The organism is Streptomyces sp. NPDC051180 (assembly GCF_040689545.1).
In the GTDB taxonomy this organism is placed as follows: Bacteria; Actinomycetota; Actinomycetes; order Streptomycetales; family Streptomycetaceae; genus Streptomyces.
In genome coordinates, this window is the sequence record NZ_JBFBBC010000004.1 from 339,507 (window position 1) to 395,279 (window position 55,773).

Consider the following 55,773-nt stretch of genomic DNA (forward strand, 5'->3'; position numbering starts at 1 on the left):
CCGACCAGAGCCACGCCCTGATCCGCTGCCGCCGTCTGATCCGCTTCGTGTCGAGCCGGTCGCGGAGCACGACGGGGGCCCCCGGGTGGCTGTCGGCCACCGGGTCGCCGTCGCCACGCCCCGCCCTGCGGTCCCGTACCGCTCCGTTCGCGCCGTCCAGCAGGGCGGTGCCCTCGGCGTCCTGGACGACCACGACGGACCGCCCCGCGTGGGTCCCGGTCCGGACGGTCCTCGCGGGGTCGTCGACGCTCTCGCCCGGCTCGGGCGGCGGGCCGAGGCGCCACCCCTTGGCGGACCGGGCGTCGGCGCCGAGGGAGACCAGCCGGAGCCCGTCCGGCCCCCGGCCGGCCGGGAGGAGGCGGGACACGGGGGCGTCAGTGCGGGTCCGGCCGACGACCGTACCGTCGGCCGTCCGGGCGGACACGTCGTACGCCGTCGCCGCGAGGCACGTCATCGGCGCCGCCCCGCCCTCTCCGGAGCCCGGTCCGGCGGTCAGCAGCAGGGCCTCGCCGTACGGATGCCCGGCCCATTCGACGATCCGGAGACCGTCCGCCCCCCGGACGGCGCGCGTGCCCGTCGTGGACGCCCAGAGCACGCAGTCGGTGGCCACGTGCACCGTGTCCCGGTGGAGGACGAGAGCCCGGACGTCCGTGCCGCGCAGGGAGCGGTGCACCTTCCGCTCGACGGTCAGGGTGCCGGCGGACGGGCCGCCGAGGTCCCAGACGGAGAGGCGGGCTCGACGGAACCGGTTGGTCCACCGGTGCACACGGATCGCGGCCACCCTGATCCGGCCGTCGTGGCGGGTCAGGGCCAGCCGGTCCCCGTCGAAGGGACGCCGCAGGAACAGCGGGCGGCGTGCGGCCCGCAGGGAGAGCGGCCGGGCGTCCCCCGAGGCGGTCACCAGGGTGACCCGGCCGCGCAGGTCCAGCGCGGCGATCAGGCACTCGCCGTCGAGCTCGGTCACCGCGCAGTCCACCGTGCGGCGCGGCGCGGGCACGGCGCCGATCAGGTCCCGGGTCTCCACGTCCCACACCCAGATCCGGTCGTCGGTCCTGAGCGCGGCCCAGGGGCGGGTGGCGCAGCCGCGGACGGAGGTGATCCGGCCGAGGTCGGCGGGGAGTTCGGCGAGGAGTTCACCGCCCTCGGTGTCCCAGGCCCGTACCGGTCCCTCGTGCTCGGCGACCACGAGAGCGGGACGACCGTGCCGCGACACGACGGCGGCGCCCCGCACGCCGTTCTCGAAGGTGCCGAGGGTGGTGTACGGCACGGGGGTCACCTGCGCCCACTCGGTGTCCCAGTGCAGCCGGGGGTACCGGAGCCGTACCGCCGCGGCGAGCTCCCCGGCGCCGGACTGGAAGGCGGAGAGGCGCAGTTGGGCGGCGCGGGTGGCGGGCTCGGTGGAGGTGCGCAGGAGGGCGGCGCAGCGCCCGACGGCGCGGGCGGCGGCGCGGGCCGGTTCCGTCGCGGCGCGGTTCAGGACCCGCTGGAGCGCGGAGACGGGTGCGGTGAGCAGGTGGGCGGGGTCGAGGGCGAGGGCGTCCAGCAGCTCCGTGCCCTCGGCGTGTTCGGTGAGGTGGCGGCGGACGTAGGGGGGCGCGGCGGCCCAGTCGGGGCCGTCCGGGCCCGTCGGGACCAGTGCGGCGAGCGCGTGGGCGACGCGGCCGCGCGCGTCCGGGTCGAGGGTGGCGCGCAGGGCGTCGGCGTACGCCTGGTGATAGAGGCGGTAGACCGAGCGTCCGTCGGCGTCGAGTTCCTCGACGAGGTGTTCGCCGACGGCTCCGAGCAGCCAGGCGATGTCCTCCCAGGCGAAGGCGGGGCCGGCGGGCTCCGCTCTGCAGGCTCCGGCGATCGCGCGCCACACGCGGTCCGGGGGGAGGCCGGGGCCCTCGGCGAGGGCGAGGGCCCCGAGCAGGGGGAGGCCGCGGGCGTGGTCGGCGCCGAGCTGGTGGCGCAGCACCCGCAGGAAGGTGACGCCGGGGGTCTCGCCGACCTCGGGCACGCGCGCGTGCCAGCCGGGTGCGGAGGTGTCGACGGGGCGGGCCGCGCGGCCGAGGTGGCGGGCGGCGATGCGGGCCGAGAGGAAGCTGCCGTGGGCCCGGGCGGCTATCTCGCGGGCGACCGTCCCGGCGGCCTCGTCGTCGTACGGGCCGCGGCTGCCGGGCCCGTCGGGTGCCTGGAGCAGGCGGCGGGCGTAGGCGGCGACGTCGTCGGCGCTGCTCTCCCGTGCGTCGTCGAGGTCGAGGACGGCGGGTTCGCCGCCGAAGGCGTCGAGGACGTGGGGGCGCGCGCCGACGAGGAGGCGTACGCAGGGGACGCGGAGCAGGGGGCACAGCAGGTCCGCCGCGATCCGGCGGGCCTCGGTGTCGTCGCCGTGGGCCTCGCCCGCCTCGTCCAGGGCGTCGATGATCAGGTGGAGCGGTGCACGGCGGCCGACGAGGGCGCCGAGGAGGGCCTGTGGGGTGGTCGCGTCGATCCCGGCGGCGTCGGCGACGGCGGCGACCAGGTCGTCGAGGAAGCGGTGCCGGGCGTGGACGGCGGTGGGGACCGGGGTGTCCGCCGTACGTCCGGCGGAGCGGAGGAGCAGTTTGCCGAGCAGCGCGGACTTGCCGACGCCGGGGCCGCCGGTGACGATCAGGCCGCGTTCGCCGGTGGGGTCGCCCTGGGCGAGCCACCGGGCGATGCGGTCGAGTTCAGCGGTGCGGCCGACGAAGTACGAGCCGCCGCGGCCGGGCGTGGTGTGCTCGAAGCCCTGCCCGCGCGGGGCGAAGTGGGTCTCCAGGTCGGCGCGGCGGCGCAGGCCCTCGGGGCCGGTGCGGCCGAGCCGGGCGGCCAGTTCGGCAACGTCGCCCTCGTCGTGGCGGGCCTCGGGGTGGTAGCCGGTGTTCTCGAAGGAGAAGAAGGCATAGCCCTCGGACTCGACGTGGGCGCGGGCGGTCTGCCGGACACCGGCGCTCCGGTAGACGTCGTTGACGGTGTCGACGACCTGCTCGACGGAGAGGTAGCGCTGCTTGAGGGAGACGGAGAGCCGGGCGAGGGCGGTCTCCAGCGCGGCGGCGAAGACCATCGGGGAGGCGGGCTCGCCGGCGCGGGCGACGGCGATCACGGCGAAGTCGGTCAGCCGGCGCCCGTCGGGGCGGCCGCTGTCGGCGGCGCCCTGCCGGAGCGCGGCGCGCAGCCGTTCGGCGGCGGCGGCCGCGTCGGCGCCGCCCTGTCCGGCCCCGCAGGTGTCGATGACGAGGAGGACGCGTTCGGCGCCGGATTCGAGGACGTAGCGGGTGAGGTCCTCGGCGGCGAGCGCGGTGCCGGCGAGCCGGTCGGGGCGGCTGTCGGCGCAGAGCAGGTAGTGGCGGCCGGCGCTCTGGACGCCGTGCCCCGTCCAGTAGACGACGACGGCGCTGCCGGGGCCGTCGGTCCGGTAGGCCCAGTCGAGGATGCGGTCGCGGGTGGCGGCGATTCCCTCGTCGGTGATCCGCTCGTCGACGCGGTAGCCGAGTCCGCCGAAGAGCCGGATCGCTGCCCGTAACTCCTCCGGCATCAGAGGTAGTTCGGCGGCGTGCCGATAGCTGCCCGTGCCGACGACGACGAGTCTGCGGTCGATGCCCGCCGTCTCGTGCGTCGTCCCGTGCGCCCCGCCCGCCCCGTCCACGGGCCAGTTATACCCGAAGGGTCGGTCAGGGGCGGAGGGCCCGGAGCAGGAGGTCGGCGAGGTGGCCGGCGACCTGCTCGGGGGTGAGGGGCCCGTCGGGCCGGTACCAGGTGGAGAGGTGGTGCACGGAGCCGAAGTGGTAGTCGACGACCAGGTCGGCGGGGGTCGCGGAGGAGAACACCCCGGACCGCTGGCCCTCCTCGACGAGGGCCCGGAACCGCTCGTGGTAGCGACGCCGCTCGGAGCGGACCTGCTTGTGCTTCTCCGGGCTGAGGTGGTGCATGGAGCGGAAGAAGATCGCGGCGTCGTCGAGGTTCTCGATGGTGGTGACCACGACGTCGGCGGCGGCGTCGCGCAGCCGGTCCTCGACGGGGGCGTCGGCGTCCGCGTAGGCGTCGAGCCGCTCCTGCTGGAGGCGCAGGACCCGCGCGTAGACCTCCTGGAGGAGGTCCTCCTTGGAGCCGAAGTAGTGGTAGAGGGCGCCCTTGGTGACCCCGGCGGCCTCGACGATCTCCTGGACGGAGGTGCGGTCGTAGCCCTGTTCCGCGAAGAGCCGGGTGGCGGCGGCGAGGAGCCTCTGGGGGACGGGCGCGCCGCTCCCGTCCGTCGTCCTGGCCATGCGCCGCCGCCTTCCTTCGTGATCGTTCCCGATCGTCCGTGATCGTCCTGGAGTGGGGGAACGTCGTTCCCGTCCGTAGATCTTCCCATCCGCCGGGGCTACTCCTCGCGGGTGCCCGCCTCCCACGCCTGCTGCACGTGGTTCATGGTGCCCAGCCAGCGCTCCGGGTCGGTCGCCCGGTTGCGGTAGTAGCCGGCGACCTCGGGGTGGGGCAGGACGAGGAAGCGGTCGGCGTCGATGGCGTCGATCAGGGCGTCGGCGACGTCCTCGGGCTCGATGGCGGTGGGGGCGAGGACGAGCTCGCCGGCCGTGCCCGCGGCGGTCAGCATGTCCGTGCGGACGCCCTGGGGGCAGATCGCGTGGACGCGGAGACCGCGGTGGCGGTAGGTGAGGGAGAGCCACTCGGCGAAGGCGTACGCGCCGTGCTTGGAGACGCTGTACGGCGCCGCGCCGATCATGGTGAGCAGTCCGGCGGCGGAGACCGTGGAGACGAACCGGCCGCCGCCGCGCTCCAGCCACTCCGGGAGGAGGGCGCGGGCGGCGCGGACGTGGGCCATGACGTTGACGTCCCAGGCGGCGGCCCAGACGTCCTCGTCGGCGAAGGCGTCGCCGGGCGAGGACAGTCCGGCGTTGGCGCACCAGACGTCGACGGTGCCGCCGAGGGCGTTCCTGGCCTCGTCGACGACGGCGGAGGCGTCGCCGGGGACGGCGACGGCGCCGATCTCCTCGGCGACGGCCTTGGCGCGGTCGGCGTCGAGGTCGTTGACGACGACGCGGGCCCCCTCGGCCGCGAAGCGGCGGGCCAGGGCCGCGCCGATGCCGCCGCCGGCCCCGGTGACGACGACGCCGGAGCCCCGGAGCCCGTCCGCGCCGCCGGCGCCCTCGCCCGTGCTCGTGTCCGTGCTCGTGCCCGCGTTCATGGACCCACCTCTCGGCTGTGACGACCGGGACAGACTAACCAGTCGGTATGGAAAGGCGGAAGACCCGTTCCGCACGCCTCGTTCCCCGGGGCGGTCAGGAGCGCTAGCGTGCGTGCCCATGTCACCCCGAGGAGGTTCCATGCGCCTGTCCCGTCGGAGTCTGCTGGCCGCCGGAGGCGCCCTCGGGGCGGTGGCGGCCACGGCGCCCACCGCCTCGGCCGCCCCCGCCGGACGCGCGCACGGCCGGGTACGGACCGGCTTCGAGCGCCTCGCGGCCGACGGATACGCCCTGCTGGCCGGCGAGCGGGTCGGGATCGTCACCAACCCGACCGGGATCACCGCCGACGCCCGGCACGTCGTGGACGTGATGCACGCCGACGACCGGGTCGACCTGACCGCCGTCTTCGGCCCCGAGCACGGCTTCCGGGGCACCGCGCAGGCGGGCGGCTCCGAAGGCCGCCACGACGACCCGGCGACCGGACTTCCCGTCTACGACACGTACCTCAAGAGCGGGCAGCCCCTGGCGGACGTCTTCGCCGCCTCAGGGGTGGACACCGTCGTCTTCGACATCCAGGACGCTGGCGCACGCTTCTACACGTACATCTGGACGCTCTACGACTGCATGGCGGCCGCCGCGCTCGCCGGGAAGCGGTTCGTGGTCCTCGACCGGCCCAACCCGGTGACCGGACGGGCGGCCCTCGGCCCGGTCCTGGACCGGGCGTTCGCCACGTTCGTGGGGCGCGAGCCGATCGCACAGGCCCACGGCATGACGGTGGCCGAGCTGGCCCTGCTGTTCGACGGCGAGTTCCTGGCCGCGCCCCTGGAGCTGGAGACCGTGCGGATGACGGGGTGGCGGCGCTCGGAGTTCTTCGACGCGACGGGGCTGCCCTGGGTGCCGCCCAGCCCGAACATGCCGACGCCGGAGACCGCGCTCGTCTACTCCGGCACCTGCCTCTTCGAGGGGACGAACCTGTCCGAGGGCCGGGGCACCACCAGGCCCTTCGAACTCCTCGGAGCGGAGGGGATCGACCGCCGGTGGGCGGAGGCCGCGAACGCCCTCGACCTGCCGGGCGTCCGGTTCCGCGAGGCGTACTTCGCGCCGACCTTCTCCAAGTTCCAGGGGAAGACCGTGGGCGGGGTCCAACTGCACGTCCACGACCGCGAGTCCTTCGACCCGGTGCGGACCGGGATCGGCCTCCTGGTCACCGCCCGCAGCTCGTGGACCGGCTTCGCCTGGCGCCCGGACAACTGGATCGACAAGCTGACCGGGTCGACCCGGGTGCGGACCATGATCGACGCCGGCGCGGGCGTCGACGAGGTCGTCGGGGCGTGGCAGACGGACCTGGCGGCCTTCCGGGCGGTGCGCGCGGAGTACCTGCTGTACCGGTGACGCGCGGGGAGCGCCCGCCCCGCCGGCGAGGTGGGGGGTGCGGCGAGCGCCCGCCCCGCCGCCGACGACGCGAGGTGGGGCAGGCCCCCCGGCCGGCAGGGGGGCGGGCAGGCTGTCCCGGCCGGATCCCGCCGACCAGGCTGGCCCCATGAACCTCTCGTCACGCCGCCGTTCCCGCCGCCTGCCGCTCGTCGGGCTCCTCGTCGCCGCGTGCCTGGGCTCCCTGGCACCCGCCGCGGGCGCCGCCGCAGCCAGAGCGGGCGACCCCGACCCGGTACGCGAACTGGCGCGCTCCGCCCACCCCTTGACGGACCTGCGGCCGCTCGACCGGATGATCGGCCCGGCCGTGGTCGTCGGCATCGGCGAGGCCACGCACAGTTCGGCGGAGTTCTTCACGGCCAAGCACCGGATCTTCGAACACCTCGTGGAACGGCGGGGGTTCACCACGTTCGCCCTGGAGGCCAACTGGTCCACCGGACTGCTCGTCGACGAGTGGGTCCGCACCGGCCGGGGCGACATCCGGGCGATCATGCGGGACGAGTTCCAGGAGTCCTACCGCCTCTGGAACACCGAGGAGTACCTCGACCTCTTCCGCTGGATGCGCCGGCACAACCAGCTGCACCCCGACCACCAGGTCCGCTTCCTGGGCAACGACCTCGGATACGCGGGCCCGAACCTCTTCGACGCCGTCACCTCCTACGTGGCCCGCGAACACCCGGACCTGCTCCCCCGCTTCCGGGAGCTGTACCGCGACGCGCGGCCCACCGGCACCGTCGAGTCCTGGATGAAGGGGTACATGGAGCGCCCGCGCGAGCGGCGGCAGCGGATGGCCGCCGACGCGAACCGGGCCCTGGCGCTCCTGGAGGCGCGGCGGCCGGACGGCGGGGCGGGCGCGCGCGAGGCGCACGCCTGGGCCGTGCAGCACGCGCGGGCCGTCGCCCAGGTCGGCACCGAGTACGCCCACGACCTGACGAGCGAGGCGGGCGTCGCAGCGGCGATGCTCTACCGCGACCGGGTCATGGCCGAGAACACCGTGTGGTGGCAGCGGCGGACCGGCGACCGGATCCTGCTCTCCGCGCACAACGGGCACGTCGGCTACGTCACCACCGACCCCGACCACTACCCGCGGATCCAGGGCGCCTTCCTGCGGGACGCGCTCGGCCCGCGGTACGTGAGCGTCGGCGCGTCCTTCGGACAGGGCTCCTTCAACGCCCACGACACGACCGCCCCGGGCGAACCGCTCCGCTCCTTCACCGTCGCCCCGCTCGGCCCCGGCAGCGCCGCCGACACCCTGGACCGGGTGGCCCCCGACGCCTTCTACCTGGACCCGCGGCGGACGGGCCCCGCAGCGCGCGACTGGCTCGGCACCGCGCGACCGGCCCGGAACATCGGGACCGCGTACCCCTGGCCGGGCGACACCGTGCCCGTCCGGCTGTCCGCCTCGTACGACCTGCTGATCCACTTCCCCCGGGTGTCCGCGGCCCGGCTGCGCTGACCGGCCGCCCCGCGTCTGGACGGGGCCGCGCGCGGGCATGCTCGCCATGGAGCCGCCGCCCGCGCACGCGCGCGCCCACGGCATGGCGGCCCACCTCGACGTGGAGGGGCGGTCGGGCCGTGACCGGGATGAGTGTGGAGCCGTACCGGGAGATCACCTTCGACAAGGACGGCGACGGCCCCCCGGGGCAGTCGTCGGCTCTCGCCGCACTCGCCCGGCAGGGGGTCACCGACCTGGTGGTGCTCGCGCACGGGTGGAACAGCTCCCCGTCCGGCGCCACCCGTCTCTGCTCGGACTTCTTCGCCCCCTTCCCCGGTCTGTTCGCCCCCGGCGTCGAGGCCGGGTTCGCCGGGCTGATCTGGCCCTCGATGATGTTCAGCGGCGAGCCGGTGCCGGACTACCGGGCCCTCGTGACGGTCCTCCCGGAGAAGGAGCCGGTCCTCGGGCGGATCACCGAGCTGCTGGCGTCCGCGCCGGCCGACGAGCGGGCGTTCGCCGAGTTCGGGGTGCTCCTGCGCGCGCTGGCGGACGTCCCCGAGGAGGACCTCCGGAGCGCGGCCGGGCCGCCGGGGCAGGTGCCGGAGTTCCTGGTCGCGGACCCGGTGGAGGTCTGCGCCCTGTTCACCGCGGCGCTGGAGGAGGTGGACGGCCGCGGGGAACGTGCGGACGGCGACGGGGGCGGGCCGGGGGCCGGACCGGGCTTCGGGGAAGGGCTGTCGCGGTACTGGAAGGGCGGCCGCGAGGCGCTGCGGCAGGCCACGTACTACGTGATGAAGAAGCGGGCGGGCCGGGTGGGCGAGCAGGGGCTCGGTCCGCTGCTCGGCGAGGTGGCCCGCTCCGCCCCCGGCCTCCGGGTCCACCTGGTGGGGCACAGCATGGGGGCCCGGCTCGTCGCGTACGCGCTGCGGGGGCTGCCCGCGGGGGCCCGGCCGGTCGCCTCGGTGACCCTCCTTCAGGGCGCCTTCTCGCACTACGCCTTCGCGGCCCGCCTCCCGCACGACGCCGGACGGTCCGGGGCGCTGCGGGACGCGCAGCGTCTCGTACGGGGTCCGGTGGTGGCCTCCTACTCGCGGCACGACAAGGCGCTCGGGGTGATGTACCCGCTGGCGTCCCGGCTCGCGGGCGACTCCGCCTCGCTCTCCGGCCTCCCGGCCGGTGTGCCGGGTGCCGGTGACCCCCGGTGGGGGGCGATCGGGCACGACGGTGTCCGGGCGGTGCCGGGGACGGTGGAGCGGACCCTGGAGGAGGCCCTGCGCACGGGCGTGCCGGCGTCGGGGTGCGTGAACGTCGACTCGGCGGCCGTGGTCGGCTCGCACAGTGACATACTCCGGCCCGAGCTGGCCCGGCTCGTGGTGGCGGCCGCCCGCCCCGGGCAAGCGCGTGACCTGGGATTCTCCGGGTCCTGAGGCCACCGGACCCATCGGTTCCGGTGGATATCGGGGGCCTCACCCGTCCCGTTGATGGCTCCCATCGCGATATCGATGGAACATCGGAGGCCGCTCGTTCGTCCCTCTGATATCGCGGAAGGACCAGCGGCGGAGGTGGCGAGAGATGGCCGGTTTCCGGAGTCTCGCGAGACAGGTGCGCGATCCGGGGTGCGACACGGCACTGCGCAGGTACTCCCTGCGCAAGTGTCTGGAGCGGTTCGCGCCGTACGGGCACAGGGCGACCTGGGACCATCTGTGCAGCAGACACAGATTCGGGCCCGAGGACCGGGAGCTCGACCCGGGGCGGCTGGTGGCCGCCCTGGACGAACTGGAGGAGGCGCGGGCCGTCTGGCTCGCGTACGAGGAGGAGTTCGCCGCCCGACGGCGGCGCGAGAAGCACGAGGGGCTGCGCGGTCTCGGCGCCCTCGACGACTGGCACCGGCGGGTCTGGGGCGGCAACGGCGTCGTGCGGTGCGGCGACCCGGCCGTGCACCCGTCGGACCCGCTGCCCGACGTGCTGCGGCGGTTGATCAGCGCCCTGGAGAGCGGCCCGGGCGACGGCTGCCCGGTGTGCGCGGGACCGCGCATCGAGTGGGCGGGCCCCGGCGACGCCTACGAGCCGTGGCTCGGGCCGGTCTGCGGGGACTGCGGCGTGGGCGTCCCCCGCGCGGTGCTCACCTCGGGCGCACTGGCCAGGGCGCGGGGGGACCGCCGCCCGCTGGCCTCGGCAGCGTGAGACGGGCGTCCCCCGCTCTGCTCCAGGTGTGCCTCAACGGGTCACGGGGACCGGGGGACTCGGCGGCGGTGCCGATGTCGCCGGACTCCCTCGCGGCGTCCGCCGCGGCGGCGGTGGCGGCGGGAGCCCGCGAGATACGCGTCCATCCCCGCACGCCCTGCGGCCGCCCCTCGCTCTCGCCCCGGGTGCTCGCGCCCGTCCTGGCCGCGCTCGACGCGGCGGTCGGCGCCGGAGCGCAGCACGGCGGACCGGGGGCGCGTACGGGGGCGCCGGTGCGGATCACGACGGCGGCGACCGCCGAGCCCGACGCGGAGCGCCGGGTGGAGCGGGTCCTTTCCTGGGCCGTCCTCCCCGGTCTCGTCTCGGTCGACTGGCACGAGCCGGGCGCGGAGGCGACGGCGGCGGCGCTCCTGTCGCGCGGGATAGCGGTCGAGGCCGCCCTGTGGTCCGGCACGGACGGCCCGGGCCGCTTCGCCCGCTCACCCCTGGCACCCCGGGTGGCCCGTGTCCTGGCCCGCGCCCACGGCCCGGCGGACGCGGCCGAGGAGCGGGCCGCCCCGCTGCTCGCGGGGATCGACCGCACGGCCGGCACCCCGCTCCTGCTCCACGGCGTGGACGGCGGCGCGTGGCCGGTCCTGCGGCTGGCCCGCCGCCTGGGCCTGGCGGGCCGGATCGGCCTGGAGGACACCCTGCTGCTCCCGGACGGCACCCCGGCCCGCTCGAACGCGGAACTGGTGGCGGCGGCCGTGGCGGACACCCCTTAGGCCGTGTCGTCCCGGGTGGGACGGCGTACCGGGAGGAGGCGGGAGCCGGCCATGCGCTCGCCGATGACGTCGTCGGGGTTGGAGAGGACGCAGGTCTCCAGGGAGAGGCAGCCGCAGCCGATGCAGTCCGTCAGGTGGTCGCGGAGCCGGCCGAGCTGGGTGATGCGTTCGTCGAGTTCGGTGCGCCAGGCGGCCGAGAGCCGGGCCCAGTCCTCGTTCGTGGGCGTGCGCTCCTCGGGGAGCTGGGCGAGCGCCTGCCGGATGGTGGCGAGGGGGATGCCGACCCGCTGCGCGGCGCGGACGAAGGCGACCCGCCGGAGGGTGTCGCGGCCGTAGCGGCGCTGGTTCCCGGGGGTGCGGCGGCTGCTGATGAGCCCCTTGGCCTCGTAGAAGTGCAGGGCGGACACGGCGGCCCCGCTGCGGGCGGAGAGCTGGCCGACGGTGAGCTCGTGGATCTTCTCTGGAATCTGCGGCACCCGTCGAACCCTACTGTCCGTTGACAGGGCTCCCCTCACCCCACATGCTGAGCAAGCGCTTGGATACCGACCGTTGGGTATGCCGTACCAGAGAGGGACACCACCATGGCCGAGCCGAGGATCTTCACCTCAGCCGAGGAGCTGCGCGCGGGGGTCGGCGAGCAGCTGGGGCACAGCGACTGGCTGGAGGTCGACCAGAAGCGGATCGACCTGTTCGCCGAGGCGACCGGGGACCACCAGTGGATCCACGTGGACCCCGAGCGCGCCGCCACCGGGCCGTTCGGCACCACCATCGCCCACGGCTATCTGACCCTCTCGCTGCTGCCGCTCTTCGTGCCTCAGGTGCTGTCGGTCCAGGGCATGAGGATGGGCCTCAACTACGGCACGGAGAAGGTCCGCTTCCCGGCCCCCGTGCCGGTCGGCTCGCGGCTGCGCGCCACGGCCGTCCTGACGAAGGTCGAGGAGGCGGGCGGGGGCGTGCAGGTGACGGCGGCGGTGACCGTCGAGCGCGAGGGCTCCGACAAGCCGGTCTGCGTCGCCGAGTCGGTCTCCCGCTACTACTTCTGAGCGCCGACCATCCTGAGCACGAGGTCGGCGTAGAGCGCGCCGACCTCGTCGGGCGTCCTGCGGCCCTGCACGTTGAACCAGCGCGAGACGTCGATGCAGAGGGAGAGCACGGCGACCGTGGTGCCGGGCGCGTCGGGGACGTCGAACTCGCCGGCCGCCACTCCCTCGTCGATGATCCCGCGCACCGCCGCGTCGGAGAGCCGGCGCAGCTCGACGATCTCGGCACGGTGCTCCGGGCCGAGGGCGTCCAGCTCGTACTGGACGACCCGCGCGGTGGTGTGGCGCTCGGCGTGCCAGCGGACGAAGGAGCGCACGGCGTCGGCGAGGCGCTCGGCGGCCGTGCCCTCCCCGGCGGCCGCGGCCCGGAGGATCTCCAGGGCCTTGTCGTGACCGATGCGGCTGATCCGGTGGAGCAGCTCTTCCTTGGTCTTGTAGTGGATGTAGAGCGCGGCCGGGCTCATGCCGGCGCGGCCGGCGATGTCCCGGGTGGTGGTGGCGTGGTAGCCGCGCTCGGCGAACGCCTCCACGGCTGCCACCAGCAGCCGCCGGGCCGCCTCGGGCGTGACCTCGCCCCAGGGCATGTCCTCGCCCCCGGGCGTCTCCTCCGCCGCGCTCATCCCACACTCCTCGCTCGGACCCCGTCAGGACGAACACCATACAACGAGGGTGAGCAAGCGCTTAGAGCTTCTGGAAGGGGTCGTGCTCGGCGAGGAGCTTCTCCAGGCGGGCCTGGTCGACCCGACTGACGATCTGACCGGCTTCCTGCCGGTCGCGGACGACCTTGGCGAGGGTGAAGGCCGAGGTCGTGAGGTAGAGGACGGAGACGGCGAGGAAGGCGCGGACCCAGGCGCTGGCGTCGAGCTGGTAGACGCCGATGGCCACGGCCGCGATCGCGATCCCGAAGGAGATGACCGCCTGCAGGTAGTAGGCGGCGGTGTTCTGCTGCTTGACCGGTGTGTCGCTCATGGGAAGAGCATCGGGCGGATGTGGCCCGTGCCACATCCGCCCGCGTACTCATTCCCGTACTCAGAAGCCGGTACCCGGGCCCGGCAGCGGCCCGGCCCGGCTCTCCGGCGGGCTCAGAAGGCCGAGACCCCCGTCAGCGCGCGCCCGATGATGAGCTTCTGGATCTGGCTCGTGCCCTCGTAGAGGGTCATGACGCGGGCGTCGCGCAGCAGCTTCCCGACCGGGTACTCGTCGATGTAGCCGTAGCCGCCGAAGACCTGGAGGGCGTTGTTGGCGGCGCGGACGGCGGCCTCGGAGGCGTAGAGCTTCGCCGTGGAGGCGGCCGTGGCGAAGTCCTGGCCCCGGTCGATCAGGTCGGCGACCCGCCAGGTCAGCAGCCGTGCCGCGTCGACGTCCACGGCGATGTCGCTGATCAGCTCCTGCACGAGCTGGTACGAGGCGATGGACCTGCCGAACTGCTCGCGCTCCCCGGCGTAGCGCACGGCGGCGTCGAGCGCGGCCTGCGCGATGCCGACGCACCCCGCGGCGACCGACATCCGGCCCTTGGCCAGGGCGGACATGGCGACGGCGAAGCCCTTGCCCTCGGGGCCGAGCATCGCGGACGCGGGGACGCGGACGTCCTCCAGGACCAGTTCGGCGGTAGCCTGGCCGCGCAGGCCGAGCTTGCCGTGGATCTCCCGGCGGGTGAGGCCGGGGGTGTCGGTGGGAACCAGGAAGGCGGAGACGCCCCGGTGGCCGGGGGTGTCGTTCGTCCGGGCGAAGAGCAGCACGACGTCGGCCCAGGTGCCGTTGGTGATGAACATCTTGCTGCCGTTGACCACGTAGTCGCCGGCGTCGCCGGCGCGGACGGCCCGGGTGGCCAGGTTCCCGGCGTCGGAGCCGGTACCCGGCTCGGTGAGGCCGAAGCAGCCGAGCGCCTCGCCGGCCGCGAGCCGGGGCAGCCAGGCGTGCTTCTGCTCCTCGCTGCCCCAGGAGGCGATCGTCTTGGCGACCAGGCCGAGCGAGACGGAGACGATGCCGCGCACGGAGGAGTCGCCCCGCCCCAGCTCCTCGGTGACGAGGCAGTAGGCGAGGTGGTCGCCGCCGGAGCCGCCGTACTCCTCGGGGATCGTCAGCCCGAGGAAGCCGACGGCGCCGAGCTTCTTCACGATCGCCCGGTCGACCGCCTCGGCGCGGTCCCAGGCGACGACGTGCGGGGCGACCTCCCGGGCGACGAACTCCTCGGCGAGCCGCCGCACGGCCTCCTGCTCCTCGCTCAGCGCCAGATCCACCGTGCACCACCTCGCCGATCCCGTTAATTACCACTGCTAGTTTTTGAGCGCACGCCTACTATGTGCGCCATGGCCCGACCGCGCAAGCCCCTCCTCAGCCGAGACCGCATCGTCGAGACGGCGGGAGCGCTGGTCGACGCGGAGGGCCTCGCCGCCCTGTCGACGCGCAGGCTGGCCGCCGAGCTCGGGGTCAGCGGACCGTCGCTCTACAACCACTTCCGGACGAAGGACGAGATCCTCGACGCGGTGGCGGACGCCGTGAGCGCGAAGATCGACCTGTCGATGTTCGCGGAGGACGACCCGCGGGAGTGGCGGACCGCGCTCCACGACTGGGCCGTCTCCTACCGGGCCGCCCTCGCCGACCACCCGCACATCGTTCCCGTCCTCGCCCAGGGCCCCGGCCGCCGTCCCGCGGGCCTCCGCGTCGCCGACGCCGTCTTCGGCGCGATGGTCCGCGCGGGCTGGCCCCCGGCGCAGGCCACCTCCATCGGCGCGCTGATGCGGTACTTCATCACCGGCTCCGCGCTCGGCTCGTTCGCCCGCGGCTTCGTCGACGACGAGACGGCCTACGACCCCGCCGACTACCCCCACCTCGGCCGGGCCCACCTCCTCGCCGAGCACCGCCAGAAGGTCGACGAGGGCGCCTTCGAGACCGGCCTGCGGGCCCTCCTCGACGGGCTGGCGCTCCAGTACGCGTCGCTCCCGGTCCGCCGGGCGGCGGCACCCTAGCGGGCGTACGGACCCGGGGTACGGACCTCCGGAAGGGCCGGCCGCCCGACACCCTTCGGCCACCGCCGAAGGGTCGGTGCGGCAGGCTGGAGCCATGGCAGCCAGTGACCTCGCCGCGCTCGCGGCGCTCTTCGCGGACGAGAGCCGCGCCGCGTTCCTGCTCGCCCTGCTCGACGGACGGGCCTGGACGGCGGGCGAACTCGCCCGGCACGCGGGCGTGGCGCCGTCCACCGCAAGCGAACACCTGGGGAAGCTGGTCGCGGGCGGGGTCCTCGCGGAGGAACGGCAGGGCCGGCACCGGTACGTCCGGCTCGCCGACCCGGGGGTCGCCCACCTCGTCGAGGACCTGGCCGCCCGCTCCGAGCCCGCGGTGCCCGCACCGCCCCGCTCGCTGCGGGAGGCCAGCGCCGGCGAGGCGATGGCCCGCGGCCGGACCTGCTACGACCACCTCGCAGGACGACTCGGGATCACGATCACCGACGCGCTCACCGAGCGGGGACTGCTGCGCCAGGACACCGGCTTCGCGCTCACCGACGGCGGCCTGGCCTGGTTCGAGGAGCGGGGCATCGCCCTGGCACGCAAGGGACGGCGGCCGGTGGCGCGCGGCTGCCTGGACTGGACCGAACGACGGCCCCACCTGGCGGGTCTCGCGGGCGCCGCCCTGTGCCGGCACGCGCTGGACGCCGGCTGGTGCGTCAGGATCGGATCCGAGCGGGCCGTGAAGGTGACACCGGAGGGCGAGTCCGCCCTGTACGCCACCCTCGGCATCGCGCCGACGGCGCTGCGCTGAGCGGTCCCGGAGCGAGGCGCCCGGTGCGGCCCCGCCTCCACCCCTCGATATTGCGGTGAAGGCCGAACGGTCCACGGCCTACGGTCGAGCCATGCAGAAGCAATCCTCCCGGCTCGCCCTCGGCGCCGCCGGCGTGACCGTCGTCCTGTGGGCCTCCGCCTTCGTCTCGATCCGCAGCGCCGGGGCGGCCTACTCCCCCGGGGCGCTCGCGCTCGGCCGGCTGCTGGCCGGCTCCCTGGTCCTGGGGGCGGTGCTGCTCGTCCGGAGGGAGGGGCTGCCGTCGCGGGCGGCGTGGCCGGGCATCGTGGTCTCGGGCCTGCTGTGGTTCGGGGTGTACATGGTGGTGCTCAACTGGGGCGAGCAGGAGGTCGACGCGGGCACCGCGGCGATGGTGGTGAACATCGGGCCCCTCCTGATCGCCCTGCTCGGCGCGCGGTTCCTCAAGGAGTCGCTGCCGCCCCGGCTCCTCGCCGGGATGGCCGTCTCCTTCGCGGGCGCGGTGGCCGTGGGCCTGTCGATGTCCGCCGGTTCCTCCGGCAGCCACGCCTCGGTGCTCGGGGTGCTGCTCTGCCTGCTGGCGGCGGGGGCGTACGCGGGCGGCGTCGTGGCGCAGAAGCCGGCGCTGGCGCACGGCAGCGCCCTCCAGGTGACGACGTTCGGGTGCCTGGTGGGGACGGCGGCGTGCCTGCCGTTCGCCGGCCAGCTCGTCGAACAGGCGGGCAGGGCCCCGCTGTCGGCGACGCTGAACATGGTGTACCTCGGGGTGTTCCCGACCGCGCTCGCCTTCACGACCTGGGCGTACGCCCTGGCGCGCACCACCGCGGGGAGGATGGGCGCGACCACCTATGCCGTGCCCGCCCTCGTGGTGCTGCTCGCCTGGATCCTCCTCGGCGAGCTGCCCGCCCTCCTCACGCTCGCCGGGGGCGCGCTGTGCCTGGCCGGTGTGGCGGTGTCCCGCTCGCGGTCGCGGGCCGCCGCTCCCGCCGGAACGGCCGAATCCACCTGACAGGCCATACCCAGGGTTCCGGTCAGTTCACGGGCGGCCCGCGGTGCCCGGGCGTCCGCGACCTGGAGGGGAGATGCCCGTCAAGCCCCAGTTTCGGCCGGAGGGGCGACAAGGGGCGTTTCGTCGCCGCCCGGCCGGATAGTTTCGAGTCGGTCACAGGCGCGGGCCTGAACGTGACGGTCCGGCACCTTCCGGCAAGCCGACGGGGGAGTCATGGCGATTCAGCAGCGGGCGGAGCGGACGAGACAGGAGATCCTCTCGTCGGCGGCCCGGATCTTCGACAGACTCGGCTACGAGCGCGCGTCGCTCGCGAGGATCGCCGGCGAGGCCCGGGTGACCACCGGCGCCCTCGTCTTCCACTTCGCGACCAAGGCCGACCTCGCGACCGAGGTGCGCGGCCGGGCCCGCGCGGTCACCCGGATCACGGTCGAGTCGGCCTGTCTGTCCACGGAGGGCGTGGGCGGGACGGCGATCGACAAGCTGGTGATCACCACACACGCGCTGATCCGGCTCTTCGAGACCGACCACATGGCGCGGGCCGGCGAACGGCTCGCGCGTGAGCTCCAGTCGGCCGGCCCCGTGCGCGACTGCCCGTGGCGGCGCGAGGTGGCCCGCCTCGCGCGCTTCGCGGCGGCGGAGGACGCCCTGCGGCCCGGCGTGGACGCGACCGCCGTCGCGGCGCTCATCGGATACGTGATCACCGGCGTCGAGCTGGAGATGCGCTGCCCCGACGCCACCCCCACCGACACCCCCTGGCCGCCGGAGCGCGGCGCGGCCGATCCGGAGAGTCTGCCGCCGCACCCGGCGAAGGGCGCCGTACCCCCGCGCCGGACCGCGGAGAGCGGGGCGCTGTGGGGGCCCGCCGAGGAACGGCTGGGGCGGATCTGGGAGTTGATCCTGCCGGGCCTCGTCCACCCGGCCGGGCGGCCCCGCGAGGGCGCGACCGGGCGCGAGGAGCCGGGCGCCGCGCCCGGTCCGGTCGGTCCGGTCGGTCCGGTCGCCCACGGCCCGGCGGCCGGGCCGTCAGTCCCCGTCGCCGGCCTCAAGGAGTCGGCGGGCGAAGGCCGTCAGTGACCGGCCGATGCGCTCGGCCGACAGCCCGAGTTCGTGCCGCTGGAACTGGAAGAGTTCGGGTGACAGCGGGCTGAGCGCGATGTCGATGAGGGGGTCCGGGTCGCGGACCCCGTGGGCGACGAGCAGCGTGCGGACGTGCACGCGCCAGAAGCCGTAGGCGCCCGTACGGAAGCGCGCGGGGCCGGTCTCCGCCCCCAGGGCCAGCGGGAGATGACGCTCCAGCAGGTCGAGCATCGCCAGGTAGAACGCCGCGAGCCGCTCCCCCGCGGGCGCACCCGGGCCGAGCGGCGGCGGACCGTAGATCAGCTGTCCCTGGAGCCGGCGCTCGTGCTCGTCGAGCAGCGCCACGGCGACCGACGGCGGGTCGGGGAAGCTCCGGTAGAGCGTGGCACGGCCCACGCCGGCGGCCTTGGCGATCCGGTCCATGGTGACCGTCCGCGGGTCCTGCTCCGCGAAGAGGCGTTCGGCCGCCGCCAGGATCTGGGCGCGGTTGCGCTCGGCGTCGGCCCGTCTGCGCGGGGCGACCGGCTGGTCGTCCACGGCCTGGAGATCTCCGAGGAGCCCGCCGACCCGGTGCACGGAGCCGGTCCCCCGTCCGCGCTGCTCTTCCTCGCTCATGGACCCGACCTTACTTCCCCCGAGGCTAAGTGGACACCTTGTCCGTTTGCCATGTCGCGTGGCATGCTAAACGGACTCAGTGTCCACTTACCCGCTCGCCATCCCCGCCCCAGGGAGATCCAGATGCACACCGCGCTCCTCGCCGCGGCCCTGCTGGTCGGCTGCCTCCTGGCCGTCCAAGCCTCGGTGAACCTCCAGCTCAACTCGGCCGTCGGCACCCCGTACGGCGCTTCGACCATCCAGCTCGGCGTCGCGACCGGCCTGCTCGTCGTCCTGGCCGTGGCCGCCGGAGCGCTCGGCGCGCTCGGCAAGCTCCCCGACGTGGAGCCCTGGCAGCTGCTCGGCGGACTCGCCAGTCCGCTCTACATCACCAGCGGCATCCTGCTCTTCCCACGGCTCGGCGCCCTGGCGGCCGTCGGGCTGTTCGTGACCGGCCAGATGTTCGCCTCGCTCGCGCTCGACCTCTTCGGCCTGCTCGGCCTCGAGCGCAAGGACCTCAACGCCGGCATCGTCATCGGCGCCCTGGCCGTGCTCGCCGGCATCGTCGTGATCATCCGGGGCATGAAGGCGGCCGCCCCGCCCGGCGCCCCGAAGATGTCGAGCGCCGGCCGGGCCGGCTGGCTCGCCCTCGGCGTCCTCGCCGGCGGCGTCCTGCCGGTCCAGGGCGCGGTCAACGCCCAGCTGCGCGCCCAGCTCAAGGAGCCCATCACCGTCGCCGTGATCAGCTTCGCCGTCGCGACCTTCACCATCGCCGTCGTCCTGCTCGTGCTGTACGCGACCCGGCGCACCCCCAAGCCGAAGATCGCCCCGCTCAAGAAGATGCCCTGGTGGGGCTGGCTGGGAGGCGCGTGCGCCGCCGCCTACGTCACCGGCACCTTCCTGCTCATCCCCTCGATCGGCGCGGCCGTGACGATCGCCCTCACGGTGACCGGCCAGCAGCTCACCTCCGCGCTGATCGACCACAAGGGCCTGTTCAAGCTTCCCCAGCGGTCGCTGACGAAGCCGCGCGCCCTCGGCCTCGCCCTGCTGATCGCCGGCTCCCTGACCATCCAGCTCGTCTGACGACGCGCCATGAGAGGTGCCGCATGAAACCCTCCTACACGGCCGGGCCGGACATCCACGTCCTGCCCTCCGCGCTGCCCATACCGGGCCTCGGCGACCAGCCGGTCAACGCCTTCCTCCTGCGGTCCGGGCAGCCGCTCCTCGTGGACACCGGCATGCCCGTCGACCGGGAGGGGTTCCTCGACTCCCTCTGGTCGCTGATCGATCCGGCCGACCTGCGCTGGGTGGTCGTCACCCACGACGACCGCGACCACACCGGCGCCCTGGCCCGGATCCTGGCCGACGCCCCGCACGCGAAGGTCCTCGCGAACGCGATATCAGTGACGCGAATATCAGAAGAGTTCGACATTCCCGGAGAACGGGTAGTTACAGCGAACCCGGGAAGCCGGGTGAAAATCGGCGACCGCGAGCTGAGTTTTCACCGGCCGCCCACCTTCGATTCACCCGGCACCCTCGCCGTGTTCGACCATTCCGATGGAACGCTTTACAGCTCCGACAGCTTCGGCACCGTCGTCGAAGAGATCACCCAGGAATTCACCGACCTTTCCGAGGAGGAGTTCTTCCGCGGATTCGACGTGCTGAACCGGGCGATAGCCCCGTGGACCGCACTGGTCGACGAGGCGAGGTTCGTCCGGCCCGTGCGCGAACTGGCCGCACTGCGCCCGGCACGGCTGCTGAGCGCCCACGGCCCGACCGTCCGCGAGGCCGCCGTGCCCCGGCTCCTCGACGCGATGGCCCGCATTCCGTCCCTGCCCGCCTGGCTGCCCGGCGCCGACCTCGACCTCGAGGCGGCGCTGGACGCCCACGAGACCACCGCCGGCTGACCCGCCGCGCACGAACCGAGGAGAACCATGCCCGACCCGACCACCGCCGACCTGACCCCGCCGCGCGGAGTCGTCACCGTCTTCTCCGACATCTGGTGTTCCTTCGCGCACATCGCCGTCCACCGGCTGCATGCCGCCCGGGCCCGGCTCGGCCTGGAGGAGCAGGTCTCCTTCGACCTGCGGGCCTTCCCGCTGGAGCTGCTCAACGACGCCCCGAGTCCGCGCCCCGGCACGGACAGCGAGGTCGCCCGGATGGCCAGCCTGGAGCCGGGTGCCGGGTGGCAGCTGTGGCAGGCCAAGGACTGGCTGTACCCCTCGACGACGCTGCCGGCCCTGGAGGCCGTCCTGGCGGCGAAGGAGCAGAGCCTCGACGCCTCGGAGCAGCTCGACCTCGGTCTGCGCCGGGCGTTCTGGGCCGAGTCGCGCTGCATCAGCCACCGCAAGGTGATCCTGGACGTGGCCGCCGACACCGGCGTGGTCGACGTCGAGGCCCTGACCGAGGCGCTGGACGACGGGCGGGCCCGCCGGGCCCTGGCCGACCAGGCCGCCCTGTCCCGGACCGACCGCGTGAACTGCAGCCCGCACCTCTTCCTGCCCGACGGCTCCGACCACGCCAACCCGGGCATCGAGGTGGGCTGGGAGGGCGCGTACGGCATCGGCTGGCCGGTGATCTCCTCGGACGACCCGAAGGTGTACGAGGACATTCTCCTGCGAGCCGCCACCGAATAACCGCACCGGTCCGCACCGGCGGCCATTCGACCGGAACGACGGCCAGGCATTCCTTTCGAGGAATGCCTGGCCGTCGTTCCTTTTTCATTTCCGCAGAACATCGCGGTGATTATTAATTGCGTGACCCGGCCGTTATTCGCAGGGCCGGTCGCACCTCATACAGTCGTTCCCGCCGGCCGGAATTCCGGACGCAGATTCACAGCGGCATTCTCATTGCCATTCCACAGACAGCGGGAGTTCTTCATGTCGTTGACCGACAAGGCAGACGTCAGCACCTTCGTCGACCTCACCCAGCACGAGATCGAGGCGCTGAAGACCCGGTTCAACCTGGCCGACGCGCACACCCACCAGCGCCAGTCCGCCTCCCAGGAGCAGATCGTCTCGCGGCTGCCCGAGCTCTGGCACGAGTCCGAGTCGAAGCAGCAGGCCCACTTCGAGCGCCAGTTCCTCGACGCGTTCTTCCGACTGCACCGGCAGCCCACCGCCCGGGCGATGGACCGCACGCTCCTGTCGTACTCCGCCAGCGTCTCCACCATGGTCGCCGGCATGTTCCTCAAGCAGCGCGGCAAGTCCGTGCAGCTGGTCGAGCCCTGCTTCGACAACCTCGTGGACCTGCTCCGCAACATGCAGGTGCCGATCTCCCCGCTCGCCGAGTCGGCGCTGCACGACAAGGACGCGATCTACGACCGCCTGGTCGAGCAGGTCGACGCGGACGCGATCTACCTCGTCGACCCCAACAACCCCACCGGCTTCACCCTGCTCGCCGAGAAGCTGGAGGGCTTCCGCGAGGTCGTCCGCTACTGCGTGGACCACGACAAGGTCCTGGTGATGGACTTCTGCTTCGCCTCCTTCGCGCTCTGCGACGAGGGCATCGGCCGGGTCGACATCTACCGGCTCCTGGAGGACTCCGGCGTCACCTACATGGTCATGGAGGACACCGGGAAGACCTGGCCGATCCAGGACGCCAAGTGCGCCATGATCACCGCCAGCCGGGACATCCAGGAGGAGGTCTACAACCTCCACACCAGCGTCCTGCTCAACGTGTCGCCCTTCGTCCTCAACATGGTCACGCAGTACGTCGAGGACTCCATCACCGACGGCTTCGCCTCCGTGCGCGACATCATCACGACCAACGGCGAGGCGGCCCGCGCGGCGCTGGGCGGCACCATCCTGGAGTTCCAGGAGCCCGTCGTCGGCACCAGCGTCGCCTGGTTCCGGATCAAGCCCGAGCACGTGACCGCCACCCAGCTCCAGGCCGTCCTCTTCGACGAGGAGGTGTACGTCCTGCCGGGCACGTTCTTCTACTGGAACACCAAGGAGAAGGGCGAGCGCTTCCTCCGCCTGGCCCTGGCCCGCGAGCCCGAGCTGTTCGCCGGCGCGATGGAGCGGATGCGGAAGGTGCTCGAGCGCTATGCCGGCTGACCCCTCCCCCGCGGTGTTCGTCGACGCCACCCTCTTCATGGGCATGCACAGCAAGGACGACGCCGTCAGGATCGCCGCCAAGTCCTTCTTCGCCGACCGGCTCGCCGCCGGTGACGCCGGCCGGATCGTCATGAGCTGGGAGCAGGTCGGCCGCTGCGACGACCTCGTGTGGCGCTACGAGCGGCGCGTGCAGGACGAGTACTACCCCTTCATGGACGTCCTCCACACCGACCTGGCCGTCGACCGGGTCGCCTACGACGAGGAGGACGTCCGCCGGGCCCTCACCGCACCCGGGCTCGACGGACTGCCCACCCATGAACGGCTCGCCCTCGCGCAGGTCCTCGGCAAGGGGGGCGTGCTCCGCACAGCGAGCCCCCGGCTGCTCCGTACGCCCGGACTTCCCGTCGAACCGATCGTGCGGGACGGGGCTCGAAGCCCGGTGGAGGAACCCTCGTTCCCCGCGTACCTGGAGGAGCTCTACCAGCGGTCGCTGGTCCTGTCGGTGGTCTCCGAGCAGCTCTGAACGGCAGCGCCACCCCTCCGAACCACCTCTGGACCCATTTCCGAAGGGCACCCGAATCATGCCTGGCACCTACTCCGGGACCATCGTCCCGCTGATCACCCCTCTCGACCCGCACGGCACCGTCGACGAGCGGAGCGTCGCCCGCCTCGTCGACCACGTCCGCGCCGAGGTCTCCGGCCTCATGCCGGCCCTGACCTCCGGCGAGGGCTGGGCGCTGGACGCCCGCCAGTGGCACGACGTCGTGGCGTACACCGTCGAGCACGCGGACGGCCTGCCCGTGCTCGCCGGCATCCAGCTCCCCGACACCGACGCGGTGATCGAGCGGGCCCGCACGGCCGCCGCGCTCGGCGCCGACGCCGTCGTCGTCACCACGCCGTTCGGCGCGGACGTGACGCAGGACGCGATCGTCGCCCACTACCGGTCGATCCGGGCGGCCCTCGACCTGCCCGTCTTCCTCTACAACGAGGAGGCGCTGTCCGGCAATCGCATCGCCTTCGAGACGCTGCTGCGGATCTGCAAGGAGATACCCGGCATCGTCGGCATCAAGGAGTCGAGCGGCGACGCCGCCTTCACCCGCGAGATGGCGGAGGCCGGCACCGGCATCCCCGTCTTCGAGGGCTGGGAGAACCTCCTCGTCGACGCCCGCGGCATCCAGGGCTTCATCGGCCCGCTGGCCAACCTCGAACCCGGGCTGTGCAACGCCATGCTGGTCGACCCGACCCCGGACCGGCAGGCGGAGATCAACACCGTCTGCGAGCGGTACGGAGTCTTCCGCGACGACTGGTACCGGTGGGTGAAGAAGGAGCTGCACCGGCGCGGCGTGATCAGCTCCCCCACCACCCACGAGGAGGCGAAGGCGGCATGAGCGCCCCCTCGTCCCCCGCCCCCACCTCGTCCCGCGCGGCCGTCCCGGTCGCCGCCCACTCGGTCGCGGCCCCGGCCGCGACCGCCCAGCGCACCCTGCACGAGCTCTACCGCCGGGTCCCCAACCTCGGCGACTACGGATCGATGACCGCCATCGAGGAGCGCTGGATCCTGCCGAAGGCACGGGCCCACGAGGCCGCCGCGCCCCGGTTCGGCTCGGCCGGCGAACTGCTCCAGGCACTCAAGGAGTTCCTCGCCGAGGAGGAGGCCGCGCTCCCCGAGAGCGCGACCTTCCTCGCCGAGCACGCGACGCTGGAACAGTTCAAGGTCGTGGTCCGGCAGTTCGCCCTCGACGGCCTCACCGAGTCCGAGTCCCTCCTCCCGGTCGTGCCCCGGCTGCCGTACCGCTCGGCGATGGCGGTCTTCCGGGTCCTCATCGACGAACTCGGCTGCGGCAACGAGGAGAAGGCGCACTCCCAGCTCTACCGGGACCTGCTCACCGAGCTGGGGCTGAGCCTGCGGCTCGACGACTACCTCGACGAGACCTCGCCGCAGTGCTACGCCTACGTCAACATGTTCCACTGGCTGGCGAGCCGGGCGCCCTCCCCCCAGTACTTCCTGGGCGCGTACGCCTACTTCGAGACGAGCGTGCTCTACGCCTTCCAGAGCTTCGCCCGGGCGGCGCGACGGCTCGGGATCGTCCACGACGCCTACTACACCGAGCACCTGTACATCGACGCCTACCACAGCAACCACATGCGGACGGCGATCCGCTCCCTGGAGGAGCCCGACCTGGCGAAGATCTGGGCGGGCGTGCGACTGGCCTCCGACATCGTCGGCGAGGCCACCGAGGCGGCCGTCGCGCGGGCCCGGGAGAGCGCCGCGTGACCGCCGTGCCGGCGGGGCGGCGCCGGGAGGGCGGCGAGCCCTCCGTCCGCCAGGTGACCGAGGACCTGGTCCTGGTCGAGGTCGGCGGCCGCAAGGTCCTCGCGGCCGCCCTCTGCCCGCACCGCGGGGGCAGGCTGAAGTACGGCCGGGTCGACGGGGACAGACTGCGCATCACCTGTCCCCTGCACCACACGACCTTCGACCTGACGAGCGGCGAGCGCACCTCGGGGGCGGCCTGCGCCGCCCTCCGGGTGGTCGACGTGCTGCCCGGCGACCCCGGCGCCCAGGGCCGGGCCGGGGGCGCCCCGTGACCACCACACCGACCGGGGCGGCGTCCGTCGTGACGCCGCCCCGTGCGGCGGCCGACCACGACGGCGTGGCACCCGTGCCGGCGTCCATGAGGACCTCGACACCCGCCGCGTTCGGCTGGATCTGGCCGTCCGCGCAGTTCTCCTTCGGCACGGTCGTGCTCGGCGCGCTGCCCGTGGTCTTCGGCCTCGGCTGGTGGGCCTCGGCGAGCGCGATCGCCGTGGGCGTCGCCGTCGGCACGGTGCTGCTCGCGCCGCTGGCCCGGTTCGGCGTCCGCACCGGGACCAACGACCCCGTGGCGAGCGGAGCCCACTTCGGCGTGCGGGGCAGGGTCGTCGGCAACGCGCTCACGGTGGTGACGGCGCTCGGCTTCTTCGCGATCGCCGTGTGGACCGGGGGCACCGCCGTGATGGTGGCCGGCCACCGGCTGCTGTCGACACCGACGGGGCCGGGCGCGCTGACGGCCGCGATGGCGGTGACGGCGGCGGCCGTCGCGCTGGTGGCCGTGCGCGGTCACGAGGCGCTGGTCCGCACGTACCGCGTCACCGCCGTGACCGGCGGGGCGGTGCTGCTCGGCACCGTCCTCGTGCTCGCCCCCCGCTTCGACGCGGGGTACGCCGGCGGGACCCTGGCGCTCGACAGCGGCCTGCACACCTGGCTGCTGGCGGCGACCGCGTCCGCGACGGTGCCCCTGTCGTACGCCACCTTCCAGGGCGACTACACCCGCTTCATGCCCGCCGCCACCCCCACCCGGCGGGTGATGCGGGCCAGCGGGACCGCGATGTTCCTCAGCAGTCTCGCCGCGCTGCTCACCGGCGCGTACGTGACGACGCTCTTCCCGGTCCCCGACGAACCGTGGCTCCAGGGGCTGACGGACGCGGTGCCCGGCTGGTTCGCCGTCGCGGTCGTGGTCTTCGGCTTCGCGGGCACCCTGCCGCAGGCCGGCCTCTGCCTGTACGCGGCCGGGCTCTCCGCCAACTCGGTCTTCTGGCGCTCCTCGCGGGCCGCCGTCACCACCGCGGTCGCGCTCCTCGCGGCGGCCGTGCTGTACCTCGGGGCGGTGGTGTACGACGCCATGGACGCGATGTCGGCGTTCGTGACGCTGCTGCTGACGGTCGTCGCCCCGTGGGCGGCGGTCCTCTCCGTCGGGTACGTGCTCCACCGGGGCCGGTACGACGCCGAGGCGCTGCGCTCCTTCACCGTCGGCGGCGGCGGACGCTACTGGTACACGGGCGGGGTCAACGCGCGGGCCGCCGCCGCCTTCGCCGCGGGCTCGGTCGTCGGCGTGCTGTGGGTCAACAACCCGCTCTACACCGGCCCGCTGACCGGACTGACCGGCGGCGTCGACCTGAGCCTGCCGGCCTCGTTCGCCGTCGCGGCGGCGCTCTACGGAGTCCTGTGCCGGATCTGGCCCGAGCCTCCGCCGCCCCTCCCCGCCCGCCCCTGACCGGCCCACGGACGGTCCCGCCCACCGAGATTGACGAGGTGCCCCTCATGTCCCTGTTCCGATTCACCGTCCGGTCGGTCGCCGAGGAGGCGGAGGGCGTCCGCGGGCTCCTCCTCGCCGATCCGGCGGGAGCCGCGCTGCCGCCGTGGGAACCCGGCGCGCACCTGGAGGTGACCCTGCCGTCCGGGGCGGTCCGGCACTACTCGCTCTGCGGCGACCCGGCCGACCGGAGCGCCTACCGGATCGGGGTGCTGCGCGCACCGGCGGGCCGGGGCGGCTCGGAGGAGGTCCACACGGCCGTCGGGGAGGGCACTCTCCTCGGCGTCCGGGGTCCCTTCCAGCGGTTCCCGCTGGTGCCCGCCGAGCGGTACCTGTTCGTCGCGGGCGGCATCGGCATCACCCCCCTGCTGCCGATGGTCCGCTCCCTCCCGCCGGGGACGTGGTCCCTGCTGTACGGCGGACGGAGCCTGGCGTCCATGGCGTACCGCGAGGAGCTGTCCGCGCTCCCCGGCGTCACGCTCGTGCCCGAGGACACGGCCGGACGGCCCGATCTGGACACCGCCCTCGCCGGGCTGCCCGCCGGGACGGCCGTGTACTGCTGCGGCCCGGAAGGACTCCTGCGGGCGGTGGCGGACCGGTGGGCCGGCCCGCTGCACACCGAGCGGTTCGGCGCGGCGGACCCGGAGCCGCGCCCGTCCGGCGGGGGCGGCTTCGAGGTCGAGCTGCGCCGCAGCGGGCGCACGCTCCGGGTGGAGCCGGGGCGGAGCCTGCTCGACGCCGTGCGGGAGGTGCTGCCCGGGGTCGCGTACTCCTGCGAGGAGGGCTGGTGCGGCACCTGCGAGACGAAGGTGCTCGGCGGGACGCCCGAGCACCACGACTCGGTCCTCGGCGAGGACGAGAGGGCCTCGGCGACGACGATGATGATCTGCGTCGGCCGGTCGCGCGGCCCACGCCTCGCCCTGGACCTGTGAGGGACGGGACGGGCCCGCACCCCTGGAGGGGTGCGGGCCCGTCCCGCTGCGTCCGGGTGACCGGTGCTGCCTGGAGACGCCGGTGTCAGGCTCCCGGTCTCAGGGGAAGACCACCAGCGCCCGGCCGCCCTTGCCGGCGAGCATGTTGTCGAAGGCGCCCGGGATGCCGTCGAGGGTGATCCGCTCGGTGACGAGGGCACCGAGGTCGAACCGGCCCGCCCTGATGTGCTCGGCGAGGACCGGCAGGTCCTGCGCCGGGTTCGAGTCGCCGTAGACGCAGCCGGCCAGCGTGCGGCCCCAGTGGAACAGCTCCAGGGCGTTGAACGTGACCTGCTGGTCCTTGCCTCCGATGCCGACGACCGTGGTGCGGCCGCCGCGGCGGGTGGACTCCCACGCCGTGCGGATCGCGACGGCGCGGCCGACGCACTCGACGGCCACGTCGACGCCGTGGCCACCCGTCAGCCTCCGGATCTCCTTCGCGGTGGTCTCCGAAGCGACGACGTACTCGGTCGCCCCCGCCGCCCGGGCCAGCGCCTCCTTCTCCGGGGAGACGTCGACCGCGACGATCGTCGACGCCCCGGCGATCCGGGCGGCCTGGAGGGTGGCGAGGCCCACCCCGCCGACACCGAAGACGGCGACGCTCTCGCCCGCCCGGACCCGGGCGGAGTGGTGGACCGCGCCCCAGCCGGTGAGGACGGCGCAGCCCAGCAGGGCCGCGTCGGCGAGCGGCACGCCGTCGGGGGCGGGCAGGACGCAGTTCGCGGCCACGACCGTCTCCTCGGCGAAGGCGGCGACGTTGAGCCCGGGGTGCAGCGCGGTTCCGTCGGCCGTGTGGGCGTGCACGTTGCCCACGCCGGTCAGCGCGTCGGCGCAGAGCCACACCTCGCCCAGCGAGCAGGAGTGGCAGCGGCCGCAGGACGGAGCCCAGTTGAGGACGACGCCGTCGCCGGGGGCCACGCCGGTGACCCCCTCGCCGACGGAGACGACCGTGCCGGCGCCCTCGTGGCCGAGGACGGCCGGGACCGGCACGCGCATCGTGCCGTTGGAGAGCGACAGGTCGGAGTGGCAGACCCCGGCGGCGGCGAGCCGGACCCGGACCTGGCCCGGGCCGGGCTCGGGGAGTTCGATGTCGGTGATCTCCAGGGGGGAGCCGACGGCGGGCAGGACGGCGGCGCGGATCGTGCTCACGTGGACTGCTCCTCGGGGCTCAGAACTGGAGGGACTTGGTCTGGAGGTACTCGGCGAGGCCGTGCGCGCCGAGTTCCCGGCCCACTCCGGACTGCTTGTAACCGCCGAAGGGGGCCAGCGGGTTGAAGCGGCCGCCGTTGATGTCGACCTGTCCGGTCTCCATGCGGCGGGCGAAGGCGACGGCCTCGGCCTGCTCGCCCCAGACGGCGCCGGCGAGGCCGTAGACGGTGCCGTTGGCGATCGCGAGGGCCTCGTCCTCGTCCTCGTACCGCAGCAGCGAGACGACGGGCCCGAAGATCTCCTCCTGGGCGATGGTCATCTCCGGGGTGACGTCGGCGAAGACGGTCGGGGAGACGTAGTAGCCGGTCTCGCGCGGGGCCTCGGGACCGCCGGCGACGACGCGGGCACCCTCCTCGATCCCCTTCCGGATGTAGCCGCGGACGCGCTCCTGCTGCCGGGCGTTGACGAGGGGGCCGACGCGCTCGCCGGGGACGTACTTGGCGACGGCCTCGGCCGCGAGCGCCACGGCCTCCTCGTACCGGTCGGCGGGGATCAGCATCCGGGTCCAGGCGCTGCACGTCTGGCCGGAGTTGGACATGACGTTGGCGATGCCGACGGCGACGGCCTTGGGAAGGTCGGCGCTCGGCAGGATGACGTTGGCGGACTTGCCGCCGAGTTCGAGGGCGACCCGCTTGACGGCGCCGCCCGCGAGGGCGCCGATGCGGCGGCCGACGGCTGTGGAGCCGGTGAAGGAGACGAGGTCGACGTCCGGGTGCTCGGCGAGCGCCTGGCCCGCGACCGGGCCGAGGCCGGTGACCAGGTTGAAGACGCCGGCGGGCAGGCCCGCCTCGTGCACGGCCTCGGCGAAGAGCTGGGCGGTCAGCGGGGTGTCCTCGGCGGGCTTGAGGACGGTGGTGCAGCCGGCGGCGAGGGCCGGGGCGACCTTGGCGACGATCTGGTGGAGCGGGTAGTTCCACGGCGTGATCGCGGCGACCACGCCGACCGGCTCGGCGTAGACGGTGGAGTTGCCGACCTTCTCCTCGAAGGCGTGGGTGGCGGCGAGTTCGGCGTACGAGCCGGCGACCGCGATCGGCAGGCCCGTGTGCACGGCGGCGGCCAGCTGCGGCGGCGCTCCGAGTTCGGCGGTGACGGTCGCGGCGATGACCTCGGCGCGGGCGGCGAGCGCGTCGCGCAGGGCGGCGATGCGGGCTCCGCGCTCGGCGGGCGCGGTGGCGGCCCAGCCGGGGAGCGCGGCGCGGGCGGCGCGGACGGCGGCGTCGACGTCCTCCGCGGTGCCGGCCGGGACGTGACCGATGACCCGCTCGTCGGCCGGGTCGATCACCGGGATCGTGTCCGTGGAGGAGGCGGGGCGCCACTCCCCGCCGATGTACATCGCGTCGTGCGCGTCGTGGGCCTTCATGCGCTTCCCTCTCGTCACCCGGCCGACCGGTGCGGCGGCACCGCCCCAAACTAGCGCTGTTAGTTTTCCGGCGCCAGGGTCCGCAGGAGTGCCCCCGGTCTCACCCGGCGCCACCCGCCGCGAACCGATCGTGCCGTCCCCGCACTCCCCCTGTCCATGCCGACCCCGACAGCCCTCCGCCCCGGGAACCGGCGGGTCCCTCCTCGCCCCGCCCCTCCCCACCGGATGTCCGCGCGCACGAGGACGCCCCGCCCGACGGAGCGGCTGGGTCCGTCGGGCGGGGCGTGACCATGGGGGCCGGCAGGGCGGCCCTTCTCGGTGGCCGGATCTCCTCGCCGGGGGTCAGATCTTCTGGGCGAGGTCGGTGAGGTGGGCGAAGACGACGATGTTCGCCGCGTAGCCCGTGGCACGGTCGAAGGCCCCGCCGCAGGTGAGCAGCCTGAGCTCGGGCCGCCCGGTGGAGCCGTACACCTCCTTGTCGGGGAAGTTCGCCTTGGCGTACGTCTCCACCCGGTCGACCGTGAACACCGCGACCTTGCCGTCGGCACGGGCGACTCGGACGGTGTTCCCGGCGCTGAGCGAGTCGAGGTCCAGGAAGACGGCGGGACCGGTCTTCGTGTCGCGGTGGCCCACCACGACGGCGGTGCCGCGCTCGCCGGGGGTGACGCCCTTCGCGTACCAGCCGACGACGTCGGGGTTGTCGACGGGCGGCGTGGAGAGCCGCCCGGTGGCGTCGACGTCGAGCTCGACCACCGGAGCCTCGATGGTGATGGCCGGGACCCCCAGGGCGGTGGGGCGCGAGCGGGACAGCGGCGCGGGCGGCGGCGCCGGCCGGGGCGTGGGCGCGGCCTTCGGCCGGACCCTCGGCTTCGCCTTGTGGTCCAGCGCGGCGGCCGCGCCGGCGGCCTGCTTCCCGGTCGCCCCTTTCTCCGTCCGCTCCTTCGCGGGCCGCGACGTCGCGGCCCCCGCTTTCTCGGCCCCCGCCTTCTCGGCATGCGGCTTCTCGGCATGCGGCTTCTCGGCCCCCGCGGCTCCGGCAGCTCCCGCGGCTCCCGTGGCCTTGCCGGCCGGGCCGGGGGCGGCCGGGCCGGCGGCGAGCGGCGGGTCGGCCGGCTCGTCGTCGCCGGCCCACCAGACACTCCCGGTCACCAGGACCGTGGCGACCGCCACGGTCCTGGTGAGCCGGAGGATCCGCCGCCGCCTGCGCGAGAGGCGGGGCCTACGCGGCGCCATCGTCGCTGCGGCGCGAGCGGCGGATCAGGACCAGTCCGGCCGTGCCGGCGAGACCGGCGGCGACGGCCGCTCCGACACCGAAGAGGGAGGAGTCCGGATCGTCGAAGGGCGTGCCGACCCTGTGGATCTTCACGTCGCCGCTGTCGCCGGGGGCGGCGTACGCCGAGGGCGCTCCCGCGAGGGCGAGGCCGCCGACGGCGAGTGCGGCCGCGGCGGTGGCGACGAGGGGCCGGACGGTACGAGCGGTCATGCGGGGTTCCTCCGGAAGGAGTTCGTCGGACAGACTTACCGATAATCCGACTATCTGTCACCGCAAGACGTCGGAGGGTGGCGACATGCACGCGCCACCCTCCGAGTCGCCCGTCCGGCGCATACCCCCGGCCGGCGGGTCAGATGATCCCGAAGAGGATCCCCGCCGCCAGGACGACCAGCGAGGTGAGCGCCGCCCACTTCACCGTGAACCGGGTGTGGTCGCCGAACTCCACCTTCGCCATGCCCACGAGCACGTACACCGCGGGCACCAGCGGGCTCGACATGTGCAGCGCCTGGCCGACCAGCGACGCCCGGGCGATCTCCAGCGGCGACACCCCGTGGGCGGCGCCCGCCTCGGCGAGGACCGGCACGACGCCGAAGTAGAAGCCGTCGTTCGACATGAAGTAGGTGAGCGGGATGCTCAGCACGCCGGTGACCAGGCCCATGTGCGGCCCCAGCCCGTCGGGGATGGCGCCGACGAGCCAGTCGGCCATGTGCTCGACCATGCCCGTACCGGTGAGGACGCCGGTGAAGACGGCGGCGGCGAAGACCATGCCGGAGACGTTGAGGACGTTGTCGGCGTGGGCGGCGATGCGGGCCTTCTGCTCGGCCATGTTCGGGTAGTTGACGGTGAGCGCGAGAGCGGCGCCGAGGAGGAACAGGACCGGGATCGGCAGCAGTTCGAGGATCATCGCGGCGAGCAGCGCGACGGTCAGGCCGGCGTTGAACCAGTACAGCCGGGGGCGGAGCGTCGCACGGTTCGGGTCGAGCCCCTGGAACCCCTCGGCCGTGGCCGCCGCCGCTCCGGAGCCGTCGCCGCCCGGGGCGCCCGCCTCCTCGCCGCCGCGACCCCTGCCGTCGCCGTTGCCGTTGCCGTGACCCTCGCCGGAGCCCGCGGGCTTGGCCGGCCGCGCCGTGCCGGTGCCTGCGCCGGTGTCCGCGCCGCCCGCCGCGACCAGGACGGTCTCGGACTCGTTCTCGGTCACCAGGGCCTCGTCCAGGGTGAGGTACCCGATCCGCTTCCGCTCGCGGCGCCCGAGGACGTACGCGAGGGCCAGGACGAACAGCAGCCCCATGCCGAGCGCGGGGATCATCGGCACGAAGATGTCGGCGGCGTCGAGCTTGAGCGCGGTGGCCGCACGGGCCGTGGGTCCGCCCCAGGGCAGGGTGTTCATGACGCCGTTGGCGGTGGCGGCGACGCCGGTCATCACGACCAGGCTCATGCCGAGCCGCTTGTAGAGCGGATACATCGCCGAGACGGTGATCATGAAGGTGGTGGAGCCGTCGCCGTCCAGCGAGACGATCGCGGCGAGCACCGCGGTGCCCACGACGACGCGTACGGGGTCCGCCTTGCAGAACCGCAGGATGCCCCGGACGATCGGGTCGAAGAGGCCGACGTCGATCATGACGCCGAAGTAGACGATCGCGAACATCAGCATCGCGGCGGTCGGCGCCAGCTTGCCGACGCCTTCGATGACGTAGTCGCCGAGCTGGGCCCCCTGCCCGACCGCGACGCAGAAGAGCGCCGGGATCAGCACGAGCGCCGCGATCGGCGACATCTTCTTCATCATGATCAGGACCAGGAAGGTCGCGATCATGGCGAAACCGAGGACGGTCAGCATGGAGGACACCTCACGTTCACCCTTGAACTGCCGCCGAGCGGCGGTCCGGATGACCGTAGGTGCCCTCTTCCGCCGTTAACAAGACGTTGACGCGTGAGCAATACGAGCAAAACCCCAGGTCAAGGCCGTGGCGCCGAGACCGTCGCCGGCAGCGGTCACGGCAGCGGCGACACCTCGACGGGAAAGCCGTTGAGGACGGCGGTGCCGGACAGCGGGTCGATCCGTGACCCGTCGAGGAGCTGGTTGACGTTGACCCCCGGGCGGGCGGAGGCCACGGCGAGCCGGGTGCCCTCGCGGTCGTGGCCCCAGCCGTGCGGGAGGCTCACCACCCCCGGCCGCACCCCGTCGGTGACCTCCACCGGCACCTCCAGCTCGCCGCCCTCGCCCTTGACCCGGGCGAGACCGCCGTCGGCGAGGCGCAGCCGGTCGGCGTCCCGGGGGTGCACCTGGAGCGTGCAGCGGTTCGAGCCGCCGCCGAGCGCGGGGGTGTTGTGCAGCCAGCTGTTGTTGGAGCGCAGGTGGCGGCGGCCGACGAGCTGGAGGACACCGGGCTCCGGGCTGGTGCGGAGCGCCGCCCGCAGCCGGGGCAGGTCCGCGGCGAGCGGCGCGGGGAACAGCTCGATCCGTCCGCTGCGGGTCTTGAGGAGCTGGGGGATCCTCGGCTTCAGCGGTCCGAGGTCGATCCCGTGCGGGTGGGCCTTGACCTCGTCGAGCGTGAGTCCGTACGGGCCGAGGCGCAGCATCAGGTCGAGTCGGCGCTCGGGTCCGTCGGCACCGCGGAGCCGGGCCGCGAACTCCTCGGGGTCGGCGCCGTAGGCCGGCGAGTGCTCCTGGGTCACGGCCTTGGCGAGGGTGGTGTCGATGGCGAGCGTGTCGACCGCGGACGGCGGGGCTCCGTGCATGCCGGAGACGGCGAGGACGAGCCGGGCGTGGATCTCGCACTCGTCCATGCGGTCCGCTTCGAGGGGGACGGCGGCGGGGGTGAAGCGGACCTGGTCGCGGACGGAGAAGCCGTTGAAGGCGAAGTCGAAGTGGGCGCTCCTGGTGGGCGGCGGCGGGGGGAGCAGGACGTCGGCGTGGCGGGTGGTCTCGTTGAGGTACGGGTCGACGGCGACCATGAAGTCGAGGGACGAGAGGGCGGCGTCGAGACGGTTCCCGTCGGGCGCGGACAGGACGGGGTTGGCGGCGACGGCGATCACCGCCCGGATCCGCCCCTCCCCCGGTGTCTCGATCTCCTCGGCGAGCGCGACCAGCGGCAGTTCGCCCTTGACCTCGGGGTGCCGGGAGACCCTGCTGTGCCGGCGGCCCAGGGCGAAGCCCTTCCCGGGTCCGGCCGGGCGCGGGGCGGGCGCGGTGGCGGAGAGCGGGAAGAGGGCGCCTCCGGGCCGGTCGAGGTTGCCGGTGAGGACGTTGAGGACGTCGACGAGCCAGTTGCCGAGGGTGCCGTACTCCACGGTGGAGCTGCCCATCCGCCCGTACACGGCGGCGGTGGGCGCGGCGGCGAGCTCCCGGGCGAGGGCGCGGATGGTGTCCGCGTCCACGTCGCAGGCGTCCGCGACGGCCTCGGGGGTGAACTCCCCCACGGCGGCCCGTACCTCCTCGACCCCCTCCACATGGGCGGCGAGCGGGCCGAGGTCGGTGAGGTCCTCCTCGAAGAGGGTGTGGACGAGCGCGGCGAGGAGGAGCGCGTCGGCGCCGGGGCGGATCGCGACGTGCCGGTCGGCGAGGCGGGCGGTGCGGGTGCGCCGGGGGTCGACGACGGTGAGGGTGCCGCCGCGCCGGCGCAGCGCCTTGAGCCGGCCGGGGAAGTCGGGGGCGGTGCAGAGACTTCCGTTGGAGTCCAGCGGGTTGGCGCCGAGGATGAGCAGGTGGTCGGTGCGGTCCAGGTCCGGCACGGGTACGGCGAAGGGGTCCCCGAAGAGCAGGCCGCTGGAGACGTGCTTGGGCATCTGGTCGAGCGTGGACGCGGTGAAGAGGTTCCGCGTCCGCAGGGCGCCGATCAGCAGGGGCGGGTAGAGGGCGCCGGCGATCGTGTGCACATTGGGGTTGCCCAGGACGATACCCACCGCGTCCGGCCCGTACTCCTCGATCAGCGGCCGGATCCGCGCGGCGATGGTGTCGAACGCCTCGGCCCAGGTGGCTTCCCGGAGCCTGCCGTCCTTCCTGACCAGCGGGGCCCGCAGCCTGTCCGGGTCGGCGTCGACCTCCGGGAAGGCGGCGCCCTTGGGGCAGATGAAGCCCTGGCTGAAGACGTCCTCCCGGTCGCCGCGGGCCCCGGTGACCCGGGGCCCGTCGAGGGTCAGGGTCAGTCCGCAGGTCGCTTCGCAGAGGGGGCAGATGCGCAGGGCGGTGGACATGGCGTCTCCCTGGGGCGGCGTCGGGTGGCGCCGAGCATACCGACCGGTAGGCACGTACGGGAGGGGCCTGCGCCGGCGAGTACGGCGGGCTCCGTGGTGGCGCACGGCGCGGCCGGGGCCCGGCGGGTCCCGCGGCCCTACGACAGCGACGGCGCCAGGTACGCGTGGAGCAGGTGGCGCGTCTCGTCGACGAGGGCCGGGTCGCCGTCGGGGTCGGCGCGGAACGCGAGGCGGACGAGGGCGTCGGCGGTCTCGACCCCGACGAGGACCTTGCGGCGCAGGTCGTCGTCGGCGGTGCGGCCCAGGTGTGCGGCGAGGAGCCCGCAGATGCGGTCGGCCACCAGGCGGTTGGGGTCCTCGGCGAGCCCGTCGCCACCCTCGTCGCCGACATCGCCGCCGCCCCCGTCCGCCGTCCCGCCCGCGCCCTCCTCGGGGCTCCGGTCCTCGCGGTCGCCGACGGCCGCCCCGGAGACCTCGCCGGGCGCCGCCGCGGGCACGCCGAAGTCGACGAGCGCGAACCCGGGGACGGTTCGCTTCATGGCGATGAACTCGTCGAGGACGCCGTCGATCGCCCCGTGGGCGTCCAGGAGCGGGGTGGCCGCGAAGCGGGTGGAGATCCGCTCGGCGTACTGGTCGAGGTTGCGGTGCGCGAGGGCGGCGACCATCGCCCGCTTGTTCCCGAAGAAGCGGTAGACGGAGCCGATGGGGACCTCGGCCCGGACGGCGACGGCACGGGTGCTCAGCTGCTCGTACCCGGTCTCGTCGAGGAGCGTGGCGCAGGCGTCGAGGATCCGCGCGAGCCGGTCGGCGCTGCGCTGCTGCACGGGGGTGCGACGGAGCACCGGGGGCGTCTGGGGGCTGGTCTGGGGCACGGGGTCCATGATGCCGCTCCGGTCGGTGGTCGGGCGAAGCCGGGGTTCAGGCGATGAGGAGTCCGATGCCTCCGAGGGTGTAGGCGATCATCAGCACGAACAGCGGGAGTTGGCCGGCGACCGCCCGGGCGGGCGGGAAGAGGCGGACCGAGCGGTCGTGGGCGGCGACGACGCCGAGGACGTGGCCGGTGACGATCGCGGCGACCTGGAGGGTCGCGAGGCCGGCGGGACCCAGCGGTGGAGCGGGTGCGGGGGCGTTGTCAGTGCCCGCTGCCATCATGACTGTGCGTGGCCCTTCGGTGACGAGGAGCGAGAAGTAGTGCGCGACGAGATAGCCGAGGGCGATGGGCAGGAGCGAGTGGGCGAAGGAGGTGAGGGGGGTGGTGAGGTCACGGCTCATCAGGCGCAGGGCGCCCGCGCAGAGTCCGTAGCAGGCGGCGGCGAGGGCGACGGCGGCGGCGAGGCCGAGCGTGGCGGTGGCGGTGGGGCCGAGGGGTGAGGTCTGGAGGGTGGTGATCCAGCGGGGGTTGTCGGAGAGGCCGTCGTAGGCGGTGGAGCCGAGGAGGACGCAGACGGTGGCGACGAGACCGGGGGTCTGCGGGGTGGAGTCGAGGCCGTGGAAGGGGGAGCGCAGGACGAGTCGGCCGTCGGAGCGGCGGCCGAGCGGCGAGAGGCGGGCGAGGAGGGAGGAGTAGACCTCGAAGGGGTCGGCGTGGGCGAACCAGCGCTCGCCGTGGCGGGCGGCGCCGGCGAGCTGGACGGCGGTGTGGACGCCGAGGGCGACGAGGAGGGTGGTGCGGGAGGTGTTGTCGGGGGCGACGAGTTCGAGCCAGGTGAAGAGGAGGAGGCCGGCGGCGGCGGGGCGGATGCCGAGTGCGGCGGGCACCGGGCGGGGGTGGCGGGGCGGGCGGAGCACGTGGACGGCGCGCAGGGGGTTGAGGAGGCGCCAGACGGGGCCGAGGAGGAGGGAGGCGGGGACCAGGCCGACCCAGAGGAGGACGTAGAGGGCGCCGGGTGCGGGGTTGCGTCGGGGGTCGTCGGGGCCGAGGAGGAGGTGGAGGACGAAGAGGAGGGCCGCGGCGCCTCCGAGGAGGCGGAGCGCGCCGCGGGTGGCGGGGGCGTCGGCCGCCCGCTGGAGGGCGGCGGGGATCGGGCGTCCTGCCCGGTCGCCGCGGAAGCGGGAGGTGGACCAGAGCAGTCCGAGGGCGAGGAAGGAGACGAGGAGCGCCGTGAAGGCGCCCGCGTAGGCGTAGAAGGGGGAGAGGGGGAGGTCGTGCCGGGAGCCCACGCCGTGGGCGAGCGGGAGACCGAGCGTCTCGGCGTGGGCGGGGGCGGCGGGGACGACGGTCATCGGACGACGAGTTGGGTCAGCACGAGTCCGGACTCGTGCGTCTCGACCTCGAAGAGACCGGTGCGGTCGGCGGTGAGGGTGAGGGTGGCGGGGACGCCGGGAGAGAGGGCGAGTTCGCGGTCGTAGCCGTGCACGTGGACGGTGTCGGCCCGATCGGCGGTGACCCGGAGGGTGAGGCGTTCGCCCTTCGTCAACTCGACGCGGGAGGGGGGTGGTGTGACGGTCTTTCCGGTGATGGTGAGGGTGAGGGTCCGGTCGGTGGTGGCGGGGGGCCGGCTCGTCGGTGCGGGGGTGGCGGCGGTGGCGGGGGCGCCGTCCAGACGCAGGGTGGTCTGGACGGGGGTGCCGCCCACGGCCCAGACCGTGTGGTCGTCCGCGTGGAGCCGGACGGTCAGGGTGTGGGCGCCGGGCGGCACGTATCCCCAGGGGCCGTAGAGGCGGGCGGTCTCCCTGCCGTCGACCAGGAGACGGGCGTGGCCGCGGCCCGGGAGGGCCGCGCCGCCGGTGCTGTCGGGGGTGAAGCGGAACCTCTCCACGGTGAGGTGGACGTTCCAGCCGCCCTCGGGGTCGGGGCGGGCCTCGGCACGGACGGTGGGGGCGTCGGCCGCCGCGAGCTGGCGGAGCCGGTGGCCGCGTTCGTCCTTGGCCGGCAGCAGGGTGCCGCTGTCGCCGGTCGCCTCCTGGTGGGTGGTGCCGGGCTTGTGGTGGGTGGTGGCCCGGCCGCCGCAGCCCGTCAGGGTCAGCGCGGCGGCCAGGACGAGGGTGAGGAGGGGGGTCGCCCCGCGCGGCCGCGTCATGCCGGCCCGTCCGCGAGCTGCTCGGCCGGGGCGTCGGCGGGGTGTTCGGGGGCCTCGGCGGGCCCGGTCGGGCGGGCGCCGGCGGCGATGACGGCCCAGAGGACCCAGACGACACCGAGGAGGAGCCGGAACCACGCGGGGCTGACGGGGATGCCCGGGAGCATGAGGACCGCCTTGTCGAAGGCGTCGAGGAGGGTCAGGGCGCCGAGGGCCAGGGTGGTCCAGGCGAAGACGGGGCGGGTGGGCCGCAGGGCGAGGCCGACGAGGGTCCACCAGGCCCCGGTGAGGAGCAGCGCGAGGGCGGGGACGAAGGTCGGGGTGAGGGCGAGGGTCGAGCCGACCACGTCGAGGGTCAGGCCCGCGAGGCCGAGGAGGGTGCCGGCCCCGGCGAGCCGGCTGCCGCGCAGTCGGCGCCACCAGAGGGCGCATCCCGCGAGGGCGAGGACGAGGGCGCTGCCGAGGGCGAGTTGGGTCTCGACGCGCTGGAGGCCGCGGGCGCCGTACCAGTCGCAGCCGGCCGGGAGGCGGCGCGCCTGGACGTTGTAGTCGGCGCAGACGAGGAGCTGGGCGAGTTTGACGGGTTCGCCGACGAGCCGGTCGGTGTTCCCGGAGACGTCGCCGCGGCGGGTGCCGCAGGCGGGGAGGGCGGTGGGGGTGGCGGCGCCGGCGTCGGACTGCCAGCAGTTGCCGTCGCCCTGGCCGTCCCACCAGACCTCGGTCCGGTTGGGGCGGGCGTTGCCGGCCTTGTCGACGCCGAGGTGGTTGGCGGCGTAGCGGTTGTGGTGGGAGGTGTCGGTCTGCTTGCCCCAGGCCGACTCGCCGCGGATGAAGGCGGGGACGGCGCTGAGGAAGAAGGCGGCGCGCTGGTGGCCGTAGACCCAGTTGTCCTCGTAGAGGTTCCAGTTGCCGCCTGCGGTGATGATGCCGGTGCCGGGCGGCATGGAGATCTGGGGGCAGACGACGCCCTGTTCGTAGCCGCGGTCGACGGGGGGCTTGGCGCAGGTGCCGTCGGCGACGTACGGGTAGTAGTTCTGGTTGTTGTCGTGGATCAGGTTGCGTTCGAAGCGGGCGTGGTTCTGGGGCAGTCCGGGGTGGCCGGGGAAGGCGGAGTCCATGGAGGCGCCGCCCATGTTGTGGTCGAGCTCGTTGTCGTGGACCCAGACGGAGTCCCCGGCGGTGCCGGAGTAGCCGACCATGTTGTGGTGGCTGCGGCAGCCGGTGATCTCGATGGCGTAGCGGGGGACGTCGTAGCCGTAGCCGTCGTTGATGTTCGAGGCCGAGCCGGGGTAGATGCCGGAGTCGCCGTTCCCGTAGGACTCGCAGTTCTTGTAGAGGCCGTGGTCGGAGGCGAAGGTGAGGAAGCCGTACTCGTCGTTCCACCGGGTGAGGACGTCGTCGATGACGAAACCGTCGGCGGCGAGCACGTAGAGCGAGTTGAAGGTGGTGCGCTGGGCGGTGAAGTTGCGGAAGTAGATGCCGTCGGAGCCGTCGGCCCGCAGGGCGTTGAGCTTCTGGTACTTGGCGTCGATGACGACGTCCTGGCGGGAGGCTCCGGTGCCTTCGATCTGGAGGTTCTTCTTGCCGAGGATGGCGACGAGGTTCTGGTTGTGGGGGCAGCGCCGCTGCTGCTCGTAGCTGAGGATCTGGTACCCGAGCGAGGACTTGGGGGCCTTGAGGGTGGCGCACTCCCCGGTGGGCTGCGGCAGGGAGGGCTCCTCCTCGTACAGGCCGGGGAGGACGGCGATGGTCATCCCCGGCTTGTCGACGGCGTCGACGGCCTGCTGGAGGTGGCGGTAGCCGGAGCGTGCGCAGCGGTCGTGGAGGGCGAGGTTGCGGGCCTTGAGGGCGGTGGGGAACGCGGCGATGCGGCGTTCGAAGTCGGCCCGGTCCGTTTTACAGACGAGGAGGTCGGGTTCGCCCGTGCGGAGTGCGGGCACGCTGCCGGTGCCGTCGGGCAGGGTGACGGGCCGCTCCTCGTGGGCCTGGGCCCCGGGTGCGGTGAGCAGGGCCGCGGCGAGCGCCGCGAGCACGACCGTGAGCGCGAGGACGAGTCTTCGGGTCCAGGACATGCGCGTGAGAGTAGAGCATTGTTCATCTTTTCTGACCCCCTCATGCACTCACTTATGTGCGGACCTTCCGCGGCCGGCGGTCGGGCCGCGCGAGGGGCGGGGACGAAGCCACCCGAACACCCCCGGGCCGGCCCGGGGGGCGCCGGGAGGAGGATCCACCGAAGGTCCGCGCCCCGTTGACGGGAGGCGCGCGGAATCCTACGGTCATCCATAGGATTCCCTTGTGGGCTCAGGACAGGAGCGGGCGATGACCACGGAGCAGGCCAGAAAGACGGCCGAGGCGCTCACCTACAGCACCGGTTTCGGCAACGAGCACAGCTCGGAGGCGGTGCCCGGAGCTCTGCCGGACGGCCGCAACTCGCCGCAGCGCGCACCCCTCGGCCTCTACGCCGAGCAGCTCAGCGGCAGCGCCTTCACCGAGCCCCGGTCCCACAACCGGCGCTCCTGGCTCTACCGGATCCGCCCGTCGGCCGCCCATCCGCCGTTCGCCCGGATCGACAACGGCGCGCTGCGCGGCGCGCCCTTCACCGAGACCGTGCCCGACCCCAACCGGCTGCGCTGGAACCCGCTGCCCGACCCGGCCCCCGGCACCGACTGGCTGGCCGGCCTGTGGACCCTCGGCGGCAACGGCGACGCGGCCCAGCGGACCGGCATGGCCGTGCACCTCTACCACGCCAACGCCTCCATGGACCGGGTCTTCGGCGACGCGGACGGCGAGCTGCTGATCGTCCCGGAGCGCGGCGGTCTGCTGCTCCGCACCGAGCTGGGCCTGCTCGCCGCCCACCCGGGCGAGGTCGCGCTGATCCCCCGCGGGGTCCGCTTCCGCGTCGAGCTCCTCGACGAGACGGCCCGCGGCTACGTCTGCGAGAACCACGGAGCCCCCTTCCAGCTCCCCGACCTCGGCCCGATCGGCGCCAACGGCCTGGCCAACGCCCGCGACTTCCGCGCCCCGGTCGCCGCGTACGAGGACGTCGAGGGCCCGGTCGAGGTCGTCAACAAGTACTGCGGCAACCTCTGGTCCGCCACGTACGGCCACTCCCCGCTGGACGTCGTCGCCTGGCACGGCAACCACACTCCGTACGTCTACGACCTGCGCCGGTTCAACGTCATCGGGACGATCTCGTACGACCACCCCGACCCGTCGATCTTCACGGTCCTCACCTCGCCGTCCGACACCCCGGGGCTCGCGGGCGTGGACTTCGTGGTCTTCGCCCCGCGCTGGCTGGTCGGCGAGGACACGTTCCGCCCGCCGTACTTCCACCGCAACGTGATGAGCGAGTACATGGGCCTGATCGAGGGCGCCTACGACGCCAAGGCGGAGGGCTTCGTGCCGGGCGGCGGCTCCCTGCACAACATGATGTCCGCGCACGGCCCCGACCGGGAGACCTTCGACAAGGCCAGCGCCGCCGAGCTGAAGCCGCAGAAGATCGACGACGGCCTTGCCTTCATGTTCGAGACCCGCTGGCCGATGACCGCGACCCCGCAGGCCGCGGACGCCGACCACCTGCAGAAGGGATACGACGACGTATGGCAGGGTCTGGAGCGCCACTTCCGGCCGTAGTGTCTCGGCCGTAAGCCCGTAGCCTTCGTACGGAGAACCCGTGACCGCCTTCGCACCCGACTCGCTGGTCCTGAACCGCAAGCTGCCGCTCTGGTATCAGGTCTCGCAGTCGCTGCGCGCCTCGATACTGGGCCGCACGCCCGACGCCTCGCTGCGGCTGCCCACCGAGGAGCAGCTCGCCACCCACTACGGCGTGAGCGTGCTGACCATGCGCCAGGCCCTCAAGGAGCTGGAGGAGGAGGGGCTGATCAGCCGGCACCGGCGGCGCGGCACGTTCATCGAGCCCGGTGCCCGGCGGTCCACCCCGCGCCGGCTGCTGGGCTCGATCGACGCGATCGTGGCCCAGCAGTCGGGCGAGCGGACGACGGTCCTCGGGCACGGCCCCGAACCGGTGCCGGGCGAGCTCGCCGAGTACTTCCCGGACGTGCCGCAGGTGGTGGCCTACCGCCGGCTGCGCCGGGACGGGGAGAGCGGCGAGCCCACCAACTGGGCGGAGAACGCCGTGCTCCCCGAGCTCGCGGCCGCCGTCGATCCGGCCGACCTGGAGCGCTGGCCGATGACGAAGGTGCTGCGGGACGTGGTCGGGGTGCGGATCAGCCGCATCACGGACACCGTCGAGGCACGCCTCGCCGATCCGGAGACGGCGGGCCTGCTCCAGGTCCCCCTCCTCTCGCCGATCCTCCACTACACCGGCGTGACCTACGACGAGGACGGCCGGGTCGTCGACGTGGCCCGCATCCGCTACCGCGGCGACCGCTTCTCCTTCACGGTCACGGTCGAGGCCCACTGACGCCCGCGGGGCCGCGCTTCCTGCCGGTCCCGGGCAGGAACCGCGGCGACACGCTGCCGGAACCGCCCTCTCGCCCTCCGGTCCGCACCCTGTCAGGCTGACGGCGGGGGGATGACCACATGAGGCACGTACCTTTCTTCCGCTGGGTTCTGACGGCCGGTTTCACACTCTTCGCGTGTTCGGTCGGGCTGTACGCGATCGAGGCGGACACGGAGCCGCCCGCGTCGCGTCAGATCGACCTGGCGGTGGTCCACGAGAAGGCCGACGGCTCCTGCCGCGTCCGGTGGAGCGACCCGTACGCGGGGAAGACGCGTGAGGGGCCGTACCACTGCGACGCCGGCCGGAGCGACCTTCTCAAGGCGCCGCACTACGGAGACGCCCGGGGCTACGGCTGGGCGTCCGGGTTCATGTTCACGGAGGGGCCCGACCGGGGGGACCTGGACGACGTCGAAGCCGACCCCGAGGAGGACCTCTCCACCTCGGACGCCCTCCTGGTGGTGGGGGTCCTCCTCATCGTGACGGGACTGGCCGGCGGAAACCTGCGAGCCCTCCCCCGGGTCCTCGGCGTGGAGGCGCGGCTCGTGCGCCACGCGATCCGGCTGGCCGAGGCCGCCGGCCGGACTTCCGAGGACTACGCGCGGGCGGTGGACGCCGTGCGGGACGCCGGGCGGCGGGGGGAGCTCGGCACGGCACCCGACCCCGAGCTGGCCCGCGCCCTGTGGGTGCTGCGGGAGGCCGGACCGGAGGCGCACGCGGCGGCGGCGAACGCCCGGGAGCTCGCTGACCGGCTGCGCCCGCTGCTGGAGAAGGCCGCCCCCGCCGCGGGGCTGCGCGACGGACTCCGGGCCGGACCGGCGGCCCGCGCCGACGCCGCGGCCGCAGTCGCCGAGCTGCGCCGGCTGCTGGCCGACGCCGAACGTCACGGCCTGCGGGAGCGGTTCACGCAGACCTCGGTCGACCTGCTCCGGGGTCAGGACGGCGACCGGGCCGCCCTCGCGGCCGGGGCGGACTTCGAGCGGGACCCCGAGGCGTACCGCCGCCTCCTGGCGGACCTCGCTCCGCTCGAACCGGCGGCCCGGCGGAAACCCCCGCGCGACCACCGGTGACGCCGCCGACGGGTCCGCCCCGGCGAGGCCGACACTGGCCCCGTACGGACGGCGCTCGTTAGCATGCGGGGCGTGACGGAAGCCCCCCGGACGGCCCCCCGCGCCGATGACGAGCCGCCCCTCCTCGACGAGCTCATGCCCTGGTCCGTCGCGCCGCTGCGGTTCGGGCGCGGCTGGATCGTGGCACCGGACGCCCGGACGCTGCGGGCGCGCTGGGACCGGCTGACGGCCGCCGAGGGGGCCGAGCGGGAGGCGCTGTTCCGGCCGAGCCGGGCGCGGACCCCGGGCAGCTCGGTGGCCGCGCTCCCCGGGCAGCGGACCGGGACCGTGCGGTTCGCCCGCGAGTCCGGACCGTGCCCGGCGCCGGTGCGGGTGGCGCCGGGGCCGTTCGACGAGCAGTGGCTGCTGCCCGACCACCGGCTGATCGACACCGCCCGCCCGGAGCTGTGGCGGGTCGTCGGGGAGCCGCAGCTCTTCGCCGTCGAGCAGGGGTACGTGCCGGGGGCGGCCGGTCCCGCGCTCCTGGTGACGGCCGCGCTGCCGGAGGGCCGCTCCCCCGCCGGCCGGCCCGGCCGCATCCGCCCGCTGTTCCGCCGCCCCGGGGGCCACGAACCCAACCTCGCCCCCGGGCTGCTCGACTTCCTCGGCCGGCGGTACGGGCACGGCGTCGACGCCCGCGCGTGGCTGGCGTGGACCGTGGCGGCGGCCGTCCCCTCGCCCGCCGGCTGCCGGGTGCCGCTGCCCCGGGACCCGGAGGTGTGGGCGGCGGGCGTGGCGCTGGGCCGCGAGCTGGTGGACGTGCAGACGCGCGGCGCCCTCAGCGGGACGAAGCCGCGGCTGCCGGGCGGCCGCCGCCCCTACGTCCGGTCCGCGGTGCCCGCACGGCCGGCGGAGATGACGTACGAGGCCGGGGACGAGGCGCTCTGCCTGGGCGACGGCCGGATCTCCCCCGTGCCGGTGGAGGCGTGGGAGTTCCGGGTCGGCGGGGTGCGGGTCCTCGAACAGTGGTTCGCGCACCGGACCGCGCCGGCGGAGCCGGGCTCCCTGGAGGCGATCGGTCCCGCGGAGTGGCCGAAGGAGTGGACCTCGGAGCTGCTCGACCTGATCACCGTGCTCGCGCTGGTCGGCGCGCGGGAGGCGGAGCGTGCGGCGTTCACCGCGGAGGCCGCGGGCCCGCGGGCCGGGGCCGAGCTGCGGGCGGCCGGGGTGCTTCCGCCGCCGGGCCGGGCCCGCCGCCCCGCCTCCGTCCTGGATCACCCGGAGGAGGGCCCGGGAGGTCAGTTCACGCTGGTCTGAGCACCTCTCAGGCGCCGGCGGGGGCGAAGGAGTCCAGGAGGCGGCCGATGGTCAGGGCGAAGATCTCGTCGGGGTCGACGGGGGCCGCGGGCGCCTCGGTCAGCAGTGCGGCGAGGTGCGGGTACCGTCCGCTCGCCACCTGACCCATGAGGTAGGCGCCGCGCACCGCCTGCTCCTCCGCCTCGGACCAGGGCAGGCCGCGGGCCCGCTCCGCGATGGCCTGCTCGTTGGCGACGGTCGCCATGACCGTGCCGTTGACCATGGCGATGAGCTGCATCTTGAGCCCGGAGGGCACGTCCAGGGGCACGAGGCAGCCCAGGCACCACTCCAGGAAGCGCAGGGCGTTGGGGCTGAAGCCGTAGGCGGTGGTCATCACCCGGGGCAGCCACGGGTGCCGGTACATGATCGCGCGGCTCTGGTGGGCGATCCCGGTCATGTCGGCGCGCCAGTCGCCGCTGGGCTCCTCGGGGAGCTCGTACTCCCCGCTGACCGCGTCGACCATCAGCTCGTACAGGTCCTCCTTGCGGGGGACGTAGTTGTAGAGCGACATGGTGCCGCAGCCGAGTTCGGCGGCGACGCGGCGCATGGAGACCGCGTCGATGCCGTCGGCGTCGGCGATCCGGACGGCGGCGTCCACGATGTCCCGCCGGCTGTACGCCGGCCTGGGGCCCCGGCCCGCGCGCTCGGGGCGCGCCCAGATCACTTCCGGTTCGGCCGCTCGGCCCGCCATGGATCATCACCTCGCCCTCCATCGTAGTTACGTACGGCGTACGTAGTGGGGTAGGGTCGCGCCATGACTACTACGTACGCTGTACTTAGTGAAGGTCTGCGGAAGCGCTACGGCGACGTCCACGCCCTCCGCGGCCTCGACCTCGCCGTCCCCGAGGGCTCGGTCTGCGGCCTCCTTGGACCCAACGGCGCCGGCAAGACCACCGCCGTCCGCGTGCTGACCACCCTCGTCCCGCCCGACGCCGGAAGCGCCCGGGTCGCCGGCCACGACCTGGTGCGTGACCCGGCCGGTGTGCGGAGGCGGATCGCGGTCACCGGGCAGCACACCTCCGTCGACGGCGACCTCACCGGCGCCGAGAACCTCCGGCTCTTCGCCCGGCTCCTGCGCGCGCCCCGCTCCCGCGCCGACGAGCTCCTGGAGCGGTTCGGCCTGGCGGCCGCGGCCGGACGGCCCGCCCGCACCTACTCCGGCGGCATGCGGCGCCGGCTCGACCTGGCCGCGAGCCTCCTCGTGACCCCGCGGGTGCTCTTCCTCGACGAGCCCACGACCGGCCTCGACCCCCGCAGCCGCAACGGCATCTGGGACGTCGTCCGGGAACTGGCCTCCCAGGGCACGACCGTTCTCCTCACCACGCAGTACCTGGAGGAGGCCGACCGGCTCGCCGACGACATCGTCCTCGTCGACGAGGGCCGCGTCGCCGAGCGCGGCACACCCGCCGCACTCAAGGCGCTCGTCGGCGCGTACGCCGAGGTCGTCGTCGCCGCCCCCGGATCCCTCGGGGCGGCCGCCGCCGTCCTCGACCGGCTGACCGGCTCCGCCCCGGTCCTGGACCCCGAGCGCCGCACGGTCGGCGCCGTGACGACGGACCCCACGCTCACCCTCCCGCGGCTCGTCCGCGAGGTCGACGCGGCCGGCGTCCTCGTCGTCGACGCCTCGCTGCGCGCGCCCACCCTCGACGAGGTCTTCCTCCGCCTCACCGCACGCAAGGAGCTCGCCGCGTGAGCACCGCCCTCGTCCACGACGGCACCGCCGTCCTCGGCCGCCACCTCCGGCGCGTCCGGCACGCGCCCGCGATCACCGTCATGACCCAGACGATGCCGATCGTGTTCCTGCTCTTCTTCGGCTACGTCTTCGGCAGCGCGCTCGCCATGCCCGGCGCCGAGTACCGCTCCCACCTGGTGCCGGGCCTGCTCGTGGCGACGGCCGCCGGCGGCCTCATGACCGGCATGTTCCAGGCGGCCCAGGACGCCCACCGGGGGGTCATGGACCGCTTCAGGACCCTGCCGGTGAGCCGCGCGGCCGCCCCCCTCGGACAGGCCCTCGCCGACCTCGTGACCAGCGCCGTCGGCACCGTCCCGCTGATCCTCGTCGGACTCGCCATGGGCTGGCGGATCGAGGGCACGGCGGCGGGAGCGGTGAGCGCCTTCGGCCTGCTGCTGCTCTTCCGCCTCGCGACGACCTGGGTCGGCATCCTGCTCGGCCTGGCCTCGAAGAGCGAGGAGGCGGCGGGGCAGCTCGGCAGCGCCACGTTCATGCTCCCGCTGCTGTCCAACGCCTACATCCCGACCGACGGCATGCCGGACTGGCTGCGCACGCTCGCCGAGTGGAACCCGATCTCGGCGGTCACCACGGCCGTGCGGTTCCTCTTCGGCAACGCCCCCGTCCCCTCCGGCGCCGCCTGGCCGGTGGCCCATCCGGTCGCCGGCGCGCTCCTCTGGTCGCTCGGCCTGATCGCCCTGTGCGCCCCGCTCGCGATCCGCCGCCACGCGCGCGGCTGACCCCCGGCCCGGGGTGACGTACGCCCGGGTGACAGGGGCGGCCGGGCAGGGTAGGCAGGGCTTCCATGAGCACTCAGCCACTCCCCCTCGACGGGATCACGGTCGTCGCCGTCGAGCAGGCCGTCGCCGCCCCCTTCGCCACCCGGCAGCTCGCCGACCTCGGCGCGCGCGTCGTCAAGATCGAGCGCCCCGACGGCGGCGACTTCGCACGGGGTTACGACACGGCGGCCCGCGGCCTCGCCTCCCACTTCGTGTGGTGCAACCGCGGCAAGGAGTCCGTGGCCGTCGACCTCAAGGATCCGAGGGGCCTCGCCCTGGTCCGGCGGCTGGTGGCCGGCGCCGACGTGTTCGTGCAGAACCTCGCCCAGGGGGCGGCGGCCCGCCTCGGTCTCGACGCCGCCGCCCTCTGCGCCGCCCACCCCGCACTGATCGCCGTGGACGTCTCGGGGTACGGGGCGACGGGACCGTACGCGCACCGGCGGGCGTACGACATGCTCGTCCAGTGCGAGGCCGGGCTGGTGTCGGTCACCGGCACCCCGGAGCAGCCGGTCAAGTCCGGTATCCCCGCCGCCGACATCGCCGCCGGCATGTACGCCTTCTCCGGCGTCCTCGCCGCCCTCGTCCGGCGCGGCACGACCGGCCGGGGCGGTCCGGTGGAGGTCTCCCTGCTCGACTCGCTGGCCGAGTGGATGGGGCACCCCCTGCATCACGGGGCGCACGGAAGCGCCGCCCCGGCGCGAACGGGGCTCGCGCACGCGGTCATCGCCCCCTACGACGCCTATCCGACCGCTGACGGGGGCCTGGTGCTGCTCTCCGTCCAGAACGACCGCGAGTGGCGGCGGCTCGCCGGGCAGGTCCTCGGCCGGCCCGGTCTCGCCGACGACCCGGCCTTCGCCACCAACACGGCGCGGGTCGCCGGACGCGCGGCGACGGACGCCGCCGTGGCGGAGGCGCTGGCCCCCCTGACGACCACCGAGGCGCTCGCACGGCTCGACGCGGCGGGGATCGCCTGCGCCCGGCTCAACTCGGTCGCGGAGCTCGCCGAACACCCGCAGCTCGCGTCCCGTGACCGCTGGCGGGACGTGGAGTCCCCCGTCGGCCCCCTGCGCTCGCTGCTGCCGCCGATCGTCTTCCCGGACGCCGCGGAACCGCGCATGGGACGCATCCCGGCCCACGGCCAGGACACGGACGCCGTCCTCGCCGAACTCGGCGTGACGGAGGCGGAGCTCAAGGAGCTGCGCGGCAGCGGGGTCATCGCCTGACGCCGACCCGGAGGCGGGCCGCACGGGCGGGGAGTCCGGCGCGGCCCGTACGAGGGAGAGGTCGGGCGAGGCCCGCACGGGCGGCCACGGCCGGGGCGGCCGGGCGGATGCGGCCCGTTCGGGCGGCAGAGGCATGGAGGCGGCCGGGGCAGGCGCGAGCCGGGTGAGGGCCGCGCCCGGCGGGCGCGTCGTGCGCCTGCTCCGGACACGACTGAACGCCGGACGGGCGGGGACACGTCCGGCGGAGTCGTGGTCCGGGCCTTGCCGGAGGCCCGGGGACGAGCTAGTGGCGCGCGCCGAAGAGCGAGCGGCGCAGTCGGCGGAGCGGTGCGAAGAGCGAGACCCGCGCGCTGCGGCTGCGGTGGCTGTGCACCGCCGGCTCACGCGTACGCGACGTCAGTTCCCGCATCAGCAGCGTCGCCTCGGCCACCTCGCGCTGGGGCACGGCAGGGCCGCCGAGCACCGCGAGATGGCGGTCGAGGCGCGAACTCGTCGCGCTGCTCCCGCAGGTGATGGCAGGCACTCGCGGCCTGCTGCGCATTGCTATCTGTTCCATGTCACTCCCCACCCGTACAAGGGCACTCGGCCCGGGCAGGTTAACCCTATCGCCCCAGCGTCACACGCGTGTATCCCGCCGACGGGATTCACCGCACCCGTACGGGGGTTGACGGTCACCGTGCGAATCCATCTGATTCCAGGGCGAGTTGGACAGCACTCGAACAGCTGCCGAACCGTCACGAACCATCCTGCACTCCGGGCACCCCCGCGCGGACACGGAGGCCGGTGTGATCTCCGACACCAAGATCGCGACACCCCTCCCGCCGACCGACCGGGGGCAGGACGGCAGCCCTCGGGCTACCGTGGAGCCATGACGGTGATCGCGGGTCGTTACCGGCTTCTGGACGTCCTGGCCGAGGGGGCGACGGGCGCCGTCTGGCGCGCCCTGGACGAGACGGACCGCCACGAGGTGGCCCTCAAGGAGCTCCGGGTCCCGGAGGGCGTCCCCACCGACGACGTCCCCCTCCTGTACGCCCGCCGCGAGCGCGAGGCCCGCGCCGCCGCGCGGCTCTCCCATCCGGCGGTCGTGAAGGTCCACGGCGTCGCCACCGACGACGGCCGCCCCTGGGTCGTCATGGAGCTGGTCCGCGGCCTCACGCTCGCCGAGACCCTCGACGCGGGCGGCCCCCTCCCCCCGCGCGAGGCCGCACGCGTCGGCGCCGAGGTCCTCGGCGCGCTGCGGGCGGCCCGGGAGGCGGGGGTCGGCCACCGCGGCGTGACCCCGGACCACGTTCTGCTGGGGAACGACGGACGCGTCGTCGTCACGGGGTTCGGCACCGATGCCGGCTCCCCCGACCTCTCCGGCCCCGCCCCGGGCCGGCCCGCGGGCCCCGCCGACGACCTGCGCTCCCTCGGCGCCCTGCTCGACACGGCGGCGGCGGGAGGCCGGAGCGGTCCCCTGGGCGCCATCGTCGACGGACTGCTGGACGACGGTCGGGATGCCCCTGCCACGGCCGAGCGCGTCGAGGGGGAGCTGCGGCGCCTGGCCGGACGGACGGAGCCCCGCGCAGGCGCGGAGAGCGGCAACGCGCCCACGGGTGCGGGCGGTTCCCCCGGCGACGCCCCGGGGGACGGTCCGGGACGCGGGGCCGGAGCCGTACCGGCGGAGGACGCGAAGGGCGGCTCCGACCGTCGGCCGCGCCGGGCCGGCGCGGGTGCGCCCCGCCGGGTCCCCGTCCTGGTGGCCGGGGTCGTCGGGGCGCTGCTGATCGCGGGGGCGCTGACCTATCACGCGGTGCGGGACGACGGGCCGGGGGCCGGGCCCGCTCCGGGCGGGGTGTCGAGCACCGCCCCGGCCGGACCCGGCGCCACGGGCGCGGGCGGGGTTCCGGCTACGCCGCGTTCCTGAAGGACGGCAGGTAGCCGCCCGACTGGCCGGCGGCGGTCGGGTGGTAGGACTCGCCGATGTTGAGCCAGTTGAGGCTGTGCAGCCAGGCGGAGCCGGAACAGATCTCGTGGCCGGTGAAGGGCGGGACGACACTGGCGAAGGCGAAGCCGTGGTCGGCCGCGCGCTTGGCGACGGCGGCGTTGAGGTAGTCGGAGGCGCCGTTGATGGCGGAGCGCTCCCCCTCGCTGAGGCCGGCGATGCAGCTGCCGTTCAGCTGGTAGAAGCGCGGGTAGCCGAGAACGACGACGCGGGCGGAGGGCGCCTTGCCCCTGATGGCGTTGTAGACGGAGTCGAGCTTGCCCGGGAGTGTGGTGTCGACATAGCTCTTGGCCTGATTCACCCGGCTGATGCAGGTCGCCTCGGACTGCAGCACACAGGTCGTCATGACGTCGGCGAAACCGGCGTCATTTCCCCCGATCGTGATCGACACCAGGTCGGTGGCGGCCGAGAGGGGTCCGAGCTGATTGGCGGTCACATCACCCGTTCGGGCGCCCGAGCAGGCGGTGAAGGCGAACGAAGAGGGGGCGTTCGCGTTCTTCCACAGCACCGGGTACGCCTTCGTGGAGCGCTTGCAGTCGCCGCTGGCGCTGTCGTAACTGCCGGCGCCGACGCCGGAGGAGTACGAGTCGCCCAGCGCCACGTAGTCGAGGGCCGCGGTTTCGGCGGCCTGTGCGGCGCTCGCCCCGGTGAGGGCGAGGACGGCACCGAGCAGGAGCGAGGACGAGAGCGCGGTGAATCTGGACAGTCTCATGGGACCTCCTGTAGCAGGATCTCTGCGCTACCAGGTAGTAGCATCGGATCCGCCGCGCCGGAAGTGTTCATGTCAAAACTGGAGGCGAACGGGCCCCGATCCTCCGTCAGTGTCGGTCGATTTCAAGCCAATCGAGGAACCGGAACTTCCGCTCCCGCTTTAAGGTCGATCGAGACCGCGACACATTCGCACAACAATGCACAGGAGTACCGCCCCACCTCGGCGTTCCCTTCTTGCGGGGCGATTGATCGAATCCGATCAGGAAGCTTGCAGATCCAACCCTCAAAGCGCCACCGAACTACGGAAAGCGGGGTCAGGGAGCCGGGACTTGCCATACAGTCCCCTTCATCAATACCGTCATCCATCTCACCCGCACCATCCGCCCGCAAGGCTGCCCTGGGGAGGGCCCCTGCCTCGCGACGGAGTCGGCGCGGGGCGCGGTAGGGGGGTGCCGTGCTCGGTGTTCGAAGGTGCGCCGAGTCGCGGGTACCGCGCGGCCAGTCATGCCAACTCGCTGGTCCCGTGAAGGGATCGATTCCGTGCGGGCGGGCGGGAACCCCCCTTTCGAACCGGACACATCACCGGGCCGCCCAAGGGGTGGGCGGCCCACCGGACGAGAGGGAAAACAGACCCATGAGCTCAGTCCTGCGGCCATCCACCACGGGCCACGAAACGACCGAGCCGAGTCGAATAGCCGCCCAATACCGGGCCATCACCTCGCATCTGGCGATCACTCCGCCGGTGAGCGTCGTCATTCCCGCGATGAACGAGGCGGAAAATCTTCCGTACGTCTTCAAGACCCTGCCGGAATGGATCCACGAAGTCGTCCTCGTCGACGGAAACTCTTCCGACGACACGGTCGACGTCGCCCGTGAACTCCGCCCGGACGTCAAGGTCGTGAAGCAGGTCGGCAAGGGCAAGGGCGACGCGCTGATCAGCGGTTTCGCCGCATGCACCGGCGACATCATCGTCATGGTCGACGCGGACGGCTCGGCGGACGGCCAGGAGATCGTCTCCTACGTCTCCGCCCTCGTCGGGGGCGCCGATTTCGCCAAGGGATCCCGTTTCGCCAACGGCGGCGGCACCGACGACATGACGACCATCCGACGCCTCGGCAACTGGGCGCTCTGCACGCTGGTCAACCGCAAGTTCGGCGCCCGGTACACCGACCTCTGCTACGGGTACAACGCCTTCTGGCGCCACTGCCTCGACAAGATCACCCTGGACTGCACGGGGTTCGAGATAGAGACCCTCATCAACATCCGGGTCGTCAAGGCCGGTCTCAAGGTGCAGGAGGTGCCGAGCCACGAGTACAACCGCATCCACGGCGTCAGCAACCTCAACGCCGTGCGCGACGGCATCCGGGTCCTGAAGGTCATCCTGAAGGAGAAGGCCGTCGCCAAGGCGGCCCGCCGCCGGCCCGCCCCCTTCTCCGTCAACGTCCCGCGGGGAGAGACGTCTTGAACGACCGCACGTCCCCGCCCGACTTCTCGGTGGTGATCTGCGTCTACACGGAGGACCGCTGGGAGGACATCCTCGCGGCCGTCGACTCCGTCCGGAACCAGTCGCTGCCGGCGCGGGAGACGCTCCTCGTGGTCGACCACAACGAGCGGCTGCTCTCCCGGCTCACCGAGGAGTACGCGGACGCGCGGCTCCGGGGAGAGGTGCGGGTGCTCGCCAACGCGGGCCCCCGCGGCCTCTCCGCCGGCCGCAACACCGGGATCGCCGCCGCCCGCGGCGATTTCGTCGCCTTCCTCGACGACGACGCCGTCGCCGAGCGGGACTGGCTGCACCACTTCGCCGCCGCCTACGACGACCCCCGCGTGATGGCGGTCGGCGGCCGCACCCTGCCCGCCTGGGCCTCCGGCCGCCGGCCCGCCTGGTTCCCGGAGGAGTTCGACTGGGTCGTCGGCTGCACCTACCGCGGCCTGCCCCCGGGCCGCGTCCCGGTGCGCAACGTCCTCGGCGGCAACGCCTCCTTCCGCCGTACGGCCTTCGACGCGGCGGGCGGCTTCGCCACCGGCATCGGGCGCGACGGCGACCGGCGGCCCCTCGGCTGCGAGGAGACCGAGCTCTGCATCCGGCTCTCCACGGCGCTCCCGGGCGCGATCCTGCTCATCGACGATCGCGCGGTCATCCACCACAAGGTGCCCACCGCCCGCGAGCGGTTCGACTACTTCCGCACCCGGGTCTACGCCGAGGGGCTCTCCAAGGCCCTGGTCGCGGTGAGCGTCGGCGCGCAGAAGGGCCTGGAGTCCGAACGCCGCTACACCACCCGGGTCCTGCCCGCCGGCGTGCTCCGCGGCGTGCGCGACGCGCTCCGCGGGCGCTCCGGCGGCGCCGGGCGCGCCGGCGCCATCGTCACCGGAGTCACCCTCGCGGCCGGCGGCTACGCGCTGGGCCGGCTGCGGGCACGGCGCGGCGGCACCACGTTCGCGTGGGGGCCGATCGAACGCGCCGCGATCCCTCCGGCCGCCGGCGGCCGGACGGACCGGACGGCGGGGCACGAGGACACCGTGCTCGACGGCCGCACGGCCGAGGGGGCGGCGTCGTGACCACCGCCGGACCCTGCGGAGCCACGTGCGGCGGAGCCGCCCCCGACGGCGCCGGACTCGGCGCGGAGGCCGCGCGCGTGCCCGTGCCCATCCTCATGTACCACGCCGTCGCCCGGGACCCGGCGCCCGCCACCCTGGGGCTCTCGGTCACCCCCGGGGCCTTCGCGGCGCAGATGGAGGTGGTGGCCGAGCGCGGGTTCACACCGCTGACCACCGCGGCACTCGCGGCGGCCTGGCGCACCGGCGGCGCGCTCCCCGCCCGGCCGCTCCTCGTCACCTTCGACGACGGCTACGAGGGGGTGCACCGGCACGCCCTGCCCGTGCTCGCCCGGTACGCCTTCGCGAGCACCGTCTTCGTCTCCACGGGCTGGCTGCGGGGCAGGCACGACACGGGCGGCGCGCTCGACACCATGCTGGACTGGACGCAGGTGCGCGAACTCGCCGACGCGGGGACGGAGATCGGCGGCCACAGCCACACCCATCCGCAGCTCGACCAGCTCGACGCACGGCGGCTGCGCTTCGAGGCGCTGCGCTGTCACGAGATCGTCGGCGAGGAACTCGGCACCGCCCCGGCCTCGTTCGCCTATCCCTACGGGTACTCCAGCCGTCGGGTCCGCCGTGCCGTCCGCGAGGCCGGCTTCGCGCAGGCGCTCGCCGTCGGCAACGCGCTGGCCTGCCGCTGCCAGGGGCCGTACGCCCTGGAGCGGGTGACCGTGCGCAGGTCCACCGGGATCGAGGAGTTCACCCGGCTCGTGGAAGGACGGGCCATCGCCCGGAACTTCGCCGCCGACCGGGTGATGACGAAGGGGTACGCGCTGGTGCGGCGCGCCCGGGGCGCGCTGCGGGGCCACTGGATCTGACGCCGGGCGCGCCGGGGCCGTCGCCCCGGGCCGCCGGGCCCGACGCCGAGGTCACGGGTCGCGGCGCCGGGTCCGCCCCGGATCCGGCGTACCGCCGTGTCGGCGGGCGGGAGATCGTCCCGTTCAAAACACGGTGCGCGCAATGCCCGGTTGCCGGATCATGGGCGCCATGGCTGACACTCCACCGGAACCGTCCGAGCCGCAGCGGTCGCTCCCGATCCGCCTCAACCTCGACGACAGCGACTCGCCGTCGGACGTCGTCGACGCGCTGTTCCTCGGCCGCTTCGCGACCGGCGAGCAGCCCCACTCGCACAGCACGACCGTGGACCGGGTCAAGGCGGAGGCAACGCTCCTCCCCGCGGGCGCGCGGGTGCTGCGCGCCGCGAAGGACGACGACCGCAGCGCGCTGCTCGCCGAGGGCGAGGGCTGGACGCTGCTGGTCTCC

53 protein-coding genes (2 of these 53 running past the window's edge) are annotated in these 55,773 nt (G+C 74.1%); 32 read left to right on the top strand and 21 right to left on the bottom strand.

Annotated features, from left to right (window positions below; all coding sequences use genetic code 11):
* The 3 genes from AB0424_RS10630 to AB0424_RS10640 all read right to left on the bottom strand — a co-directional run.
* On the bottom strand, positions 1-3,646 hold the 5' portion of the coding sequence (locus tag AB0424_RS10630; protein ID WP_366303905.1) for an AAA family ATPase. 710 nt of this gene lie to the left of the window's left edge; the window shows 3,646 of its 4,356 coding nt (coding positions 1-3,646); its start codon is at positions 3,644-3,646; its stop codon lies beyond the left edge, outside the window.
* A 25-nt stretch (positions 3,647-3,671) separates the two neighbouring features.
* A complete protein-coding gene (locus tag AB0424_RS10635; RefSeq protein ID WP_366303907.1) occupies positions 3,672-4,265 on the bottom strand; it encodes a TetR/AcrR family transcriptional regulator in 594 nt (197 codons plus the stop codon).
* Positions 4,266-4,363: 98 nt separating this feature from the next.
* Positions 4,364-5,185 (bottom strand): SDR family oxidoreductase, encoded by an 822-nt coding sequence (locus tag AB0424_RS10640; RefSeq protein WP_366303909.1) that lies wholly within the window; start codon positions 5,183-5,185, stop codon positions 4,364-4,366.
* A gap of 139 nt (positions 5,186-5,324) precedes the next feature.
* On the opposite strand from AB0424_RS10640, the gene AB0424_RS10645 reads away from it, so the two are divergent.
* The 5 genes from AB0424_RS10645 to AB0424_RS10665 all read left to right on the top strand — a co-directional run bounded on the left by AB0424_RS10645 (position 5,325) and on the right by AB0424_RS10665 (position 10,997).
* Positions 5,325-6,575 carry a DUF1343 domain-containing protein gene (locus AB0424_RS10645; protein WP_366303911.1) on the top strand — a complete coding sequence of 417 codons (1,251 nt, stop codon included), beginning with the start codon at positions 5,325-5,327 and terminating at the stop codon, positions 6,573-6,575.
* Positions 6,576-6,723: 148 nt separating this feature from the next.
* Entirely contained in the window at positions 6,724-8,070 is a 1,347-nt protein-coding gene (locus AB0424_RS10650) for an erythromycin esterase family protein (RefSeq protein WP_366303912.1), read from the top strand.
* Between the two features lie 128 nt (positions 8,071-8,198).
* Positions 8,199-9,476 (top strand): serine-threonine protein kinase, encoded by a 1,278-nt coding sequence (locus tag AB0424_RS10655; RefSeq protein ID WP_366304152.1) that lies wholly within the window; start codon positions 8,199-8,201, stop codon positions 9,474-9,476.
* Between the two features lie 145 nt (positions 9,477-9,621).
* A complete protein-coding gene (locus AB0424_RS10660) occupies positions 9,622-10,233 on the top strand; it encodes a hypothetical protein (protein ID WP_366303914.1) in 612 nt (203 codons plus the stop codon).
* Between the two features lie 17 nt (positions 10,234-10,250).
* Positions 10,251-10,997, top strand: coding sequence for a 3-keto-5-aminohexanoate cleavage protein (locus tag AB0424_RS10665; protein ID WP_366304154.1), 747 nt, complete (start codon positions 10,251-10,253; stop codon positions 10,995-10,997).
* On the opposite strand, the gene soxR is transcribed toward AB0424_RS10665, so the two are convergent.
* Entirely contained in the window at positions 10,994-11,473 is a 480-nt protein-coding gene (gene soxR, locus AB0424_RS10670; RefSeq protein ID WP_366303915.1) for a redox-sensitive transcriptional activator SoxR, read from the bottom strand. The genes AB0424_RS10665 and soxR overlap by 4 nt on opposite strands.
* Positions 11,474-11,578: 105 nt before the next feature.
* On the opposite strand from soxR, the gene AB0424_RS10675 reads away from it, so the two are divergent.
* A complete protein-coding gene (locus AB0424_RS10675; protein ID WP_366303917.1) occupies positions 11,579-12,040 on the top strand; it encodes a MaoC family dehydratase in 462 nt (153 codons plus the stop codon).
* Here AB0424_RS10675 and AB0424_RS10680 read toward each other — a convergent pair.
* From AB0424_RS10680 to AB0424_RS10690, 3 genes are all read right to left on the bottom strand, one after another.
* Positions 12,031-12,657 (bottom strand): TetR/AcrR family transcriptional regulator, encoded by a 627-nt coding sequence (locus AB0424_RS10680; protein WP_366303918.1) that lies wholly within the window; start codon positions 12,655-12,657, stop codon positions 12,031-12,033. The two genes, AB0424_RS10675 and AB0424_RS10680, sit on opposite strands and share 10 nt — an antisense overlap.
* A 61-nt stretch (positions 12,658-12,718) precedes the next feature.
* On the bottom strand, positions 12,719-13,006 hold the full coding sequence (locus tag AB0424_RS10685; RefSeq protein WP_366303920.1) for a YiaA/YiaB family inner membrane protein: 288 nt from the start codon (positions 13,004-13,006) through the stop codon (positions 12,719-12,721).
* A 113-nt stretch (positions 13,007-13,119) separates the two neighbouring features.
* Positions 13,120-14,277 carry an acyl-CoA dehydrogenase family protein gene (locus AB0424_RS10690; protein ID WP_366303922.1) on the bottom strand — a complete coding sequence of 386 codons (1,158 nt, stop codon included), beginning with the start codon at positions 14,275-14,277 and terminating at the stop codon, positions 13,120-13,122.
* Between the two features lie 69 nt (positions 14,278-14,346).
* Here AB0424_RS10690 and AB0424_RS10695 point away from each other — a divergent pair, with 69 nt between their 5' ends.
* The 4 genes from AB0424_RS10695 to AB0424_RS10710 all read left to right on the top strand — a co-directional run bounded on the left by AB0424_RS10695 (position 14,347) and on the right by AB0424_RS10710 (position 17,876).
* The gene (locus tag AB0424_RS10695) at positions 14,347-15,006 is read left to right on the top strand and encodes a TetR/AcrR family transcriptional regulator (RefSeq protein ID WP_366303923.1); all 660 of its coding nucleotides are present in this window, start codon (positions 14,347-14,349) and stop codon (positions 15,004-15,006) included.
* Between the two features lie 94 nt (positions 15,007-15,100).
* The gene (locus tag AB0424_RS10700; protein ID WP_366303924.1) at positions 15,101-15,796 is read left to right on the top strand and encodes a winged helix-turn-helix domain-containing protein; all 696 of its coding nucleotides are present in this window, start codon (positions 15,101-15,103) and stop codon (positions 15,794-15,796) included.
* A 91-nt stretch (positions 15,797-15,887) separates the two neighbouring features.
* On the top strand, positions 15,888-16,802 hold the full coding sequence (locus AB0424_RS10705) for a DMT family transporter (protein WP_366303925.1): 915 nt from the start codon (positions 15,888-15,890) through the stop codon (positions 16,800-16,802).
* Between the two features lie 213 nt (positions 16,803-17,015).
* The gene (locus AB0424_RS10710; RefSeq protein WP_366303926.1) at positions 17,016-17,876 is read left to right on the top strand and encodes a TetR family transcriptional regulator; all 861 of its coding nucleotides are present in this window, start codon (positions 17,016-17,018) and stop codon (positions 17,874-17,876) included.
* Here AB0424_RS10710 and AB0424_RS10715 read toward each other — a convergent pair.
* Positions 17,826-18,494, bottom strand: coding sequence for a helix-turn-helix domain-containing protein (locus AB0424_RS10715; RefSeq protein WP_366303928.1), 669 nt, complete (start codon positions 18,492-18,494; stop codon positions 17,826-17,828). The two genes, AB0424_RS10710 and AB0424_RS10715, sit on opposite strands and share 51 nt — an antisense overlap.
* Before the next feature lie 123 nt (positions 18,495-18,617).
* Here AB0424_RS10715 and AB0424_RS10720 point away from each other — a divergent pair, with 123 nt between their 5' ends.
* The 10 genes from AB0424_RS10720 (at position 18,618) to AB0424_RS10765 (ending at position 27,533) form a co-directional block, all read left to right on the top strand.
* Positions 18,618-19,556: a DMT family transporter gene (locus AB0424_RS10720; protein WP_366303929.1), complete on the top strand. Its 939-nt coding sequence runs from the start codon at positions 18,618-18,620 to the stop codon at positions 19,554-19,556.
* Positions 19,557-19,579: 23 nt separating this feature from the next.
* On the top strand, positions 19,580-20,380 hold the full coding sequence (locus AB0424_RS10725) for an MBL fold metallo-hydrolase (RefSeq protein WP_366303931.1): 801 nt from the start codon (positions 19,580-19,582) through the stop codon (positions 20,378-20,380).
* Positions 20,381-20,407: 27 nt separating this feature from the next.
* The gene (locus tag AB0424_RS10730; protein WP_366303933.1) at positions 20,408-21,109 is read left to right on the top strand and encodes a DsbA family protein; all 702 of its coding nucleotides are present in this window, start codon (positions 20,408-20,410) and stop codon (positions 21,107-21,109) included.
* A gap of 243 nt (positions 21,110-21,352) precedes the next feature.
* Positions 21,353-22,531: an aminotransferase class I/II-fold pyridoxal phosphate-dependent enzyme gene (locus tag AB0424_RS10735; RefSeq protein ID WP_366303935.1), complete on the top strand. Its 1,179-nt coding sequence runs from the start codon at positions 21,353-21,355 to the stop codon at positions 22,529-22,531.
* The gene (locus tag AB0424_RS10740) at positions 22,521-23,054 is read left to right on the top strand and encodes a DUF6190 family protein (RefSeq protein ID WP_366303936.1); all 534 of its coding nucleotides are present in this window, start codon (positions 22,521-22,523) and stop codon (positions 23,052-23,054) included. The genes AB0424_RS10735 and AB0424_RS10740 overlap by 11 nt, the downstream gene beginning before the upstream one ends.
* A gap of 58 nt (positions 23,055-23,112) precedes the next feature.
* The gene (locus AB0424_RS10745; RefSeq protein WP_366303937.1) at positions 23,113-23,919 is read left to right on the top strand and encodes a dihydrodipicolinate synthase family protein; all 807 of its coding nucleotides are present in this window, start codon (positions 23,113-23,115) and stop codon (positions 23,917-23,919) included.
* Entirely contained in the window at positions 23,916-24,806 is an 891-nt protein-coding gene (locus tag AB0424_RS10750; RefSeq protein ID WP_366303939.1) for an iron-containing redox enzyme family protein, read from the top strand. The genes AB0424_RS10745 and AB0424_RS10750 overlap by 4 nt, the downstream gene beginning before the upstream one ends.
* Complete coding sequence (locus AB0424_RS10755; RefSeq protein ID WP_366303941.1) at positions 24,803-25,117, top strand: Rieske (2Fe-2S) protein; 315 nt, start codon at positions 24,803-24,805, stop codon at positions 25,115-25,117. Before AB0424_RS10750 ends, AB0424_RS10755 begins: the two co-directional genes overlap by 4 nt.
* Entirely contained in the window at positions 25,114-26,562 is a 1,449-nt protein-coding gene (locus tag AB0424_RS10760) for a cytosine permease (protein WP_366303942.1), read from the top strand. The genes AB0424_RS10755 and AB0424_RS10760 overlap by 4 nt, the downstream gene beginning before the upstream one ends.
* Positions 26,563-26,609: 47 nt before the next feature.
* On the top strand, positions 26,610-27,533 hold the full coding sequence (locus AB0424_RS10765; protein WP_366303944.1) for a PDR/VanB family oxidoreductase: 924 nt from the start codon (positions 26,610-26,612) through the stop codon (positions 27,531-27,533).
* A 99-nt stretch (positions 27,534-27,632) separates the two neighbouring features.
* Here AB0424_RS10765 and AB0424_RS10770 read toward each other — a convergent pair whose 3' ends face one another.
* The 10 genes from AB0424_RS10770 to AB0424_RS10815 form a co-directional block, all read right to left on the bottom strand.
* The gene (locus AB0424_RS10770) at positions 27,633-28,721 is read right to left on the bottom strand and encodes a Zn-dependent alcohol dehydrogenase (protein ID WP_366303945.1); all 1,089 of its coding nucleotides are present in this window, start codon (positions 28,719-28,721) and stop codon (positions 27,633-27,635) included.
* 19 nt (positions 28,722-28,740) lie between these two features.
* Positions 28,741-30,141 (bottom strand): aldehyde dehydrogenase family protein, encoded by a 1,401-nt coding sequence (locus AB0424_RS10775; protein ID WP_366303947.1) that lies wholly within the window; start codon positions 30,139-30,141, stop codon positions 28,741-28,743.
* Positions 30,142-30,483: 342 nt separating this feature from the next.
* Positions 30,484-31,311: a class F sortase gene (locus tag AB0424_RS10780; protein ID WP_366303948.1), complete on the bottom strand. Its 828-nt coding sequence runs from the start codon at positions 31,309-31,311 to the stop codon at positions 30,484-30,486.
* A 49-nt stretch (positions 31,312-31,360) separates the two neighbouring features.
* Positions 31,361-31,624, bottom strand: coding sequence for a hypothetical protein (locus AB0424_RS10785; RefSeq protein ID WP_366303950.1), 264 nt, complete (start codon positions 31,622-31,624; stop codon positions 31,361-31,363).
* 139 nt (positions 31,625-31,763) lie between these two features.
* Positions 31,764-33,248 carry a citrate:proton symporter gene (locus AB0424_RS10790; RefSeq protein WP_366303952.1) on the bottom strand — a complete coding sequence of 495 codons (1,485 nt, stop codon included), beginning with the start codon at positions 33,246-33,248 and terminating at the stop codon, positions 31,764-31,766.
* Positions 33,249-33,403: 155 nt separating this feature from the next.
* Positions 33,404-35,605, bottom strand: coding sequence for a molybdopterin-dependent oxidoreductase (locus tag AB0424_RS10795; RefSeq protein WP_366303953.1), 2,202 nt, complete (start codon positions 35,603-35,605; stop codon positions 33,404-33,406).
* A gap of 137 nt (positions 35,606-35,742) precedes the next feature.
* Positions 35,743-36,486: a TetR/AcrR family transcriptional regulator gene (locus AB0424_RS10800; protein WP_366303955.1), complete on the bottom strand. Its 744-nt coding sequence runs from the start codon at positions 36,484-36,486 to the stop codon at positions 35,743-35,745.
* Positions 36,487-36,523: 37 nt separating this feature from the next.
* Entirely contained in the window at positions 36,524-37,828 is a 1,305-nt protein-coding gene (locus AB0424_RS10805) for a hypothetical protein (protein WP_366303957.1), read from the bottom strand.
* On the bottom strand, positions 37,825-38,625 hold the full coding sequence (locus AB0424_RS10810) for a hypothetical protein (RefSeq protein WP_366303958.1): 801 nt from the start codon (positions 38,623-38,625) through the stop codon (positions 37,825-37,827). Before AB0424_RS10810 ends, AB0424_RS10805 begins: the two co-directional genes overlap by 4 nt.
* The gene (locus tag AB0424_RS10815) at positions 38,622-40,694 is read right to left on the bottom strand and encodes a right-handed parallel beta-helix repeat-containing protein (protein ID WP_366303960.1); all 2,073 of its coding nucleotides are present in this window, start codon (positions 40,692-40,694) and stop codon (positions 38,622-38,624) included. The genes AB0424_RS10810 and AB0424_RS10815 overlap by 4 nt, the downstream gene beginning before the upstream one ends.
* A 247-nt stretch (positions 40,695-40,941) precedes the next feature.
* On the opposite strand from AB0424_RS10815, the gene hmgA reads away from it, so the two are divergent.
* The 4 genes from hmgA (at position 40,942) to AB0424_RS10835 (ending at position 45,447) form a co-directional block, all read left to right on the top strand.
* A complete protein-coding gene (gene hmgA / locus AB0424_RS10820; RefSeq protein WP_366303961.1) occupies positions 40,942-42,255 on the top strand; it encodes a homogentisate 1,2-dioxygenase in 1,314 nt (437 codons plus the stop codon).
* Between the two features lie 40 nt (positions 42,256-42,295).
* Positions 42,296-43,045 (top strand): GntR family transcriptional regulator, encoded by a 750-nt coding sequence (locus tag AB0424_RS10825; protein WP_366303962.1) that lies wholly within the window; start codon positions 42,296-42,298, stop codon positions 43,043-43,045.
* Between the two features lie 119 nt (positions 43,046-43,164).
* Positions 43,165-44,151 (top strand): hypothetical protein, encoded by a 987-nt coding sequence (locus tag AB0424_RS10830; RefSeq protein ID WP_366303963.1) that lies wholly within the window; start codon positions 43,165-43,167, stop codon positions 44,149-44,151.
* Positions 44,152-44,214: 63 nt separating this feature from the next.
* Positions 44,215-45,447 (top strand): type ISP restriction/modification enzyme, encoded by a 1,233-nt coding sequence (locus tag AB0424_RS10835; RefSeq protein WP_366303965.1) that lies wholly within the window; start codon positions 44,215-44,217, stop codon positions 45,445-45,447.
* A gap of 7 nt (positions 45,448-45,454) precedes the next feature.
* Here the strand turns inward: AB0424_RS10835 and AB0424_RS10840 are convergent, their stop codons facing one another.
* Positions 45,455-46,177, bottom strand: coding sequence for a TetR/AcrR family transcriptional regulator (locus tag AB0424_RS10840; protein WP_366303966.1), 723 nt, complete (start codon positions 46,175-46,177; stop codon positions 45,455-45,457).
* A gap of 63 nt (positions 46,178-46,240) precedes the next feature.
* Between AB0424_RS10840 and AB0424_RS10845 the strand changes: the two genes are divergently transcribed.
* The 3 genes from AB0424_RS10845 (at position 46,241) to AB0424_RS10855 (ending at position 49,217) form a co-directional block, all read left to right on the top strand.
* Positions 46,241-47,179 (top strand): ATP-binding cassette domain-containing protein, encoded by a 939-nt coding sequence (locus tag AB0424_RS10845; protein WP_366303968.1) that lies wholly within the window; start codon positions 46,241-46,243, stop codon positions 47,177-47,179.
* The gene (locus AB0424_RS10850; RefSeq protein ID WP_366303970.1) at positions 47,176-47,955 is read left to right on the top strand and encodes an ABC transporter permease; all 780 of its coding nucleotides are present in this window, start codon (positions 47,176-47,178) and stop codon (positions 47,953-47,955) included. Before AB0424_RS10845 ends, AB0424_RS10850 begins: the two co-directional genes overlap by 4 nt.
* A gap of 65 nt (positions 47,956-48,020) precedes the next feature.
* Positions 48,021-49,217 carry a CaiB/BaiF CoA-transferase family protein gene (locus AB0424_RS10855; RefSeq protein WP_366303972.1) on the top strand — a complete coding sequence of 399 codons (1,197 nt, stop codon included), beginning with the start codon at positions 48,021-48,023 and terminating at the stop codon, positions 49,215-49,217.
* A gap of 283 nt (positions 49,218-49,500) precedes the next feature.
* On the opposite strand, the gene AB0424_RS10860 is transcribed toward AB0424_RS10855, so the two are convergent.
* Complete coding sequence (locus tag AB0424_RS10860) at positions 49,501-49,773, bottom strand: hypothetical protein (protein WP_366303974.1); 273 nt, start codon at positions 49,771-49,773, stop codon at positions 49,501-49,503.
* Positions 49,774-50,085: 312 nt separating this feature from the next.
* Here AB0424_RS10860 and AB0424_RS10865 point away from each other — a divergent pair, with 312 nt between their 5' ends.
* Entirely contained in the window at positions 50,086-51,123 is a 1,038-nt protein-coding gene (locus AB0424_RS10865) for a serine/threonine-protein kinase (protein ID WP_366303976.1), read from the top strand.
* On the opposite strand, the gene AB0424_RS10870 is transcribed toward AB0424_RS10865, so the two are convergent.
* Positions 51,107-51,913: an SGNH/GDSL hydrolase family protein gene (locus AB0424_RS10870; RefSeq protein ID WP_366303978.1), complete on the bottom strand. Its 807-nt coding sequence runs from the start codon at positions 51,911-51,913 to the stop codon at positions 51,107-51,109. The two genes, AB0424_RS10865 and AB0424_RS10870, sit on opposite strands and share 17 nt — an antisense overlap.
* A gap of 633 nt (positions 51,914-52,546) precedes the next feature.
* On the opposite strand from AB0424_RS10870, the gene AB0424_RS10875 reads away from it, so the two are divergent.
* The 4 genes from AB0424_RS10875 to AB0424_RS10890 all read left to right on the top strand — a co-directional run.
* The gene (locus AB0424_RS10875) at positions 52,547-53,377 is read left to right on the top strand and encodes a glycosyltransferase family 2 protein (RefSeq protein ID WP_366303980.1); all 831 of its coding nucleotides are present in this window, start codon (positions 52,547-52,549) and stop codon (positions 53,375-53,377) included.
* Positions 53,374-54,468 (top strand): glycosyltransferase family 2 protein, encoded by a 1,095-nt coding sequence (locus tag AB0424_RS10880; RefSeq protein ID WP_366303981.1) that lies wholly within the window; start codon positions 53,374-53,376, stop codon positions 54,466-54,468. Before AB0424_RS10875 ends, AB0424_RS10880 begins: the two co-directional genes overlap by 4 nt.
* 95 nt (positions 54,469-54,563) lie before the next feature.
* On the top strand, positions 54,564-55,328 hold the full coding sequence (locus AB0424_RS10885) for a polysaccharide deacetylase family protein (RefSeq protein WP_366304156.1): 765 nt from the start codon (positions 54,564-54,566) through the stop codon (positions 55,326-55,328).
* A gap of 160 nt (positions 55,329-55,488) precedes the next feature.
* Positions 55,489-55,773: the 5' end (the start) of a DUF5925 domain-containing protein gene (locus tag AB0424_RS10890; RefSeq protein ID WP_366303983.1), read on the top strand. The gene runs 834 nt beyond the window's last position; 285 of the gene's 1,119 nt are visible here — the first part of the coding sequence; it begins with the start codon at positions 55,489-55,491; its stop codon lies off the right edge, out of view.

Coding starts and splice junctions, on each gene's coding strand:
- AB0424_RS10710 (WP_366303926.1), top strand. CDS start 17,016: ATGGCGATTCAGCAGCGGGCGGAGCGGACGAGACAGGAGATCCTCTCG.
- AB0424_RS10885 (WP_366304156.1), top strand. CDS start 54,564: ATGTACCACGCCGTCGCCCGGGACCCGGCGCCCGCCACCCTGGGGCTC.
- AB0424_RS10830 (WP_366303963.1), top strand. CDS start 43,165: ATGAGGCACGTACCTTTCTTCCGCTGGGTTCTGACGGCCGGTTTCACA.
- AB0424_RS10750 (WP_366303939.1), top strand. CDS start 23,916: ATGAGCGCCCCCTCGTCCCCCGCCCCCACCTCGTCCCGCGCGGCCGTC.
- AB0424_RS10700 (WP_366303924.1), top strand. CDS start 15,101: ATGGCAGCCAGTGACCTCGCCGCGCTCGCGGCGCTCTTCGCGGACGAG.
- AB0424_RS10870 (WP_366303978.1), bottom strand. CDS start 51,913: ATGAGACTGTCCAGATTCACCGCGCTCTCGTCCTCGCTCCTGCTCGGT.
- AB0424_RS10635 (WP_366303907.1), bottom strand. CDS start 4,265: ATGGCCAGGACGACGGACGGGAGCGGCGCGCCCGTCCCCCAGAGGCTC.
- AB0424_RS10720 (WP_366303929.1), top strand. CDS start 18,618: ATGCACACCGCGCTCCTCGCCGCGGCCCTGCTGGTCGGCTGCCTCCTG.
- AB0424_RS10865 (WP_366303976.1), top strand. CDS start 50,086: ATGACGGTGATCGCGGGTCGTTACCGGCTTCTGGACGTCCTGGCCGAG.
- AB0424_RS10785 (WP_366303950.1), bottom strand. CDS start 31,624: ATGACCGCTCGTACCGTCCGGCCCCTCGTCGCCACCGCCGCGGCCGCA.
- AB0424_RS10790 (WP_366303952.1), bottom strand. CDS start 33,248: ATGCTGACCGTCCTCGGTTTCGCCATGATCGCGACCTTCCTGGTCCTG.
- AB0424_RS10680 (WP_366303918.1), bottom strand. CDS start 12,657: ATGAGCGCGGCGGAGGAGACGCCCGGGGGCGAGGACATGCCCTGGGGC.
- AB0424_RS10810 (WP_366303958.1), bottom strand. CDS start 38,625: ATGACGCGGCCGCGCGGGGCGACCCCCCTCCTCACCCTCGTCCTGGCC.
- AB0424_RS10730 (WP_366303933.1), top strand. CDS start 20,408: ATGCCCGACCCGACCACCGCCGACCTGACCCCGCCGCGCGGAGTCGTC.
- hmgA (WP_366303961.1), top strand. CDS start 40,942: ATGACCACGGAGCAGGCCAGAAAGACGGCCGAGGCGCTCACCTACAGC.
- AB0424_RS10740 (WP_366303936.1), top strand. CDS start 22,521: ATGCCGGCTGACCCCTCCCCCGCGGTGTTCGTCGACGCCACCCTCTTC.
- AB0424_RS10765 (WP_366303944.1), top strand. CDS start 26,610: ATGTCCCTGTTCCGATTCACCGTCCGGTCGGTCGCCGAGGAGGCGGAG.
- AB0424_RS10745 (WP_366303937.1), top strand. CDS start 23,113: ATGCCTGGCACCTACTCCGGGACCATCGTCCCGCTGATCACCCCTCTC.
- AB0424_RS10715 (WP_366303928.1), bottom strand. CDS start 18,494: ATGAGCGAGGAAGAGCAGCGCGGACGGGGGACCGGCTCCGTGCACCGG.
- AB0424_RS10695 (WP_366303923.1), top strand. CDS start 14,347: ATGGCCCGACCGCGCAAGCCCCTCCTCAGCCGAGACCGCATCGTCGAG.
- AB0424_RS10735 (WP_366303935.1), top strand. CDS start 21,353: ATGTCGTTGACCGACAAGGCAGACGTCAGCACCTTCGTCGACCTCACC.
- AB0424_RS10855 (WP_366303972.1), top strand. CDS start 48,021: ATGAGCACTCAGCCACTCCCCCTCGACGGGATCACGGTCGTCGCCGTC.
- AB0424_RS10645 (WP_366303911.1), top strand. CDS start 5,325: ATGCGCCTGTCCCGTCGGAGTCTGCTGGCCGCCGGAGGCGCCCTCGGG.
- AB0424_RS10685 (WP_366303920.1), bottom strand. CDS start 13,006: ATGAGCGACACACCGGTCAAGCAGCAGAACACCGCCGCCTACTACCTG.
- AB0424_RS10795 (WP_366303953.1), bottom strand. CDS start 35,605: ATGTCCACCGCCCTGCGCATCTGCCCCCTCTGCGAAGCGACCTGCGGA.
- AB0424_RS10840 (WP_366303966.1), bottom strand. CDS start 46,177: ATGGCGGGCCGAGCGGCCGAACCGGAAGTGATCTGGGCGCGCCCCGAG.
- AB0424_RS10845 (WP_366303968.1), top strand. CDS start 46,241: ATGACTACTACGTACGCTGTACTTAGTGAAGGTCTGCGGAAGCGCTAC.
- AB0424_RS10775 (WP_366303947.1), bottom strand. CDS start 30,141: ATGAAGGCCCACGACGCGCACGACGCGATGTACATCGGCGGGGAGTGG.
- AB0424_RS10725 (WP_366303931.1), top strand. CDS start 19,580: ATGAAACCCTCCTACACGGCCGGGCCGGACATCCACGTCCTGCCCTCC.
- AB0424_RS10815 (WP_366303960.1), bottom strand. CDS start 40,694: ATGTCCTGGACCCGAAGACTCGTCCTCGCGCTCACGGTCGTGCTCGCG.
- AB0424_RS10675 (WP_366303917.1), top strand. CDS start 11,579: ATGGCCGAGCCGAGGATCTTCACCTCAGCCGAGGAGCTGCGCGCGGGG.
- AB0424_RS10655 (WP_366304152.1), top strand. CDS start 8,199: ATGAGTGTGGAGCCGTACCGGGAGATCACCTTCGACAAGGACGGCGAC.
- AB0424_RS10640 (WP_366303909.1), bottom strand. CDS start 5,185: ATGAACGCGGGCACGAGCACGGACACGAGCACGGGCGAGGGCGCCGGC.
- AB0424_RS10660 (WP_366303914.1), top strand. CDS start 9,622: ATGGCCGGTTTCCGGAGTCTCGCGAGACAGGTGCGCGATCCGGGGTGC.
- AB0424_RS10650 (WP_366303912.1), top strand. CDS start 6,724: ATGAACCTCTCGTCACGCCGCCGTTCCCGCCGCCTGCCGCTCGTCGGG.
- AB0424_RS10705 (WP_366303925.1), top strand. CDS start 15,888: ATGCAGAAGCAATCCTCCCGGCTCGCCCTCGGCGCCGCCGGCGTGACC.
- AB0424_RS10860 (WP_366303974.1), bottom strand. CDS start 49,773: ATGGAACAGATAGCAATGCGCAGCAGGCCGCGAGTGCCTGCCATCACC.
- AB0424_RS10875 (WP_366303980.1), top strand. CDS start 52,547: ATGAGCTCAGTCCTGCGGCCATCCACCACGGGCCACGAAACGACCGAG.
- AB0424_RS10800 (WP_366303955.1), bottom strand. CDS start 36,486: ATGGACCCCGTGCCCCAGACCAGCCCCCAGACGCCCCCGGTGCTCCGT.
- AB0424_RS10805 (WP_366303957.1), bottom strand. CDS start 37,828: ATGACCGTCGTCCCCGCCGCCCCCGCCCACGCCGAGACGCTCGGTCTC.
- AB0424_RS10835 (WP_366303965.1), top strand. CDS start 44,215: ATGCGGGGCGTGACGGAAGCCCCCCGGACGGCCCCCCGCGCCGATGAC.